Source organism: Streptomyces sp. NPDC054047, assembly GCF_055585065.1.
Map to the genome: position 1 here is coordinate 1,123,587 of NZ_JBVJKV010000001.1, position 56,668 is coordinate 1,180,254.

General features: G+C 70.0%; 50 protein-coding genes (1 of these 50 running past the window's edge). 16 read left to right on the forward strand and 34 right to left on the reverse strand.

The genetic code is table 11. The annotated features are described in order from the left end of the window. The first annotated feature begins 493 nt into the window (after positions 1-493). Complete coding sequence (locus tag ACZ6ZP_RS05075) at positions 494-1,264, forward strand: helix-turn-helix domain-containing protein (protein WP_469405568.1); 771 nt, start codon at positions 494-496, stop codon at positions 1,262-1,264. After that, positions 1,261-1,734, forward strand: a complete 474-nt coding sequence (locus tag ACZ6ZP_RS05080; protein WP_469405570.1) for an NUDIX hydrolase — start codon at positions 1,261-1,263, stop codon at positions 1,732-1,734. Before ACZ6ZP_RS05075 ends, ACZ6ZP_RS05080 begins: the two co-directional genes overlap by 4 nt. Here ACZ6ZP_RS05080 and ACZ6ZP_RS05085 read toward each other — a convergent pair. Together ACZ6ZP_RS05085 and ACZ6ZP_RS05090 are read right to left on the reverse strand one after the other, a co-directional pair. After that, positions 1,722-2,291 (reverse strand): HD domain-containing protein, encoded by a 570-nt coding sequence (locus tag ACZ6ZP_RS05085; protein WP_469405571.1) that lies wholly within the window; start codon positions 2,289-2,291, stop codon positions 1,722-1,724. The two genes, ACZ6ZP_RS05080 and ACZ6ZP_RS05085, sit on opposite strands and share 13 nt — an antisense overlap. An 11-nt stretch (positions 2,292-2,302) precedes the next feature. Then, on the reverse strand, positions 2,303-2,749 hold the full coding sequence (locus tag ACZ6ZP_RS05090; RefSeq protein ID WP_469405805.1) for a GntR family transcriptional regulator: 447 nt from the start codon (positions 2,747-2,749) through the stop codon (positions 2,303-2,305). 250 nt (positions 2,750-2,999) lie between these two features. On the opposite strand from ACZ6ZP_RS05090, the gene ACZ6ZP_RS05095 reads away from it, so the two are divergent. After that, complete coding sequence (locus ACZ6ZP_RS05095) at positions 3,000-3,560, forward strand: hypothetical protein (protein ID WP_469405572.1); 561 nt, start codon at positions 3,000-3,002, stop codon at positions 3,558-3,560. Between the two features lie 1,437 nt (positions 3,561-4,997). Here ACZ6ZP_RS05095 and ACZ6ZP_RS05100 read toward each other — a convergent pair. From ACZ6ZP_RS05100 to ACZ6ZP_RS05120, 5 genes are all read right to left on the reverse strand, one after another. Beyond that, entirely contained in the window at positions 4,998-6,428 is a 1,431-nt protein-coding gene (locus tag ACZ6ZP_RS05100) for an ApeA N-terminal domain 1-containing protein (RefSeq protein ID WP_469405573.1), read from the reverse strand. A gap of 601 nt (positions 6,429-7,029) precedes the next feature. After that, positions 7,030-7,800, reverse strand: coding sequence for an SDR family NAD(P)-dependent oxidoreductase (locus ACZ6ZP_RS05105; protein WP_351164566.1), 771 nt, complete (start codon positions 7,798-7,800; stop codon positions 7,030-7,032). Between the two features lie 45 nt (positions 7,801-7,845). Further along, positions 7,846-9,387 (reverse strand): MFS transporter, encoded by a 1,542-nt coding sequence (locus ACZ6ZP_RS05110; protein ID WP_351164567.1) that lies wholly within the window; start codon positions 9,385-9,387, stop codon positions 7,846-7,848. Positions 9,388-9,527: 140 nt separating this feature from the next. Further along, the gene (locus ACZ6ZP_RS05115) at positions 9,528-9,968 is read right to left on the reverse strand and encodes an SRPBCC domain-containing protein (RefSeq protein ID WP_366462011.1); all 441 of its coding nucleotides are present in this window, start codon (positions 9,966-9,968) and stop codon (positions 9,528-9,530) included. Between the two features lie 44 nt (positions 9,969-10,012). Further along, positions 10,013-10,783, reverse strand: a complete 771-nt coding sequence (locus tag ACZ6ZP_RS05120) for an SDR family NAD(P)-dependent oxidoreductase (RefSeq protein ID WP_351164569.1) — start codon at positions 10,781-10,783, stop codon at positions 10,013-10,015. Between the two features lie 256 nt (positions 10,784-11,039). On the opposite strand from ACZ6ZP_RS05120, the gene ACZ6ZP_RS05125 reads away from it, so the two are divergent. Then, complete coding sequence (locus ACZ6ZP_RS05125) at positions 11,040-11,924, forward strand: helix-turn-helix transcriptional regulator (RefSeq protein ID WP_351164570.1); 885 nt, start codon at positions 11,040-11,042, stop codon at positions 11,922-11,924. Here ACZ6ZP_RS05125 and ACZ6ZP_RS05130 read toward each other — a convergent pair. Next, the gene (locus ACZ6ZP_RS05130; protein ID WP_366462025.1) at positions 11,858-12,835 is read right to left on the reverse strand and encodes an Lrp/AsnC family transcriptional regulator; all 978 of its coding nucleotides are present in this window, start codon (positions 12,833-12,835) and stop codon (positions 11,858-11,860) included. The genes ACZ6ZP_RS05125 and ACZ6ZP_RS05130 overlap by 67 nt on opposite strands. Between ACZ6ZP_RS05130 and ACZ6ZP_RS05135 the strand changes: the two genes are divergently transcribed. Continuing rightward, positions 12,767-12,985, forward strand: a complete 219-nt coding sequence (locus ACZ6ZP_RS05135) for a hypothetical protein (RefSeq protein WP_351164822.1) — start codon at positions 12,767-12,769, stop codon at positions 12,983-12,985. The two genes, ACZ6ZP_RS05130 and ACZ6ZP_RS05135, sit on opposite strands and share 69 nt — an antisense overlap. Before the next feature lie 143 nt (positions 12,986-13,128). Continuing rightward, positions 13,129-13,929: an AfsR/SARP family transcriptional regulator gene (locus tag ACZ6ZP_RS05140; protein ID WP_351164571.1), complete on the forward strand. Its 801-nt coding sequence runs from the start codon at positions 13,129-13,131 to the stop codon at positions 13,927-13,929. Between the two features lie 79 nt (positions 13,930-14,008). Here ACZ6ZP_RS05140 and ACZ6ZP_RS05145 read toward each other — a convergent pair whose 3' ends face one another. From ACZ6ZP_RS05145 to ACZ6ZP_RS05195, 11 genes are all read right to left on the reverse strand, one after another. Then, positions 14,009-14,731: an HAD family hydrolase gene (locus tag ACZ6ZP_RS05145; protein ID WP_469405575.1), complete on the reverse strand. Its 723-nt coding sequence runs from the start codon at positions 14,729-14,731 to the stop codon at positions 14,009-14,011. After that, positions 14,724-14,873: a hypothetical protein gene (locus ACZ6ZP_RS05150; protein WP_351164573.1), complete on the reverse strand. Its 150-nt coding sequence runs from the start codon at positions 14,871-14,873 to the stop codon at positions 14,724-14,726. The genes ACZ6ZP_RS05145 and ACZ6ZP_RS05150 overlap by 8 nt, the downstream gene beginning before the upstream one ends. Positions 14,874-14,935: 62 nt before the next feature. Beyond that, on the reverse strand, positions 14,936-15,430 hold the full coding sequence (locus ACZ6ZP_RS05155) for a cupin domain-containing protein (protein ID WP_399977282.1): 495 nt from the start codon (positions 15,428-15,430) through the stop codon (positions 14,936-14,938). A gap of 108 nt (positions 15,431-15,538) precedes the next feature. Beyond that, complete coding sequence (locus ACZ6ZP_RS05160) at positions 15,539-17,224, reverse strand: 3-hydroxyacyl-CoA dehydrogenase family protein (RefSeq protein WP_469405577.1); 1,686 nt, start codon at positions 17,222-17,224, stop codon at positions 15,539-15,541. A 12-nt stretch (positions 17,225-17,236) separates the two neighbouring features. Then, the gene (locus tag ACZ6ZP_RS05165) at positions 17,237-18,199 is read right to left on the reverse strand and encodes an aldo/keto reductase (protein ID WP_469405578.1); all 963 of its coding nucleotides are present in this window, start codon (positions 18,197-18,199) and stop codon (positions 17,237-17,239) included. Positions 18,200-18,230: 31 nt separating this feature from the next. Then, positions 18,231-19,463 carry a beta-ketoacyl-[acyl-carrier-protein] synthase family protein gene (locus ACZ6ZP_RS05170; RefSeq protein WP_361470093.1) on the reverse strand — a complete coding sequence of 411 codons (1,233 nt, stop codon included), beginning with the start codon at positions 19,461-19,463 and terminating at the stop codon, positions 18,231-18,233. Next, positions 19,460-19,717 (reverse strand): acyl carrier protein, encoded by a 258-nt coding sequence (locus ACZ6ZP_RS05175; RefSeq protein WP_351164578.1) that lies wholly within the window; start codon positions 19,715-19,717, stop codon positions 19,460-19,462. Before ACZ6ZP_RS05175 ends, ACZ6ZP_RS05170 begins: the two co-directional genes overlap by 4 nt. 14 nt (positions 19,718-19,731) lie before the next feature. Next, positions 19,732-20,769, reverse strand: a complete 1,038-nt coding sequence (locus tag ACZ6ZP_RS05180; RefSeq protein WP_351164579.1) for a beta-ketoacyl-ACP synthase III — start codon at positions 20,767-20,769, stop codon at positions 19,732-19,734. Further along, positions 20,766-22,505 carry an FAD-dependent monooxygenase gene (locus ACZ6ZP_RS05185; RefSeq protein WP_351164580.1) on the reverse strand — a complete coding sequence of 580 codons (1,740 nt, stop codon included), beginning with the start codon at positions 22,503-22,505 and terminating at the stop codon, positions 20,766-20,768. Before ACZ6ZP_RS05185 ends, ACZ6ZP_RS05180 begins: the two co-directional genes overlap by 4 nt. A gap of 39 nt (positions 22,506-22,544) precedes the next feature. Then, a complete protein-coding gene (locus tag ACZ6ZP_RS05190; protein WP_383822614.1) occupies positions 22,545-23,591 on the reverse strand; it encodes a beta-ketoacyl-[acyl-carrier-protein] synthase family protein in 1,047 nt (348 codons plus the stop codon). After that, positions 23,588-24,550, reverse strand: coding sequence for an AfsA-related hotdog domain-containing protein (locus ACZ6ZP_RS05195; RefSeq protein ID WP_351164582.1), 963 nt, complete (start codon positions 24,548-24,550; stop codon positions 23,588-23,590). Before ACZ6ZP_RS05195 ends, ACZ6ZP_RS05190 begins: the two co-directional genes overlap by 4 nt. A gap of 292 nt (positions 24,551-24,842) precedes the next feature. On the opposite strand from ACZ6ZP_RS05195, the gene ACZ6ZP_RS05200 reads away from it, so the two are divergent. Then, positions 24,843-25,844, forward strand: coding sequence for an ACP S-malonyltransferase (locus tag ACZ6ZP_RS05200; RefSeq protein WP_383822611.1), 1,002 nt, complete (start codon positions 24,843-24,845; stop codon positions 25,842-25,844). Positions 25,845-25,883: 39 nt separating this feature from the next. Here ACZ6ZP_RS05200 and ACZ6ZP_RS05205 read toward each other — a convergent pair whose 3' ends face one another. Continuing rightward, on the reverse strand, positions 25,884-26,546 hold the full coding sequence (locus ACZ6ZP_RS05205) for a ScbR family autoregulator-binding transcription factor (protein WP_351164585.1): 663 nt from the start codon (positions 26,544-26,546) through the stop codon (positions 25,884-25,886). Positions 26,547-26,652: 106 nt separating this feature from the next. Between ACZ6ZP_RS05205 and ACZ6ZP_RS05210 the strand changes: the two genes are divergently transcribed. Next, entirely contained in the window at positions 26,653-27,540 is an 888-nt protein-coding gene (locus tag ACZ6ZP_RS05210) for a ScbA/BarX family gamma-butyrolactone biosynthesis protein (protein WP_351164586.1), read from the forward strand. A gap of 61 nt (positions 27,541-27,601) precedes the next feature. Here the strand turns inward: ACZ6ZP_RS05210 and ACZ6ZP_RS05215 are convergent, their stop codons facing one another. From ACZ6ZP_RS05215 to ACZ6ZP_RS05230, 4 genes are all read right to left on the reverse strand, one after another. Beyond that, positions 27,602-28,510, reverse strand: a complete 909-nt coding sequence (locus ACZ6ZP_RS05215; RefSeq protein ID WP_351164587.1) for a quinone oxidoreductase family protein — start codon at positions 28,508-28,510, stop codon at positions 27,602-27,604. A 102-nt stretch (positions 28,511-28,612) separates the two neighbouring features. Next, complete coding sequence (locus tag ACZ6ZP_RS05220; protein WP_351164588.1) at positions 28,613-30,466, reverse strand: GMC family oxidoreductase; 1,854 nt, start codon at positions 30,464-30,466, stop codon at positions 28,613-28,615. Further along, complete coding sequence (locus ACZ6ZP_RS05225) at positions 30,414-32,336, reverse strand: AMP-dependent synthetase/ligase (RefSeq protein ID WP_469405581.1); 1,923 nt, start codon at positions 32,334-32,336, stop codon at positions 30,414-30,416. The genes ACZ6ZP_RS05220 and ACZ6ZP_RS05225 overlap by 53 nt, the downstream gene beginning before the upstream one ends. Before the next feature lie 139 nt (positions 32,337-32,475). Further along, positions 32,476-33,186, reverse strand: a complete 711-nt coding sequence (locus ACZ6ZP_RS05230) for a TetR/AcrR family transcriptional regulator (RefSeq protein ID WP_351164590.1) — start codon at positions 33,184-33,186, stop codon at positions 32,476-32,478. Between the two features lie 69 nt (positions 33,187-33,255). Between ACZ6ZP_RS05230 and ACZ6ZP_RS05235 the strand changes: the two genes are divergently transcribed. From ACZ6ZP_RS05235 to ACZ6ZP_RS05245, 3 genes are all read left to right on the forward strand, one after another. Continuing rightward, a complete protein-coding gene (locus tag ACZ6ZP_RS05235) occupies positions 33,256-33,726 on the forward strand; it encodes an SCP2 sterol-binding domain-containing protein (RefSeq protein ID WP_351164592.1) in 471 nt (156 codons plus the stop codon). Between the two features lie 33 nt (positions 33,727-33,759). Continuing rightward, positions 33,760-34,983, forward strand: a complete 1,224-nt coding sequence (locus ACZ6ZP_RS05240) for an acyl-CoA dehydrogenase family protein (RefSeq protein ID WP_361470074.1) — start codon at positions 33,760-33,762, stop codon at positions 34,981-34,983. Between the two features lie 107 nt (positions 34,984-35,090). Then, complete coding sequence (locus ACZ6ZP_RS05245) at positions 35,091-36,782, forward strand: arabinofuranosyltransferase AftB family protein (protein ID WP_351164594.1); 1,692 nt, start codon at positions 35,091-35,093, stop codon at positions 36,780-36,782. A 61-nt stretch (positions 36,783-36,843) separates the two neighbouring features. On the opposite strand, the gene ACZ6ZP_RS05250 is transcribed toward ACZ6ZP_RS05245, so the two are convergent. From ACZ6ZP_RS05250 to iolC, 8 genes are all read right to left on the reverse strand, one after another. Next, complete coding sequence (locus ACZ6ZP_RS05250; protein WP_469405584.1) at positions 36,844-38,556, reverse strand: vWA domain-containing protein; 1,713 nt, start codon at positions 38,554-38,556, stop codon at positions 36,844-36,846. A gap of 252 nt (positions 38,557-38,808) precedes the next feature. Further along, the gene (locus tag ACZ6ZP_RS05255; RefSeq protein ID WP_366461998.1) at positions 38,809-39,708 is read right to left on the reverse strand and encodes an ABC transporter permease; all 900 of its coding nucleotides are present in this window, start codon (positions 39,706-39,708) and stop codon (positions 38,809-38,811) included. After that, positions 39,705-42,356: an alpha/beta fold hydrolase gene (locus tag ACZ6ZP_RS05260; RefSeq protein ID WP_469405586.1), complete on the reverse strand. Its 2,652-nt coding sequence runs from the start codon at positions 42,354-42,356 to the stop codon at positions 39,705-39,707. The genes ACZ6ZP_RS05255 and ACZ6ZP_RS05260 overlap by 4 nt, the downstream gene beginning before the upstream one ends. A gap of 125 nt (positions 42,357-42,481) precedes the next feature. Further along, positions 42,482-43,984 (reverse strand): CoA-acylating methylmalonate-semialdehyde dehydrogenase, encoded by a 1,503-nt coding sequence (gene mmsA, locus ACZ6ZP_RS05265; protein ID WP_351164598.1) that lies wholly within the window; start codon positions 43,982-43,984, stop codon positions 42,482-42,484. 17 nt (positions 43,985-44,001) lie between these two features. After that, complete coding sequence (gene iolD, locus ACZ6ZP_RS05270; RefSeq protein ID WP_361474267.1) at positions 44,002-45,876, reverse strand: 3D-(3,5/4)-trihydroxycyclohexane-1,2-dione acylhydrolase (decyclizing); 1,875 nt, start codon at positions 45,874-45,876, stop codon at positions 44,002-44,004. 16 nt (positions 45,877-45,892) lie between these two features. Beyond that, positions 45,893-46,708: a 5-deoxy-glucuronate isomerase gene (iolB, locus tag ACZ6ZP_RS05275; RefSeq protein WP_351164600.1), complete on the reverse strand. Its 816-nt coding sequence runs from the start codon at positions 46,706-46,708 to the stop codon at positions 45,893-45,895. A gap of 9 nt (positions 46,709-46,717) precedes the next feature. Then, positions 46,718-47,599, reverse strand: coding sequence for a Cgl0159 family (beta/alpha)8-fold protein (locus tag ACZ6ZP_RS05280; RefSeq protein ID WP_469405589.1), 882 nt, complete (start codon positions 47,597-47,599; stop codon positions 46,718-46,720). Further along, positions 47,592-48,590, reverse strand: coding sequence for a 5-dehydro-2-deoxygluconokinase (gene iolC, locus ACZ6ZP_RS05285; protein ID WP_351164602.1), 999 nt, complete (start codon positions 48,588-48,590; stop codon positions 47,592-47,594). Before iolC ends, ACZ6ZP_RS05280 begins: the two co-directional genes overlap by 8 nt. Before the next feature lie 134 nt (positions 48,591-48,724). Between iolC and ACZ6ZP_RS05290 the strand changes: the two genes are divergently transcribed. The 5 genes from ACZ6ZP_RS05290 (at position 48,725) to ACZ6ZP_RS05310 (ending at position 53,474) form a co-directional block, all read left to right on the forward strand. Beyond that, complete coding sequence (locus ACZ6ZP_RS05290) at positions 48,725-49,624, forward strand: sugar phosphate isomerase/epimerase family protein (RefSeq protein WP_351164603.1); 900 nt, start codon at positions 48,725-48,727, stop codon at positions 49,622-49,624. Positions 49,625-49,677: 53 nt separating this feature from the next. Then, on the forward strand, positions 49,678-49,962 hold the full coding sequence (locus tag ACZ6ZP_RS05295; RefSeq protein WP_469405590.1) for a hypothetical protein: 285 nt from the start codon (positions 49,678-49,680) through the stop codon (positions 49,960-49,962). A 495-nt stretch (positions 49,963-50,457) separates the two neighbouring features. Further along, positions 50,458-50,655, forward strand: coding sequence for a helix-turn-helix transcriptional regulator (locus ACZ6ZP_RS05300; RefSeq protein WP_351164604.1), 198 nt, complete (start codon positions 50,458-50,460; stop codon positions 50,653-50,655). Between the two features lie 178 nt (positions 50,656-50,833). Next, a complete protein-coding gene (locus ACZ6ZP_RS05305; RefSeq protein ID WP_351164605.1) occupies positions 50,834-51,154 on the forward strand; it encodes a heavy-metal-associated domain-containing protein in 321 nt (106 codons plus the stop codon). A gap of 82 nt (positions 51,155-51,236) precedes the next feature. After that, complete coding sequence (locus tag ACZ6ZP_RS05310; protein ID WP_469405593.1) at positions 51,237-53,474, forward strand: heavy metal translocating P-type ATPase; 2,238 nt, start codon at positions 51,237-51,239, stop codon at positions 53,472-53,474. Between the two features lie 425 nt (positions 53,475-53,899). Here the strand turns inward: ACZ6ZP_RS05310 and ACZ6ZP_RS05315 are convergent, their stop codons facing one another. Beyond that, positions 53,900-55,246 (reverse strand): citrate synthase, encoded by a 1,347-nt coding sequence (locus tag ACZ6ZP_RS05315; protein WP_351164607.1) that lies wholly within the window; start codon positions 55,244-55,246, stop codon positions 53,900-53,902. Positions 55,247-55,431: 185 nt separating this feature from the next. Beyond that, positions 55,432-56,668, reverse strand: partial view of an SF1B family DNA helicase RecD2 gene (gene recD2, locus ACZ6ZP_RS05320; RefSeq protein ID WP_351164608.1) — the 3' portion only. Its footprint extends 1,001 nt past the window's final position; only the last 1,237 of its 2,238 coding nucleotides appear in the window; the start codon falls outside the window, past its right edge; it ends in the stop codon at positions 55,432-55,434.

Below are 56,668 nucleotides of genomic sequence, written 5' to 3' on the forward strand. Positions count from 1 at the left end.
GCATCAGGTGGCACACCAGGGGCTGACCTCCAGTGATGGAGGGATGATCCCGAGGGGCGTTCTCCAGGGCTGACACGCGGGACAGGACACGATCACCTGCCGCAAAGGGGCCGCCGGACGACCATCACCCGGTCGTCACGGGGACGGGGACTCTCACCCCGTCGACTTGGCACGCTGTTCAGTTCACAAGCCGCATTCGCTTCCTTCGAGGCAACCCGCCTGATACGGACCCCTCCGGGCGTTGGCGCAGGTCAAGCAGTCGTGCATCCACGCCTCACTCAATGCGAGTCATGTACTACATGTCTCTTACCGTGACAGAACAGTTCCGCGTCGTCAACCTTCGGATTGCTCGATGTCGGAACTGCCGCCCTCGATCAGCGACATGACCAGCTTCGCAACGAAGCGCCGGACGTTGGACTCCGCGCATGTACGACTTGCATCCGACTCGCTAGGGTCGAAGTCGTCCCAGAACGTCCCAGACGGGGGAGGTCGTATGGCGAACGAGAGGCTCCGCGGGGCGATCGTGGAGAGTGGCCTCAAGTTGGAGCAGGTGGCGGCACGTATCGGGGTATCCCCCAAGACCGTGGACCGCTGGATCTCCGAGCCAAACCGCAAGCCCTACAGACGATTTCAGTACGCGGTCGCCTCGATGCTTCAGCGCGAAGTCTCGTACCTCTGGCCCGACGAGCGGACCTCTGAGGAGGTCACCGCCTCCAGCGACTCAGAGGTGATGAAGCTCTACCCTCACCGCTCCGTCGTTCCGCCAGACACCTGGACGAAGCTGTACGCCGACGCGACAACGCACTTCGACGTGCTGGTCTACTCGGGATTTTGGCTAACCGAGGACGCACGGTTTCACCGGCTCGTACGAGAGAAATCGGCCGCCGGCGTGCCCGTGCGGTTCATGCTCGGCGACCCCGATAGCGCGGCCGTCGCCGTCCGCGGCGGGGATGAGGGCATCGGAGCAGCCATGGCAGGCAAAATCCGCAACGCCCTCATGAACTACGCGCCGCTCTTCCGACTTCCGAATGTGGAGTTCAGGCTCCACGACACGACTCTCTACAACTCCATCTACCGGGCAGACAACCAGCTGTTAGCAAACGGGCACGTCTACGGCGTAGGCGCCTACATGGCGCCCGTACTCCACCTTCAGCGCATCCCCGGCGGCGAACTCTTCGACACGTATACAGAGAGCGTGGAACGCGTGTGGGAAGCCGCACGACGGATCACTTCGCCAACCAACCACGAAGGCGACACAACATGAGTCGTACCGACCACTTCCGTGACCCGAATGCCCCCGCAGCCAACTCGGTCGTACCGTCCGTCACTGCGGTCGTTCGCAACGCGCAGGGAAACGTTCTGCTCATCCACAAGACCGACAACGGACTGTGGGCACTTCCCGGTGGTGGCCACGACGTCGGGGAGAGCGTGGAGCATACAGTCGTACGCGAGGTGGACGAAGAGACCGGAATTGCTGTCGTCGTGGAGGACATCGTGGGTCTCTACACCGACCCACAACACGTCATCGCCTACGACGATGGTGAAGTTCGACAGCAGTTCTCAATTTGCTTCCACGCTCGCCCTGTCGGCGGCAGTCTCCGTACCAGCTCCGAATCCAAAGAGGTCCGCTGGGTCTCCCCTGCGGACCTTGACACGTTGGACATTCACCCGTCCATGCGACTCCGAATCACCCACGGTCTCGACGACTCACGGACCACGCCCTACATCGGCTGATTCGCCTGCTCCGCGGACGAAAGACGTCCCTCCACGCGATGCACTGCGGCGTGAATCTCCGGGGCAGCGCGTTGGATGAAGCGACCCACGATGGTGTCTGGCCCGTAGCGCCCTACGATCTCAGCAACCCGAGCGTCGGACGTCGTGTGTTCACCGTCCGGCGTGGTCGTCATGTCACAGAAGATCAGCGCGTCCACCAGAGCGGGGCGCTCCAGCTCGAACTCGCCCTCCAGCTCCTCACGGAGCCCTCGCTCCTCCGCCTCCAGCAGAGCGCACGAGTGGTGCGCCACAAGGCAGACGACTCGCTCATCCACGCCTTCCTGGTCACGGAGGAATCGGGCACCATCGAGCGGATGGAAGCCGGTGGAGGCGATCCGCGGCGAGTAGCCGATGTCGTGGAGGACTGCCGCGGACTCCATCAGGGCTGCGTCGTCACCCAGGATCGGCTGAAGGGAACGCGCCCGCTCAGCGACTCCAAGGGAGTGCGACCAGCGTCTCGGCAACGGTTCGGACAGCAGCGATTCGGCGAGGCCGTAGGCGCGCTCAGTGAGATCCATAGGGACCAAGGCTACGAGGCTTCCTGCCCCGTCGGGAGAGCTCGAACCTGCCGCCGGCGGTTCGGGCCCATCTCGATTAGGCCCCGCCCTTCCAGCAACGCGAGAGCGGAACGCACTGCTGTACGGGACACCCCGAACTCGTCGCACAACTCTTTTTCGGAGGGGAAGAGATCGCCCACTTCGGCCCCCTCGCGACGCAGGAGGTCTGTCACCTTCTCAACGAGCGGTCGACGGTCACCAGTCCCCGTCACGAACCAGCCCGCGCCCTGAACGGACTCGATGACACCGTCGGCCTTCAGCATCTTGAGCGCACGGCCGATCGTGGAGCGGCCCACGCCGAAGGTGCGCATCAGCTCCGCTTCGGAAGGAAGCGCATCGCTGATCTTGCCCTTCTCGATCTGCTGTCGCAGAGACTCCGAGATCTGCAAGTACGTACCTCGCGGACTGGCCTGCGGCACGTAGCCCTCCCCTTCATCAGCTTCGGTGGCGGCTCTTTCATGAAAGATGACCACCTCCAGCTTCGCATGCGGCGACTCGCGCGCCGAGCCCCTTGACCGTTGAACGGGCCCCTCGCAAGCGAGGGGCAAAACGGCACATCACGCTGACGCCTCCGACACCTCCGCCCGAACTGTGGGGGCATTTCAAGTCTTCGAGTCGGATTCCGCTGATCGCGGCGTATAGCGACAACTGACAGCCCAGAATGGTGAGATGGATATGTCCGAACCCTACGCAACAACGGTCGCGGCAGTAGCACCTGTGATCTGGGCGATCGGTACCGTCGAAGTTCATCAAGCGTTGAAGCGCGTGTGGGCTTTGCGCGATGCACGAGATGCCCGAATTACGGAGGCTCAAATTGCTATAGCGGCCGTCGACGATGCAGCGGGCCTAGCTCGGGTGCGCCGAGACTGGGCAGATATAGACAAGCAGAGCTGGCGTGCGCTGCCCATGACTCTTCTCTACCTGGTATGGGTTTGCCTAGGATTAGCCATGGCCCTCTGCACGATCGAGTCCCTGAGCTGGCTGTCCGAGACAGGGGGACCGGGAAAAATAAGCGGTCCGGACCCTTCCACGGCTAGGTTTTGCCAATTAGCCCTTACAGCGGGTCTTGGTTTCATCACTCTCCTCCCCGTTGGCACCGCAATGACAGAGGCCATTCGTTCCCTTCAGCGAAAAAATGCCAAGGAAAGAGAGTTCAACACACTCGAAGCTGAGGCCGTTTCTCGAATTGAATCTCATGTTTCAATTCCGAGAAGGTCCGTAGAACCCTGACCACACCGTGAAGCGATTCAGCCTCCCGCGCACTCTCCGCTAGGTCAGCGAATAGGGAGGCTCAAAATACCGCCGAACCTCTTCTCTGAATTCCTCATTGACCATCATGGCGTGATGAATATCCACGGGCTCACCAAACCCAGCCGGTATTTTTAGCAGCCATCCAAGGTTACTATCTCGCAAGTTCCTTTGCGTAACCCATACCGGGACGCGACGCCGCCCTGACGTTAAATATTTTCCATCATTCGCCCACATCACCGACAAGATGGCGGCAGCGCAAGCCTCTTTATAAAACACCCCGAAATCAGCATGCAGAATTCTGTGAGCTACCTCTCGGACACTTTGCCTACTGCCTCGGAAGTATGACACCACTCGATCCACATCATCACTGCTTGACCAGCCTAGGTCGACGAACGCTTCTCCCAGTATTTCTACCCCAATCTGATCAATCCCCGAGTCGCAAGCAGCGAGAAAGTGCTGGTACGCAGAGTTCAGAAGTCGAGGATCACCGCTAGGCGTAAAGCTTCTCCGAACTCCCAGGTTCGCCCATGAAATGTGATCGACAGCGAGTCGATGAGTTCCAGAGACGTTCGCCTCCCGAGCGGCATTCCAATAGGCGTCGTCAGGGTCGATAACTTCTTTTAATCGACTATTCATCGCCCTGAGCGCGCACGTGAGAATTACTCGCCCAGAAATCAAATGAGAACTGTCCCAAGTCCACTGAAGCCCTGAGTAGAAGTTCTGCTCAATGCACCTATAAGTATGCGACCCCTGCCATGAATAGCGGGCGATCGTGCTCGCACACAGCTCCGCCGTAGGTGGCAGGAGTGAAGTGGATCCCCGACCGCGTCCTGCAGATTGGCGCACATTTCTAGGCATAAGCCCTGATTGTCGCCATCGTTCCAATTGGTACGGACTTACTTCATAACCACGTCTAGCCAGGGCCGCGATGAGGTGTCCGTCCGCCTGACTGGTGACTCCACGAGGCATGGCCAGAGGATAGAACCCCGCGAACATTATCCGGTAAACACCGCTGCCCCTCCTTCAATGGTTCTGAGGCCCGGATCCCTCTGGGCCGTACATGGAGGTGACACCGATGCTCAGCTGCCGTTGCGGCAGAAGGACAGATCGCTCCCCTGTCGGCGTACGAACCGCCCAGCAGGGGACGCCAGCCGGCCACAGGTCCACGGCGAGGCGGCCTCCGCTCCTGACGCCCAGGGGCCCCGCGTCTCGGCATCGGTTACGCGGGCTTCTTGAAGCTGCGACCGATGAGGCGATCCGCACGACAGTGAGGGCGGGAGGAAGCGGCGTTCTACTTGTCGCGGCCTACTGGTGGACCAACCGCTAGGCGCCACACCGAGTGCTAGCCCGTCCCCTAGCGAATGCCTGGAACAGGTGACGTTCGCATAAGTCGGCATGTCCTCTACCAGCCATGGGCTAGAGGACATGCCAGTCGCCACGATCGATTGACTCGAGTAGCGGATCTCCTGGCAGATTGAGGGATTGGAGCGCTAAACCTACTGCCATGGTGTGTGCAAGACGAGTCAGCCTAATCAACTGATCTGGCGTGGGACGCTCTCCTCCGTGGGCGAGATTATTGCGGACCCTTCCCATAATTTGCCATACATCTCGCGGATTTTGAGGGATGATCCCATTCAGAAATTCCGGCAAGGGAGAAATATGCGGCGTAATACGTTGCCTTAGTTCCTCTGGAAGGTCTGCAAACAGCTGGCGTAGCCGATCGTGCAAATCATAGGTCCCAAGGCCGTTGAGCCAGTCATCGAGCCATTTCACGTCATCACGGTCCACTCCCTCCGTCGCTTTAAGCCGCCTAAGTACCCCCTTTCGCTGCTCCTTGAAGTCTGTACGACTCATCGGACCTTCACCATGCTTGACGGAATGATAGCTTTCGAGTGAGGGAATTACCGACAGATACCGCGATTTCCAACTCCGATCGGTGCGGAGCGAAACTGTAAGGTACTCGAAGAATACGTCGTATTCCCCTTGCATGCCTTGCCAGTCTTTTAGTAGCTGCGCAAGACTGACGCCACTTGACCCTAGCTGGAGCAGAGTCGTAATTCCACCTGCGTACGGGCGACTGGCCGAATACGGCTCTTGGGAGATTTCCTGGGAAAAAATCTGAACTGTTTTCTGTGGCTCGCCATGCACCCTGAGCAGAACCCATGAAATCGGTTGTGCTTGCGTGGTAGCGAACTGCGTGAGCTCAACAAGAGGGCGAACGTATTCCGCCATCCACTGCTCTGCCGACCGCGCCCTACCCTTCACAGTGATCACGGGATAGGGCGAAACGGAATAACTATAGCCGCGCTCAAACTTGACATATGGCGCGTATTTGAGCGAGATTTCCTCATCAATCCCGGCACACCATTTTTGGTCTACCTCGCTATCCCATTTTGCACCAAACTCCATCTCTGGAGCATGGGCACTTGGGATGGTGATTTCCTTGAGGGGCCTACGGCCGGAGAATTCCGTCAGGCCTCCGACCTGAAATTCCACCGAGTCGAACACCTGGGACTCTGCTGAAATTTCAAGGCCACAAAGAGCCGCTCTTGCCCGGATACGGGCTTGTTCAGGGAAAATGTAATCGATCCTAGCGTCAATGAGCACCACCTCCTGATTGGTGCGCAAGCGCCCTCGAAGTACCGGATGATTTACCGTCGTGGGAGTGTGGATACGCGGCTCGGGGCTTTCGGGAGTGACATTGGAAGTCCACCATTCTCCGGGAATATTGAAAATATCCCCCTGAGGTCCTCTATCGCCAGCTAGTTCCAGCGTCCCGGTGAGGTTCACGCCGTCTACGACCCACGTGCACTGGTACTCATCCGAAGAGATCGGCAGCTTCTTCATGGATGAGATTATCCCCGTCTGCGTCGATTTTGCACAGATATCGCGGATGCTTCGGCGGCTGAAGACGGGCTGAACTGGTTCTAGGGCTCTCGCGATAGGGCAGGTCGCACCTTGCATGACGCCACGAAGAGGCTTCTCACGGAGCTCCCCATTATCCGGCCAGGAGTCCGGGAGGCGATCCGCGCCCCGGAGTCGTAGCTTCCGGTGCATTCGCGGTGGCGCCGAGTGCCCCATCCACGCGACGCTGCACTGCGCCGCAGGTCAGCGCACTGATCACCTTGAACCGGGCCAGTCTCTTCTAAGCGCTTGGCCGCAGGTTCGAGTCCTGCCGGGGGCGCACAGCGCTTTTCTTGTTCGGCCCTCCCTCGGGGAGGGCCTTTTTGCGTGGGTGCGGCGTGTGGCCGGTGGGTGCCCGTGCGCTCGGCGGGCCCGGCAGGTGCGAGGCACGCTAGCGAGGGCGTCGTAGCGGTGGCGTAAGCGCGTGGTCGGGTGGAGAGCGGGGACGTAAGCGCGTGGTCGGGTGGAGAGCGGGGGCGTAAGCGCGTGGGTGGGTGAGTGCAGGCGTAGGCGCGTGTGCGGGGGCAGCGGGGGCCCGCAGGCTTCAGCGGTTCACGTAGCCGCCGTCCACCGGCAGCACCGTGCCCGTCACGTAGGACGCCCGGTCGCTCAGGAGCCAGGCCGCCGCTTCGGCGACTTCCTCGGGGGCCGCCGTGCGTCCCTGGGGCGTCGCCGCGTGGATCACGTCCTCCAGGCCGGGGTTGCTGGCGTACCAGTCCACCGTGATCTCGCTGCGCGTCGAACCGGGGGCCACCGCGTTCACCCGGATTCCCTGCTGGGCGTACTCCTCGGCCGCGGCGCGCGTGAAGCCGATGACGGCGTGCTTGGAGGCGACGTAGGGGGCCGCCGTCGCGATGGCGACCAGGCCGCCGACGCTGCTGTTGTTCACGATCGAGCCACCGCCGCCGTTCAGCATCGCGGCGATCTCCGGGCGCAGGCAGTTCCACAGGCCCCGGACGTTGGTGTCGACGATGCGGTCGTAGACGTCGTCGCCCATGGTGTGCAGCGGCTCCGGATTTCCGCCGGTGCCCGCGTTGTTGAAGGCCCCGTCCAGCGTTCCGTGGCGCTCCACGGCGGTGTCGACCGCCCGCTGTGCGTCCTCGCTGCGCGTCATGTCCGCCACGACGTACGACGCCTTGAGGCCCTTGGCGGTCAACTCCGCCACGTTCTGGGCGAGTTTCTCCTCGCGGCGAGCGGTCAGGACCACCGCGGCGCCCTCGCGGGCGAACACCGCGGCGGCCGCCGCGCCGATGCCGCTGCTGGCCCCGGTGACCAATATGACCTTGCCCGATAGCAATCCAGCCGAATCAAACATGCGGGCCAGTCTGCCATCGGGCACGGTCGTGCGGATCTTGAACCCTCAGGAGACGCTGTCCGCGGTGGCCTCGCTGCGCTGCGGCGCGGGCTCCTGCCCGCCACGGGCGACCGTCACCTCCGGCTTGCGCTCGGCCAGCATCATGTAGATGGCCACCGACAGGAGCGCGCAGATCACGGCGCTCGCCCAGAGGACGGCCTGCCAGGCGTCCGTGAAGCCCTCGGCCACGAAGTCGAAGAAGCTGGGACGTACGTCCGCGGGCAGCTTCTCCAAGGGGCCGGTCAGGTCGCCCGAGTTGACGTTGTTGGCCAGCTCACCGGACTCGCCCTTGTAGGCGGGGAACTTGTCGAGGCCGTCGTTCAGCCAGTTCTGTACGAGGTTGACGAGCGCCGAGCCGGCCGCGGCGATGGCAACGGCCTCGCTGCCCAGGCGCAGGGTGTTGAGGAACCCCGCGGCGGTGCCGGTCGCCTCGGGGGCCACCACCGTCAGGACCGCGCCGTCGACCAGGCCGAAGTTGAGGCCCAGACCGATGCCGAGGAGGATCAGCGGGCCCGCGAGCGCCCCGAGGCCGATGCCGGGTTCGAGCACGACGGCGAGCCAGGCGACGCCCAGGGTCAGACAGGCCAGGCTGAGCGCGAAGACCGAACGCGCCGACCAGCCCCACTTGACCAGGCGCCCGGCGAGCAGCGGCGTGGGCAGGATGGGCAGCGTCATCAGGAGCATCGTGCTGCCCGCGGCCTGGCTCGTCGACTTGTTGGCGACCAGCAGGTAGTTCGGCAGCAGCGGCAGCAGGATCACGAACGCGAAGGTGACGACGACGGGGATCAGGCAGAGCGCCATGAACTTGGCGTTGCGCAGCAGCTGGAGGTCGAACATCGGATGCGTCTGCCGCTTCTCCACCACGACGAAGACGGCCATCAGGAGCACGGCGCCGGCCAGGCAGCCGAGGACGCCCGCGCTCGCCCAGCCCCACTGCGGCCCCTCGACCATGCCCAGCATGAGCAGGAAGAGGCTGCCGACGAACGTGGCCGTGCCCGGCCAGTCGACCTTGGCCGCGGTCTCGCTGCGGGACTCCTGCATGAACGGTACGGCGAACAGGACGAGCAGCATCAGGGCGGCGTGCGCCCCGTAGAAGGAACGCCAGCCGAGGGTGTCCGCGAGAACACCGGCGATCATGGCGCCCAGCGCGAGTCCTGCGCCCGTGGCGATACCGACGGCGGCGAACACCCGGGTACGGGCCGCGCCTTCGAAGCTCGTGGCGAGGATGGAGCTGCCGCTGGTGAGGAGCCCGGCGGCGCCGATTCCGGCCACCGCGCGCGCCAGGTCGAGCACGTAGATGTCGGTCGCCAGCGCGCTGACGAGCGATGCCACGGTGAACAGCACGGCACCGATGGCGAACACGCGGCGCCTGCCGAGCAGGTCGGCCAGGGCTCCGCAGGCCAGCATGAAGCTGGCGAAGGTCAAGTTGTAGGCGTGCACGACCCATTGCAGGGCATCAAGGGATGCGTCCGTGTCCAGGCCGATGTGCGGCAGCGCCACACCCGAGCCGGTCACGGAGGTCGGCAGGATCAGCAGGGTCAACAACACTGCGATCATTGTCACTTGGGGGCTGGGCCCCCGGCTTCGCCCACCTGAACGGGAAGACAACGTGTGCGCTCCTTAGTCGCATGCCGCGGCTCGTCGGCCGACGGCCGTCCGCGTGCCGCTGTGAACTGCCTGCGTGTGCTTTACGCGATCGATTCGGCGCGCACCTTGAGTGCCGCGTTCATGAGCATGAAGCCCTCTTCGATCCGCCACACCATGCCGCCGGCGAAGGGCATGGTCAGGCCGCCGAAGTCCTCCCGCTGACGCAGGAGAACCCCGCCGTTCTCGCCCTTCTCGAGCAGGAACTCGTGCCGCGCCCGGAAGACGTTGGGGTGCCGGATGATGCCGGACCACTGGAGCTGGCGGTTCTTCTCGACCACGGTGACCGTGGGCTTGTGGACCTCTTCCTCGGACTTCTTGGGGCGCTGCATCCGCAGGCTCAGTTCCTGGCCCACCTCGGCCTTGCCGCGCGCCTCGATGATGAAGGGGTTCCAGTCGCGGTACCGGTCGAAATCGACGACGACGTCCCACACCACGTCGAACGGCGCGTCGATGCTCACGGAGGTCTCTATGCTGCGACGCATTCCACAACCCTTGTGTAGTAGATGAGTTCGGGGATGACGGGCGGTCAGGCGGGGATGGAGTTGGCGACGCCGCCGTCTACCAGCAGGTCGACTCCGTTGACGTAGGAAGCGGCGTCAGAAGCGAGAAACGCGACGGCGGACGCGACCTCCTCGGGGGTGCCGATCCGCTTGAGCACCACGTCCTGGCGGCTCGCCTCGCGGGCCTCCTCGGTGGGGACGGACTCGCGGAACATGTCGGTGTCGATGTAGCCGGGGCTGATGGCGTTGACCCTGATGCCGCGGTCGGAGAGGTCGCTGGCGAGGGTCTTGGCCAGGTTGGCCGCGGCGGCCTTGGCGGCAGCGTACAGCGAGCCGATGGCCAGGCCCTTGTGGTGGGTCCACGACGCGTTGATGACGATCGAGCCGCCGTCGGTGAGCAGCGGGAGCGCGTGCTTGACGGTGAAGAAGACGCCCTTGAAGTTGGCGTCCACCACGCTGTCGAAGTCCTCCTCGGTGAACTCCTCGATCCGCTTGAAGACGCCGATCCCGGCGTTGGCGAACACCACGTCGATCCGCTCGAAGCGCTCGCGCACCTCGTCCATGAGCCGGTCGAGGTCGGCCGGCCTGGAGACGTCGGCGGGCAGCGCGAGCAGCCGGTCACCCGCGTCGAGACGCTCGGCGGCGCCCTTGAGGCGGTCCTCGCTGCGCCCGGTGATGACCACCTTCGCGCCCTCGTCGAGAAGGAGCCTGGCGGTCGCGAATCCCATGCCGGTGGCGCCGCCGGTGATGAGGGCGACCTTGCCGTCGAAACGGGCCGATTCAGAAGTGCTCTGCATATTGAAATCCCCAGCCATTGAATTGATATGAGCTCCACGAAGGCGTGATCGACGCGACGTGGGAAGTCCGGGACAGTGGGCTGATCACGCTTCTGCGGAAGGGCAGCCTGCGTGCAGTCGGCCTGCGGAGGGGCAGCTTCTTCGCTGCGGGTGCCTCGACGGGAGAAGAGTCCCCGTACGAGGCAGGTTCGTGCTCACGTGGAGCATCATGCTCGCTATTGCCGAGACATGAGTAGAGCCAACTTATGGTGGTGTTATGACCACCACCCACACCACAGCCGTCCGTGCGGTTCAGGCCAGGCCGCGACGGGAGGACCTGCGTGACTTCCTGCGCACGCGCCGCGCCAGGGTGATGCCCGAGGACGTCGGCCTCCCCGGCCGCGGCCTGCGGCGGACCCCTGGCCTGCGCCGCGAGGAGGTGGCCACGCTCGCCGGTATCGGCGTCTCCTGGTACACCTGGCTCGAACAGGGACGGGTCATCAAGGTCTCGGACTCCGTCGTCGAGTCGATCAGCCGCGTCCTGAGCCTCGACTCCGCCGAACGCGGGTACTTCTACCGCCTGGTGGGGCTCAACCCGCCGCCCGCGGTGGCGGCGGCGGACACGGCTCCCATGCCCGAGCTCGAACGGCTCATGGACTCATGGTCGCCGTATCCCGCCTACGTCCTCGACCGCTGGTGGAACTACGTCCTGACCAACTCCTCGGCGCAGGCGGTGTTCGGCGTGCCGCGCCGTGGTCAGAACTGCCTGGTCCTGTTCTTCACCGAGCCGAGATACCGGCACTTCTTCACCAACTGGTCCACCCTCGCGCCTCAGGTCGTGGCCGACTTCCGGAGCGCCGCGGCGTCGTTTCCCGATGACGCGCGATTCACCGCGATTCAGCGCGGGCTTTACGAAAGGAGCCCGGAATTCGCGCAATTGTGGGATCAGCACGAAGTGCGTGCGGAATCGAACGGCACGAAGGCGGTGGTCCATCCGGTCATGGGCGAGATGACATTTGATCACCTCGTCATGCATCCTTCGACACGGCAGGACCTGCGGGTCTCCGTGCATTTGCCGCGCGACAGTGAGGCGCGTCACAAACTGGAGCGGCTCCTTTCCCCTTCGGATTCCGCATCCTTGATCACGGAGCCGCGCTTGTAGGCATGCGTGATGAGTTCACAGGAGAAATCCGCGATGTGCGGAATACTCCCCAACTCCTCGCCGAAGAAGCGGTAGAGGTCGGCCTCGTGCGCCACCGCGACCTCCAGGATCAGGTTGTGCGTCCCGGTGATCGCCGCGCAGTAGCGCACCTGCGGGCAGGCGGCCAGGGCGGACCCGACGGAGTCCAGGCCGGCCGGGCTGACCTTGAGGCAGATCTGGGCCTGCACGGGCAGCCCGAGCAGCGCGGGTTCGATCTCGGTGCGCAGGCTCAGGATGCCGCGCGCCAGCAGGGAGTTGACCCGGCGGCCCGCGGTCGCCACGGAGAATCCGAGCTCGCCGGCCATGTCGGTGAGGCTGATCCGCGCGTTCCTGATCAGCGCCGCCGCGACGCGGTGATCGGTGGTGGTCAGCTCGTACCGGTCCTCGAGCGGTGAGATGAGCCGCACCGCACCCGCCCGCAGGGCGCGTTCCTCGGCCGTCGTGAGGACGGGCGCGTGCCACTCGGCGACCGTGGTGAACGTCCGCAGCGTGGTGCCGACATGGAACTTCTCGACCGTGGTGACGTCGGGTATCCCGTCCGTCATCAGGGTGTGAAGTCCGCCACCTCCGGCGACCACGACCTCGCACCACAGGACGTCGCTTCGACCGCTGACGGCGACGACGCGCCTTATGTCCGGGCACTGCGCGAGGGTACGGGCGGCCCGCTCCACGCAGCCCCTCTCCACTTCGAGGCGGAGCTGGACCGCGCTCCCCAGGCCGCTGCGCGCCGGATCGAAGAGTGCCGTCGGATGAATCACCCGCCAGGCCACGAGGCGTTGGATTCGCCTGGCCACGGTGCGTTCGTGCTCGCCGAGGGCTCTTCCGATTTCACCGCTTCCGGCGCGCGGGTTCAGTTGCAGAGCGGCGACCACACGGCTGTCGGCGGCATCGAGAGTGTCGGAATTTTTCATCACTGCGGGATCATCGCAAGTTCCCGACAGTTTTGCCTGGTCATGTTGTCTGAACTCACCGCTGTGGTGCAGGATTCATTCACGTACTGGCACCGCTGTGCTCGTACGTGACAGAGACTCAGGGGGAATCGCGCATCGGCCAACGCTGCGGGTGGGGGCATGTCGATGGAGCCATGCACTCAGGAAGCGGTCGGTGCGCGCTCTCTTTTTTTACCAAAAACAAACCGCCATCGCGGTTTATTCGGGAGGACTCGATGGAGTTCCGCACACTCGGAAACCTGGCCCTTCTCGTCGACCGACGCGACATCACCCCGACCGCTCCCAAGCAGCGCCAGGCTCTGGCGCTGATCACGCTGCGGGCCGGTCAACGCGTCAGCATGCCCACGCTCATCGACGAGATCTGGGGAGGCGTCGCGCCGCGCACCGCGATGACGGCGCTGCAGACGTACGTGGGCCTGATCCGCCGCGCCATGGCCGAGGCCACCGGCAGCACGGTCAAGGACGTGGCGGCGGAGCGCCTCATCACGGACGGGAACAGCTATCTGCTCAACGTCGGCGACGGCGAGTGGGACAAGCCCGTGTTCGAACGGCTCGTCCAGGACAGCAGGGAGGCCTTCGCCCGCGATGACGCGGCCGAGGCCGAACGCCTGCTGCGCCAGGGCCTCACGCAGTGGCACGGGCGGCCGCTGGCCAACGTACGGACCGGCCGGCTCCTGACGCCGCACGTCCAGCGGCTGGTCGAACTGCACCTGGGCGCACGGACCCTGCTGGTCGACGCGATGCTGCGGATGGGGCGCACCCAGGAAGCCGTCGAGGAGGCGCGGGAGCTGGTGACCGAGCACCCCTACCACGAGCACGTGCACGCGCAGCTCATGCGGGCGCTGTACTCCTCGGGGCGCAGGGTCGGGGCGCTGGAGGTCTACCAGCAGCTGAGGAACCGGATGAAGGACAGCCTGGGCATCTCCCCGTCCCCCACCATCAACACCCTGCACCACGTGCTGCTGCAGGACGAGCCGGACGAGCAGTTCCTGGCCCTGTCGGGAGTCGCGTCCTGAGCCGGGTGGAACCGATGCCGTGTACGCGTGTGGGGGGTGCCGCGACAGCGGCACCCCCCACACACATCGGCACGTCGGCTCAGACCGGCACGCCCGGCAGTCTGCTGCCGCCCGCCTCGGCGACGTACGCGGCGAGCACGGTGTCGTCGCCCACGGCCACCGGGTGGCCCACGGCCTTCAGCAGGGACAGGTCCGACGCGTGATCGCCGTAGGCGGACGCCTCGGAGGGGGCCAGGCCCCGTTCCGCCAGGAGCTTCAGGGCCGCGTTGGCCTTCTCGTCGCCGATCATCGGGGTCTCCAGGTGCCCCGAGTAGCGGCCGTCCGCACGCTCCGGTTCGCTGCACAGCAGCAGGTCCGCGCCCAGGAGTTCACGGACCGGCTCCAGACAGGGTGCGAAGGAGCCGGAGACGAGGACGGTGAGCGCGCCCGCCGCGCGGTGCCGTTCCAGGGCGGCCACCGCGGGAGCGTGCAGCGCGCCGCCGCCCGCCAGTTCGCCGGCGAACCACTCGCGGCCGTGCCGCATCACTTCCTCCACCGGCTGTCCGGCGTAGTGGCGGTAGTAGTCGCGGTTGGTCTCGGAGCGTGTGACTCCGGCGGCGGCCCTGGCCCGCAGGTCCGCCTCGGCCTGCCGGTACCGCTCGGGCGGCAGGCCCCTGGCCGCGAAGTGGTGGGCGAGGAAACGGAACATGCTCTTGAAGGTGAGCAGGGTCTCGTCCACGTCGAAGAAGGCCACCGCGATGGGGGCGCTGCCCTTGGCCACCCCTTCCCCGCCCCTCCCGGTCTTGACCGGCCTCTCAGGCATGACCGGCCTCGCCCTCGAACGCGAGGAACGTCACGGTCCGCGGCAGCAGCGTGCCGACCAGGGCGAGCGGGCCGCGGGCCGTGCCGGCCACCGGCGGGGGCTGATGCCCGGCGGGCGGTGTCGGGTGCACGGCGGCGAGCATGAGAGAGGTCCATTCCTCGAGGAACGCGGGGGGCCGCGGGGGCTTTTCGGGCTGCTGCGGGCTCACTTCGACGTGTCGCAGCCCGGGTCGGGCGCCGGGGTCGAGAAGCCCGCGCCTTCCGGGAGCACGTCGGTGATGTAGAGGACCACCGGTTCGGTGCCCTTGTTGACGCCGTAGTGAACCTCTTCGGGCCCGGTGGGCTCGACCAGCGCGTCGCCGGGCCTGATGACGCGGGCCTTGCAGTCGGAGCCGTTGTAGCGGGTCAGCGTCCCGGACTTGATGACCGCGATCTCCTCGCCCTGGTGGTAGTGCCAGCCCGTGTTGGCACCCGGCGGGATGACGGCCTTGCGGAAGACGAGGTGGCGCGGCCCGTCCGCGTTCACCTTGAAGGGCAGCTCGGACCGGCCCTCGGAGAGGGTCTCGCTGGTGATCGGGCCGGGGTCGGCCGTACCGGACGTGGTGGCGTTTGCGACCCCGCCGGCGGTGAAGCACAGGGCCGCGGCGAGGACGCCGTAACCGAGCTTGCGCCGACGGGGGGTCAGGAAGGAGCGGGACATGTCGTGTCGCCTTTCGGTGGTCGGATGTCGCTGGCGCCGCCGGGAGTCACTGGGTCTCCCGGGTGCGGTGGAGCTGGTGAGCGCCGTACGGGTGGAATGCGGGGCGGCTCAGGCCGCGGCGGGCCGTTCCTGGGCGGTCAGATACGCGCGTACGCCGCGCCCCGAGCTCTTGCGTCCCAGGAAGCCGTCGGCCACGAGCTGTTCGAGGAGGCGTACGGGAGCCAGTTCGGGCCTGCCCGTGTCCTCGTGGAGGCGGCGCTGGACCTCCAGGGCCACATCGGCGCCGACCGTGTCCAGGAGCCGGGTGGGCCCGAGCGGCTGCTGTCCGACGGACTTCATGACGGAGTCGAGGAGAGCAGGCCGCACCCCGTCCGCGCCCAGCAGCCCCAGGGCGTCGTTCAGATAGGGGAAGAGCAGCGCGTTGACGAGGAAGCCGGTGCGGTCCGCGCACTCCACCGGGACCTTGCCCAGACGGTCGAGGACGGCGCGCGCCCTGTGCAGCGCGGCGTCCCCGGTGTGCTTGCCGTGGACCAGTTCCACCAGCCGCATGGCGGGCGGCGGGTTGAAGAAGTGCAGTCCGAGGACGTCCTGCGGGCGGCCTGTGGCCTCCGCGACGGCGTGCACGGGGAGGCTGGAGGTGGTCGTGGCGAGCAGGGTCCCCGGCCGGCACACCCGGTCGAGGTCGGCGAACAGGGTCCGTTTGACCGCCAGGTCCTCGACGACGGCCTCCACCACGAGATCCGCGTCCGCGGCCCGCGCCAGGTCGGTGGTCCCGGTCCAGCGGGCGAGCGCATCCGCGAGGTCCTCGGGGCCGGTGCCGGAGCGCTGGAGGCCGAACTCGACGGCTTCGCGGGCGTCTTCCGCCTTCCGCTCGGTGCGGGCCACCAGCAGGACGCGGTGGCCGGCGCGCAGGAACACCTCCGCGATGCCGGTGGCCATCGTGCCCGAGCCGATCACGGCGACGGTGTCGACGCCCGGGTCGGCGGCCCGGGGCGGCCGATCTGCCGGTGCCGCCGGTTCGGCGACGAGGGGGGCCGGGTCGTAGCGGTCGCCCAGGCGCTGGTGCAGCCCCTCCAGGATGTCGCGGGCCGTGCGGTGGCCGATGGCGTCCAGGATTCGCAGGGGGCCCTCGTCCCAGCCGCAGCCCAGGCGCAGCGCCGTGTCGAGGGACTCCCGGTCGGCGTAGCCGTCGTGGTAGGTCCAGGCCGCCTGGTTCAGGATGCCGAACAGGAGGGCGGGGGCGAGGGACCCCGGGCGGTCGGGCACCGCGTACGGGGTGATGCCCATGCCCTTCAGGAGCTCCGTGACGCGGGCCGCGGTGGCGTCCGACGTGTGCGGGGCCCTGGCCAGCTCGGCGGTGTCGAGACGGTCGGCGCGGACGAACCGCAGGGCGAGCAGCTCGGCCCCTTCCGGGTCCGCCAGTTCGGCCACCGGTGTGGTGAGCGCCGTGGTCACCACGGGGGCGCCGGTGTAGAGGGCCAGGGCCCGCAGGACGGCACGCTTGCGGGCCTCGGGCTCCGGCAGCGCTTCGAAGACCACCTCTGCCGCGGCGGTCGCCGAGAGGTCGTCGGTGACGGTGAGCAGGTCGGAGGGGGTCGCGGCTCGGGCGCGCGCGGCGGCTCGGGCGTCCGGCTCGACCCCGGTCGTGCGGATACCCGCCGCGACGAGGCGGCGGACCAGCTCGGTGCCGGTGGCGCCGAGCCCGACGACGGCGGCGGAGGCGGGCGCCGGACCGGGGGCGGGCGCAGGGCCGGGGTCGGGTGCCCGGCCGGGGTCGGAAGGTGTCGCTGCCATGACGTACGCCCCTCAGTACCGGCTGCCGACGGGCGCGGGCACCCGGTCGAGCTCGGCCACGTCGTCCACGGTCAGCTCCAGCGACGCGGCCCCGATGTTCTCGGCCAGGTAGCGCGGGTTCTTGGTGCCCGGGATCGGGAGGACGTGCTCCCCCTGGGCCAGCGTCCAGGCGATGGCCACCTGCGCGGGAGTCGCCCCGTGCCGGGCGGCGATGTCGCGTACGGTCTCCACGATGCGCAGGTTGGCGGTGAACGCCTCGTCGGCGAACCGGGGGTTGCTCGCCCTGAAGTCGCCGTCCTCGAAGGCGGGCGAGGCGAACGCCCCGGTCAGGAATCCCCGGCCGAGCGGGGCGAACGGCACGAACGCCGCTCCGTGGTCGGCGCACCATCCGACCATGTCCGCGCCGGGGGCCAGCGCGTCACGCGTCCACAGCGACAGCTCGGACTGGACGGCCGACACGGGGTGGAGGCGGTGGGCGGTCTCCGCCTGCCGCACGGTCGCCTCGGAGAGGCCGATGCGGCGCACCTTGCCCTCGCGCACGAGCTCGGCGAGCTGGCCCCAGGACTCCTCGAGCGGGACCTGCGGGTCCACGCGGTGCAGGTAGTACAGGTCCAGGGTCTCCCTGCGCAGGCGGCGCAGGGATGCCTCGACGGACTCCTTGATGTGGCGGGGCGAGCCGTCCCGGCTCAGGGCCCGGGTGGCCAGGTCGTCCACGACGATGCCGACCTTGGTGGCCACGACCACGTCGTCCGCGCGTCCCTCCAGGGCGCGTCCGACGAGGGATTCGTTGTGGCCGTCGCCGTACGCGTCGGCGGTGTCCAGGTGGGTGACGCCCGCGTCGACGGCCTGGCGGATCACGGCGACGGACTGCTCGTCGTCGCGCCGGGACTCGGCGTACCCCCAGCTCATCCCCATGCAGCCGAGGCCGATCGCCCCGACGACCGGTCCCCCGTCGGCGAGTTGACGTGTCTTCACTGATGCTCCTGTCCGGTGGTTGCGTGGGTGTTCAGGGCGTGGTCAGGACGAGGGCAGCGTTGTGCCCGCCGAATCCCAGGGAGGTGCTGACCGCCACCTCCAGCGGCGCGTGCCGGGCCGTGCCGGTGACCACGTCGATGTCGATCTCCGGGTCGAGTTCCGTCACGTTGGCCGTCGGCGGGACGACGCCGTGCCGCAGGGCGAGCGCCGTGTAGGCGGTCTCGACGGCTCCGGCGGCCGCCAGGGTGTGGCCGGTGACGCCCTTGGTCGAGGTGACCGCCGGGCCGTGGCCGAGCACCCGGCGCAGGGCGCGCGCCTCGGTCAGGTCGTTCAGCGGCGTCGACGTGCCGTGGGCGTTGACGTGGTCGACGTCGGCCGGGGTGACACCGGCGTCGGCGAGCGCGGTGCGCAACGCCCTTTCGAGACCGGCGCCTTGGGGGTCAGGGGCAGTTGCGTGATGGGCGTCCGACGACGCGCCGAATCCGACGATCCGCGCGTATCCGCGCCGGCCCCTGGCCCTGGCGTCCCGCTCGCGTTCCAGGACGAGCACCGCGGCCCCCTCGCCGGCGACGAAGCCGTCCCGGTCCGCGGCGAAGGGCCGGGACGCGGCGCCCGGATCGCCCCTGCGGCCGGACAGCGCGCCCATCCGGGACAGGCCGGTCATGGTGGCCGGGCTGATCGCGGATTCCGTGCCGCCGGCCAGCACGACGTCGCACAGGCCCGCGTCGAGCCACTGCCGCGCGGTGCCGACGGCGGAGGCGCCCGAGGCGCAGGCCGTGGCCGTGACCAGGCTCGGGCCGTGGACGCGCTGGTCCATGGCGACGTATCCGGCCACCATGTTGACCATGCCCATGGGGATCATCAGGGGCGACACGTCCTCGGGTGCGCCGTCGTAGTAGACGCGGTGCTGCTGCTCGAACGTCGCGGTCCCGCCCAGGGAGTTGCCAAGGACCACACCGACCCTGGCCGCGTCCCAGCTCGCGGAGTCGAGCCCCGCGTCGGCGACCGCCTGCCGGGCGGCGACCAGGGCGAGCTGCACGAAGCGGTCCAGCTTCCAGGCCGTACGCCTGCCGAGCAGGTCGTTGGCGTCGAAGTCGGGCACCCGGCAGGAGAAGTCGACTTCCATGCCGTGCAGCAGGGGGTCGGGCGCGGCGGCGGAGACGCCGGAGCTGACGCGTTTCCAGTTCTCCTCGACGCCGGAGCCTGCCGGGGTGACCAGGCCGATTCCGGTGATCGCTACGGTGCTCGCGGAGGTGCCGCTCACACCCGGGGGCCCTTGGCCTCGATGACCGCCACCGCGTCGTCGAGGGTGAACGAGGACTTCAGTTCGCCCTCCTCCAGCACGATGCCTATTTCCTTGCGCAGGATCAGGCCGAGTTCGACGAGGATGAGCGAGTCGATGTCGAGCTCCTCGAAGGAGGCCCCGGAGAGCACCTCGTCCGCGGGCAGTCCGAACTTCTCGGTCAGGATGGTCACCAGCAGGCTCTTGATCTTCTGCGTCTCGGTCGCCGTGGTCATGGCTGTTCCTCTCGTCATGCGTCGATGTGGGTGGGTACGGTGGCCAGCTCCGGCCAGATGAGGGCCGTGGACCCCCAGGTGAGTCCCCCGCCGAAGCCGGTCAGGAGCGTTCGGTGCCCCGGCCTGAGCTCGCCGGAGGCCATCGCGTCGGCGAGCGCGAGCGGGATGGAACCCGCCACGGTGTTGCCGACCCGGTCGAGGTTGACGACGATCTGGCTCTCGTCCAGGCCCAGTTGTTCGCCCACCGCGCGCAGGATGCGCACGTTCGCCTGGTGCGCGACCACCCGGTCGGGCCCTTCGCCCGCCCAGCCGATCCGGCCGATGAGTTCCTGCGCGGACTTGCTCATGTTCAGGACCGCTTCGGTGAACACGGCGCGGCCCTCCATCGAGAACCACTGGTCGCCCTCGGGCGCCGCGAGCCCGGTGGAGCGCTGGCGGGAGCCGCCGGCCCGCACGGTGATCATCTCGGCGCCCGCGCCGTCGCTGCCCAGGTCGAACCCGAGCAGCGCGCCCGGTTCACCGGCCTCCCCCCTGCGCAGCACCACCGCGCCCGCGCCGTCGCCGAAGATGGCGCGCGTGGTGCGGTCGTGCGGGTCGAGGATCGTGGAGAACGTGTCCGCTCCGATGACCAGGGCACGGCGGGCCGTCCCCGCGCTCAGCATCGAGGCCGCGGCCGCGAGGGCGTAGACGAAGCCGGTGCAGACCGCGGAGACGTCGAAGGCGGCCACGCCGCCCAGGCCGAGCCGCTGGGCCACCAGGGGCGCGGTGGCCGGGCAGGGGTGGTCGGGGGTGCTGGTGGCGAGCACGACCAGGTCGATCGCGTCCGCCGCCGTGCCGTCCTGCGCGCGGGCCGACTCCAGTGCCCTGCGCCCCGCCTCCACCGCCAGGTCGGATGTGGCGTCGCCGGGTTTGATGACGTGCCGCCTGCTGATGCCCGTCCGCGTGCGGATCCACTCGTCCGAGGTGTCGAGCTGGGCGGCGAGCTCGTCGTTGGACACGACGGTCTCCGGCAGCGAGCCACCGAGTCCGCAGACCACGGCCGCGGTGGTCATGAGGCGGCCATGGCGGGAGCGGAGCCCTTGGCGGCCTTGTCCGCCGGTGGCGTCACGGTCGCCGCCGCACCGGCCCCCAGCTCCGTGACCGTCTCGCTCCCGACCCGCGCGGTGCGGGGCAGCGTGCCGAGCATGACGCGCGTGCGGCGCAGGGCCATCCGCAGCTCGGCGGGGTCGAGTTCGGTGATCGCGGCGATGTGGCCGTCGGGGCGGACGAGCACCGCGCGCGGCTCCTTGCCGAGCAGCGGGGCGAAGCCCGGCCACGCGGAGATGTCGCGTACCGGGAAGGTGTCCGGCAGGGAGGCGCGCAGGGCGGCACACCGCTTGACCCAGGCGTCGTCCTGCCGCTCGCCCGCCCACAGCAGGACCGTGGGCCGCTCGGCGTCGACGGAGGGCCAACGCCCCTCACCCGCGGGAGAGTCGTCCTCCAGCCCGGCGTGCTTGCTGAAGACCGGGAGCCGGTCGCCCGCGCGGACGGCCCGGGTGAGTCCGGGCATCGTCTGCCAGAGCGAGTCGGCGTTCCGGTAGGTGACGTCGTGCTGGGCCATGAGGGGAGCGCCGAACCGCTGCAGTACGCCGGTGCGCCTGGCCGCCCGTATCAGCGTGTCCCGGACGGCGACCTCCTTGCGCCCCTTGAACAGTCCCCAGCTCGTCTGCTTGGCGGTGGTGAGGACGACCCGCTCGGCGGCCATGCGCCGCTCGGAGTCGTAGGTGTCGAGGATGCCCGGCTCCAGCGTGCCGCGGACGACGCCCGCCAGCTTCCAGCCGAGGTTCACGGCGTCCTGGATACCGGTGTTCATGCCCTGTGCGCCCGCCGCGCTGAAGATGTGCCCCGCGTCGCCCGCGAGGAAGATGCGGCCGTCGCGCAGGGTCTCCGCGACCCGGCGCCGCGCGCGGAAGATCGTGGTCCACTTCAGCGGCCCGATCAGGCCGGGGCGCGGCGCGCGCTCGTCCATGACGCGCTGGAAGAGGTCGCGCGGCGGCGCGTGCTCCTCGGTCCAGCCGGGGACGCTGACGGCGAGCCGGAACTGGCCGTCGCCGAACGGCGCGAGGCCGAGTGCGCCACCACGGGTGTAGCAGTAGAGCAGTTCGTTGCCGTGCAGGTCTCCTTCGATCGGGCCGTCGCCGATCGCGAAGAGGACGTCCTCGCCGCTGCCGAGGAACTCGATCCCGGCCAGGCGGCGCACGGCGCTGTGCGCGCCGTCCGCGCCGATGATCCAGTCCGCCTCGATCTGCTCGGTGCGTCCGTCGGTCCACTCCACTTCGGCGACGGGCCGCCGGCCGGTGTTGTCGAGCCCCGTCACCGTGCCCTGCTCGACCTGCCCGCCGAGCTTGATGAGCCGGTCGCGGACCACGTCCTCCGTGCGGTCCTGGGGGATGACGAGCCCGAACGGGTAGGGGGTGTCCCGCAGTCGGCTCATCTCGATGGCTCCGAGTGGCCGCTTCTGCGAGTAGTACGTCACGGCGTCCAGCCGGTTGCCCGCCTCGGCGAGCGGTTCGGCGGCGCCGATGCGGCTGAGCAGTTCGAGGCTGCGCGGCCACACCACGATGGCGCGGGAGTGCAGCGAGGAGCCGGCCGGGGTGCCGTCGATGATCCTCACCGGCACGCCCTGGCTGAGGAGTTCGCAGGCCAGGACCAGGCCGACCGGGCCGGCTCCCACGACCAGTACGGGCCGCTCGCCCCCGGAGGTCTCACGCGGGGAAATCGTCATCCTGACGCCTTTCGTCTTGCTCATGGACGGAGCTCGTCTCTGTCATGGGGGGGGAGGGAGCGGTCACGGCCGTCGTACGACGACGCCGCTCCAGGTGAATCCCGCGCCCGCGCTCAGCACCACGGCGTACTCGCCGGTGCGCAGCGCCGGGGTTCTGCTGCCGGACAGCGCCGCGAGGTTGGAGAACAGGTCTCCGGCGCCGAGGTGACCGGTCGCCGTACCGAGGTCGAGCGCCGGGGCGGGCGTGACGGCGGCCACCGCGGGTCCGTAGATGTCCCGCGTGGTGGCCTGTCCCAGGCGCGGCAGCAGTACGGCGCGCAGGGCGGGGTCGTCGGGGGCGAGGCCCGCGTCGGCGAGCGCGGCGGCGACGACCCGGGTGGTGGTCTCCCGCAGCCTGGCCACGAACGGCCCGCGCCCGGCGCCCGTGAGGAAGGCCTTCTTCGTCCGTCGTACGTCGACGGTGGCGCCGACCGTGTGCGGGGCGTCCTGGAACCGGCCCAGGTCCCGGTGGACGACCTCCAGATCGGGGGCGGCCTCGGTGACGAGGGCCCGGAGCAGCAGCCCGCGCTCCCCCGCGCCCTCGCCCGGGGCGACGCGGTCGACGACGGCCGCGGTACCGCTGTCGCCGTACCAGACGCCGTAGTCACCGCGCCAGCGGTCGAAGCCGGGTGCGCAGAACCGGTCTCCCGTGGTGACGAGCACGGGGCCGTGTCCGGCCACCGCCATGTGCCGCAGGAGCGCCGCCTCCAGGGCCGCGCCGCCGCCGTTGCACATCTGCTGGATGCCGGTCGGTACCGCGCCGCCCGCGCCGGTCCGCTCGGCCACGTAGTGCGCCGGGGACCAGAAGTCGTGGCCTTGGTAGTACGTCCACGCGTGCAGGACGGCGCTGACGGACTCCGGTGCGGTGCCCGCCCGTTCGAGGGCGCGCAGGCCCGCCCGTACGGCCATCTCGGGCGCCGATTCGCCCTCCGACACCGGGAGTTGCTCGTACCCCATCGACGCGGCCTCGTCCGGTGCGGCCTTCCCGTCGGCGACCGCGGCGGACGCCTTGACGGTGGTGGCGGGCAGCCATTCGGCGGCCGTGACGCGGATGCCGTCCGGTGCCCTCATGCCGCCCGGTCCTCGTCCTCAGGAATCCGTGCGGCGGCAAGGGTGGCGGTGTGCGTCACGCCGGACGCGACGACCACCCCGTCCTGCTCGAACTCCACGTGGAACGTGTGCAGTCCGGCGGCGGCGCCGGGCTCGGCCCTGGTGACGCGCACCTTCGTGGCGGCGTCCAGTTCGGCGTACCGCGTGAAGGAGAAGTCGAAGCCCGTCACGGTGGTGTGGGACACCGAGGCGCCGAGGAGTTCGGCGGCCGCGTAGAGGCAGGTCTGCCGGGCCGCCTCCATCAGGACCATGCCGGGGAGGTGGTCCTGGGCGTGGTCGAACATGCTGGGGTTGTCCAGCGGGACGCGGATGGTGGCCGTGACGCCGTCCGATCCGGTGGCGATGTCCGCAAGGACCACGTTCGCCGGGTCGGAGCGGCCCACGTCCGAGGGCCGCACGGACGAACCGGTCCCGCGCAGCCCCGAGAAGGGCGCCAGCGGCCTGCCGCGGCCCCGCTCGCGGACGGTGTCGTAGACCTGGCCGGGGATGTAGCCCACGTCGATGCTCACCCGGCCCAGGTAGTGCCGGGAAAGGGTCAGGTCGATGTCGTAGGTGAGCCGGCGCACATCGCCCTCGGCGCCCCTGCGGTTACCGGTGCGCACGCCCATGACGAGCTCACCGGGGCGCTCTTGGCGCGGCGCCGTGAGCAGGCCGGGCAGCGACATCGACCAGGAGCGCAGCAGGAACTTGCTGTCCCTGGCCACCCCGAAGAACTCGTGCCCGCCGTAGGTCTCCGCCTGCCGGGCGCATTCGAGCACCAGGAGCGGGTCCGGTGTGCCCAGGCGCGAGCAGCGGTCGGCGTAGTAGGAGTGGGCCGGCGGGAGCTGTGCGGCGGCTACGTATTCCGTGTCGCTCGTCTTCCTGGCGTCCGTGAGGAAGACCTCGGAAATGGCCCAGCGGTGCAGGGATGCGCGATCCACGGTCCTCTTGAATTCCAGCTTCTCCGCCCCTGGTGGGAAACCCCGTGGAACCTCGGCTTTCATGAATCCATCCCCCTCGATAACGTCCGTGAATGCGCCCGAGACCCCCTGTGTCCAGGGGAGTTGGCGGGCACGGAGACCAGCATCGGGGGTGCGGGCCAATGTTCAACTCAAGCCGGACACGCGCCGGGGACAGTTGTCCGGCGCTTGTTCCCGGCTTGAGTTCACGCTCCCGACAATCGTCTGGCGACATGTTCGGCCGGATGCACGCTGTTGTCGGGAGGATTTCTCAGTGGTCACTCAGCAGGACTTCGAGCGGGGCCCGGAACGGGGTTCCGGTCAGGCCTCCGAAAACACCGGTTCTTCGACGGCCGCGCTCTTTCCGGGGCAGGGCGTGCAGCGGCAGGGCCTGGGCACCCGCTGGCGCGGTACTCCGTCGTGGGAGGTGCTCGCCACCGTCTCCGAGGCCTCGGGGTACGACGTCGAGGAGCTGCTCCTGGAGACCGGCACGGAGCTGCTCGGGCGGACCGATCTGGCGCAGATCACGGTCTTCAGCGCCTCACTGCTGTCCTGGCTCGAGTTCCGCCGCTCGCGGCCGGACACCCCGGTGGCCGCGTTCGCCGGTCACAGCCTCGGGGAGTACACGGCGCTGGTGGCCGCGGGCGCCCTGACCGTCACCGACGGCGCCCGTCTCGTCGGCGAGCGGGGCCGGGCGATGGCGGCCGTGGCCCGTCGCGCCCCAGGCGCCATGGCGGCGGTGATGGGGGCGACGTCGGAGGAGGTGGAGGCACTCGCCGAGCGCGTGCGCGAGAGCGGCGAGAGCGTGTGGGTGGCCAACCTCAACAGCCACCACCAGACGGTGATCGCGGGCACCGCGGGCGCCATCCGGCGCGGGGCGGAACTCGCGCGCGACGACGGCTGGCGCTACACCGTGCTCCCGGTCTCCGCCGCCTGCCACACGCCGCTCATGGCGCCGTCGGCCGAGGCGCTCCGGCCGGCTCTCGCCGCCGCCCGGTTCGCCCCTGTGCACCGGCCCGTGGTCTCGAACGTGGACGCGCGTGCGCATGCCGAAGGCGGCGACTGGGCCGACCGGTGCATGCGTCAACTGGTCAGTCCCGTGCGCTGGTTGGAGACCCTCGGCACCCTGGCGGACTCCATGAGCTGCGACCAGATGATCGACTTCGGCCCCGGCCGCACGCTGGCCGCGCTCGCGCGCCGTGCCCTTCCGCACGTTTCCGTGGCCTCCGCGCCGATGCCCGCACCGGAACCGGCACCCGAGCTCGCCGCGAAGTAGGCGGGCTCGGGGCCCGGGAGCGCCGTCCGGTGCGAGGACTCAGTGGGTGATGCCGGACGCTTCCAGCCTGGCCATCGGCATGTCGGCGTACAGCGCGACGGCGCGTTCCACCGACACCTCCAGCTTGGCGAGGACCAGGGGTGCGGCGATCGCGGGAAGGACGAGCTGGAACAGCTTGGCCACCTCTACGGTCAGGTCGTAGTCGTCGGGCAGGCCTTCGCACACCACGCTCGTCCCGGTCCAGGCGCACACCAGGATGCGCGCGGTCTCCGTCGCGTCGACGTGCGCGTGCACCTCGCCGCGCTCGCGGGCCTCGCCCAGCAGCCCCGCGAGCAGCTCCGTCCAGTCCTGCCAGCGCGTCCCGAACAGGCGCCGCGCCTCCAGGTCGACCGACATGCGCAGGGCCGCGCTGAGCATCGGCTCGCGCGGCAGCCGGTAGGCCAACAGCAGGAGCACATCGACCAGTTCCTGCAGCTTGAGGCGGTTCGGCCGTACGCCCTCGGTGGTCACCGCGTCGTCGAGGACGCCCCGTGCCAGGTCCGACTTCGACGAGAAGTGGAAGTACAGGGCTCCTTTGGTGACTTCGGCCCGCTCGAGTATCTCCGAGACCGTCGCCGCCTCGTAGCCCCGCTCGTCGAAGACGGCCGCGGCTGCTTCCAAGATGGCTCTGCGGGTCCGGACTGCCCGCTCCTGTCGCGCCACGGTTAACGCCTCCTTAAGATCATCGTTACTTGAAAAAGACCAGGCTGCCGGTATGTTACTGGCATTGGTTGAACTGCCACGCCTTAACCACACCATGGGGGGATCCATGTCCAACGTACTGTCCGTCGATTCCATACCGAGCGCGACCCCGCGGGGCGGTGAAATCGCGGCCGTCCCCAAGGAGTTCCTCCATCTGCACCGGGAGGAGTCGGCCCTCGTCACCGGCTGGACGCGACTCGGATCGGACCAGTACATGGTCAATGCCGCCTGGCCCCCGGCCACCGGCGAGGCCCCTTACGACCCGCTGGTCCTGACGCAGACGATCCGCCAGGCCTGCCTGCTGATCGCGCACGCGGAACGCGGTGTCCCGCTCTCCCACCAGACGCTCATGGACCGCCTGGACTTCTCCCTCTCCCCCGGCTTCCGTGCCGCCCTTGACGAAGCCGTGCACCTCGTCCTGGACGTCACCTGCCACAGCACCGGCCCCCGCGCGATGAGCGTGGAATTCGTCGTCCGCCACGACGGCCGCGCCGTCGGCGACGCGACCCTCGACTTCAGCTGGATCGGCCCCGCCGTCTACCGCCGGCTGCGCGGCGAGCACCTCCAGGTCGACTGGGAGCAGGTGCCGTGCGCCCCGGCCGCCCCCGCCGACCTCGCCGGATGCGCCGAGCGGAGCCGCGTCGCCATCTCGCCCGCCGAGCGGCCCGGCCGGTGGCTGCTGCGCACCGACACCTCCGACGCCGTCCTCTACGACCACCCGGTCGACCACGTGCCCGGCCTCGCCCTGATCGAGGCCGCCCACCAGGCCGCCCACGCCCTGACGGGACCTGGCGCGCCGCAGGCCCACCAGGTGAGCAGCACCTTCGACCGCTACGTCGAGTTCGACGCGCCGTGCTGGATCGAAGCGGCCGTCGAGGGCTCCGACGTCCGGGTCACCGGCACGCAGGACGACTCGACGGTCTTCACCGTGACCCTGCGGGGCGCAGCGGCCTGATCCGCGGACCTCGGAACCAACCGCCACGGCGGTTGGTTCCGAGGCGCTGCGAGTGCCGGGCTCAGGGACGCAGCGTCAGCTTCCCGGACGTCTTGCGGTCCAGCAGGTCGCGGTGGGCCAGACCCGCGTCCGCCAGCGCGTAGGAGGGTCCTTCGACCGGCCGCAGACGCCCCCGCGCGGTCAGGTCGAGCAGCTCGCGCAGCGGCTCGGCGAACGCGCCGGGCCGGGCCAGCGTGGGGCGCAGCCAGAAGCCGACGACGGCCGCGTTGAGGGACCGCATACGGGCGTCGTCCAGCGGCGTGAACCCGGTGCGGGAGGCGCTTCCATAGGTGACGATGCGCCCGAAGTCGGCCAGCGAGTCCAGGGCCCGGTCGAAGAGCGCGCCGCCCGTGCCGTCCAGGATCACGTCCACCGGCTCGTCCAGCGGGTAGTCGACCGCCGCGTCGGCCCCCAGCTTCAGGGCGAGCTCACGCTTCCGCGGCGTGGAGGCCATGGCCAGGACGCGGCCCGCGCCGAACTCCCTGGCCAGTTGCACGGCGATGCTGCCCACGCCGCCCGCCGCCGAGTGCACCATGACGCTCTCGCCCGCCGTGAGACGGGCCGCGCCGCGCAGCAGGTGCCAGGCGGTCACTCCCTGCATCAGCAGGGCGAGCGCGTGGGCGGCGGGCAGTTCCTCGGGGATCTCGAAGACCGCCGCCTCGTCGGCCACGGCCGTCTCCGCGTAGCCGCCCCTGACCTTGGCGAGGACCCGGCGCCCGTCCGGGGTCCTGCCGACGACCTCACTGCCCGGAATGTACGGGAGCTGGTCCGCGGCCAGATACGAGCCGTCCGTCTGATGGGTGTCGGCGAAGTTGACCCCGGCGGCCTCGACGGTGATCGGCAACTGCCCCGGCCGGGGCACGGGTTCCGGCACATCGACGAGGTCGAGGACTTCCGGTCCGCCGAATCGGTCGAACTGTATGGCACGCACAGTGAGCTACCCGTCTGATGAGTGTGAGGCGGCCGAAGAGGCACGGATGACCTTGGCACGGTACTCGGTCGTCCCCGCCGGGCGGACGGGCGGATTCCCTCGCTATTCCGGCAGCCGCAGCTCCCCGAACGCGCCCTTCGGCACCGCGGGCGTGCGCGGTGCGACCGCCGCCACCCGGGCGTATCGCGCACCCTGCTCCGGACGCCCGTCCGCCTCCCCCTTGTTGGGCCAGTGCGCCATCGCCCGCTCGGCCTGGGCCGTGATCGTGAGCGAGGGGTTCACGCCCAGGTTCGCGGAGATCGACGAGCCGTCCACCACGGAGATGCCCGGGTGGCCGTAGAGGCGGTGGTAGGGGTCGATCACCCCCGTCGTCGGCGAGTCGCCGATCGGGCAGCCGCCCAGGAAGTGGGCGGTGAGGGGCTTGTTGAGGAGCTCGCCCAGGTTCGTGCCGGCGAAGCCGTTGATGCGCTCCGCCACCAGGCCCGCCGCCTCCCAGCCCTCCGCGATGTGGACCGGGTTGGGCGCCCCGTGGCCCTGCTCGGCCGTCAGGAGGCGGCGGCGTCCCAGGCGGGTGGTGAGGGAGTTGTCGTGGGTCTGCATGACGAGGCCGATGATCGTGCGCTCCGACCAGCGGTGGGTCGACGCGACGCGCGCCACGAGCAGGGGGTGGGTGAGGAAGGCGAGCACGGCGGCCAGCGGCTTGGGGAGGTTGCGGCGGTACTGCGGGACGCAGATCAGCGCCATCAGGTTGGAGCCCTTGCCGTAGCGGACGTTCTCGATGTGCGTGGTGGGGTTCGGGTGGATGGAGGAAGTGATGGCGACGCCCCGGGTGAAGTCCAGGGGGCGGCCCTTCCCGTGCTTCTTGCGGTAGCGGCGCGGGAAGGTCACCGCGCCCACCAGCGCCTCGGAGTTGGTGCGGGTGAGCCTGCCCAGCCGCTCCGAGAGGCCGGGCAGGACTCCCTCGTCCTTCATGCGGTGCAGCAGGGTCTGGGTGCCGTACGTGCCCGCCGCGAGGACGACGTGGCGGGCACGCAGGACGGTGCGGCGGCCCCTGCGGCGCCTGGCGGTGGGGACCGTCACGACCTCGTGGCCCCCGGCGGTCTCGCGCACCGACACCACCGTCGTCATCGGGCGGATCTCCGCGCCCGCCCGCTCGGCCAGGTAGAGATAGTTCTCGGTGAGCGTGTTCTTGGCGCCGACCTTGCAGCCCGTCATGCACGAGCCGCACTCGGTGCAGGCCGACCGCGCGGGACCGGCTCCGCCGAAGTACGGATCGGGAACTTCCGGACGTGGTCCGGCCGTTGACGGACTGGAGCCGGTGGCGCCACCGGTACCGCCAGCCCGCACGCCATCACCCCCGCCATCACCCCCGCCGGCAGCCGCGCCCTCGCCGCCCGCGTCCGCCCCGTCGCCGAAGAACACGCCCACGGGCGTCAGCCGGAAGGTGTCCGCCACCCCCATCCGGTCCGCCGCCGCCCGCAGGTGCTCGTCCGCCTCGGTCGTGGTCGGGTTCTGGCGTACGCCGAGCATGCGCCGGGCCTGGTCGTAGTACGGGGCGAGTTCCGCCCGCCAGTCCGTGATGCCCGCCCACTGCTTGTCCTGGAAGAAGGCGGGCGGCGGCACGTAGAGGGTGTTCGCGTAGTTCAGCGAGCCGCCGCCCACCCCCGCGCCCGCCAGCACCATGACGTTGCGCAGGAGATGGATGCGCTGGATGCCGTAGAGCCCGAGGGCCGGGGCCCACAGGTAGTTCCTCAGGTCCCAGGAGTCGCTGGGCAGTGTCTCGCGGGTGAAGCGGCGCCCCGCCTCCAGGACGCCGACGCGGTAGCCCTTCTCCGTCAGGCGCAGGGCGGCCACCGAACCTCCGAACCCGGAGCCGACCACCAGCACGTCGAAGTCGTACGCCTCACTCACCGTAGAGCGCCTCGATCTCGTCCGCGTACGCCGCCGCCACCGCATGCCGCTTGATCTTCAGCGACGGCGTCAGGAGGCCGTTGTCCTCGGTGAACTCGCCCTCGACCAGGGAGAATTTACGGATGGACTCGGCGCGCGAGACCGCCGTGTTGGCATAGTCCACGGCCTTCTGGATCTCCGCGATCATCTTCGGGTCCCGGCACAGTCCGGCGAGCGGGGTGTCCTTGGGGCGCTTGCGTACGGCGAGCCAGTGCTCGACGGCCTCCGGATCCAGGGTGATGAGCGCCGCGACGTACGAACGGTTGTCGCCGACGACGATGCACTGCCCGACCGGCGCCCGGCTGCGCAGCCGGTCCTCCAGGATCGCCGGGGAGACGTTCTTGCCGCCGGACGTGACGATGATGTCCTTCTTGCGCCCGGTGATCGTGAGATAGCCGTCGCCGTCGAGCGCCCCCAGGTCACCCGTCGCGAACCACTCGTCCCGCAGCACGGCGTCCGTGGCGGCCGGGTTGTTCCAGTACGAGCCGAAGACGATGCCGCCCTTGATGAGCACCTCCCCGTCGTCCGCGATGCGTATGGAGGTGCCCGGCACCGGAAGTCCCACCGTGCCCGGGCGGGGCTTCAGCGGCGGCGTGATGGTCGCGGCGGCCGTGGTCTCCGTCAGGCCGTACCCCTCGTAGATGATGATCCCGGCGGCGTAGAAGAAGAGGTTGAGGCGCCGGTCGAGGGGCGAGCCGCCGCTGATCGCGTAGCGCAGCCTGCCGCCGACCTCCTTGCGGATGCGGCGGTAGACCAGCAGTTCGTACAGCGCCCAGCCGAGGTGGAGGCCGACGGAGGGGCCGGGGCCGCGCTTGTCGAGGAACTTGTTCAGATATGCCTCACCGAACCGGACCGCGATCCCCTCGGCGCGGTCGAAGGACGCCCCGCGCCCGATCTTCTCCGCGGTCGCCCGCCCCGTGTCGTGGATCTTCTCGAAGAGGTACGGGACGCCGACGACGAACGTCGGCCTGAACGACCGCAGTTCGGGCCGCAGTTCGTCCGGCTTGATGCTCGGGCAGTGGCCCAGCTCGATGCGGGCGAGCATGCAGGCGATCTGGATGGTGCGGCCCAGGATGTGGGCCAGCGGCAGGAAGAGGAGCGTGGAGGCGACCTGGCCCGTGATCTCCTTGAAGATCGGGTGCAGCAGGTCGACGGTGTTCGCGGCCTCGGCGTGCAGATTGCCGTGGGTCAGGACGCAGCCCTTGGGCCTGCCGGTCGTGCCCGACGTGTAGCAGATGGTGGCGATGGAGTCCGGGGCCAGCGCGGACCTGCGCTTGGTCACTTCCTCGTCGGACAACTCCCGCCCCAGCGAAGCCAGTTCGAGAAGCGCGCCGTCGTCGATGTTCAGGAGGCTCGGCGGCTCGGCGAGGCCCCCGACCGCCGACTCGGCCGTCGCGACGTTCTCCGCCGTCTCCGCGATCAGGAGCGTCGCTCCCGAGTCCCGCACGATCCACTCGATCTGCTCCGCCGCCGACGTCGCGTACACCGGCACGGTCTGCCCGCCCGCCGCCCAGATCGCGAAGTCCAGTACGGCCCACTCGTACCGCGTACGGGACATCAGCGCGACCCGGCCGCCCGGCTGGAGCCCGGCGGCGATCAACCCCTTCGCGGTGGCGGTGACCTCACGCGCGAAGGCCGCCGCGGTGACCGGACGCCACTGGCCGCCCTGCTTGCGGCGCAGGACGACCGCGTCGGGCGCCTCGGCGGCGTTGGTGAAGGGGATGTCGGCGGTGCTGCCCGCGGTGGCCTTCGCCGCGAGCCGGGGCGTACGCGCCTCGCGCACGGTGCCGTGCTCGTCCCGGACGAGCTCCACCGCGGCGCGCTCCGCCAGCTCACTGTGGCGCTGCGCCCGTTTCAGATCCTTGCGTACGCCCATGACGGCTCCCGGCTACCGGCTGAAGTAGATGATGCGGTGCGTACTTACTGGGAGGTCAACTTACTCAGGCGTAGGGAAAGTTCAATGGGGCGGACAGCGAAGAATCAGCGGGCGGTCGTCACGCCGGTGACAAGACCGCTCACTCCGGCGAGGGAGCCGGTGAAGGAGCCGAAGCGGAGGCCCCCGCGGCCCTCCCGCCCGGCACCCAGACCTCCCCCTCCAGCACCCGCCCCATCCCCACCCACACCATGTTCATCAGCCGCAGGGTGACCCCCTCCGGGGACTGGCCCGGATGCCCGCCCATCCAGTCCGTGAGCGAGTCCGCCGCGCCCACCAGCGCGTGCGCGACGAAATCGGCGTCCTCGTCGTCCAGTTGGGAGCCGCCCGCGCTCTCCGCGATGCCGTCCGAGACAAGCCCCGCGACCTGGGCCATCACCGCGCGCCGCGCGTCGGCCACGGCGGAGGCGATCGCCTCGCTCAGCTCCGAGGCCTGGCGGTGCAGGACGACCCAGCTGTCGCGGTGCTCGGCGACGAACGCGAAGAACGCCGACAGGCCCGCGTGCAGGCGCAGTTCGGGCGCGCCGCCCCCGGCCTGCGCCGCGCCCTGGAAGGCGGCGACCAGGCGGTCGGCCTCGCGCCGCAGGCAGGCGAGGAAGAGCCCCTCCTTGGAGTCCAGATAGAGATAGACCATCGGCTTGGAGATCCCGGCGAGCTCGGCGATCTCGTCCACGGACGCGGCGTGGTAGCCGCGCTTGGCGAAGACCGTCACCGCCACATCGATGATCTGCTGCTCGCGCTCCTGGCGCGGAACGCGCCGACGCCGTCCCTCAGTTCTCCCGTTGACCGTCACCCTTGCAGCCTCCCAGACTCGGGGCTACCTTACCCCTTAGTAAGTTTACTGTTGAGTAAGGAGATTGCCATGGCGGACGGTGTCGGCGGTGCGGAAGGTGTGGCCGGTCTGGACTTCGCGAGCGTCACTCCGGAGGAGTTCGCGAAGATCGTGAAGGGGCTCTCCGGCAAGGAGATCACCGAGATCGCCCAGGACGGCGAGCTGCGCGCCCGCGTCCTCCAGGAGGTCTTCGGGCGGATGGGCCGGCAGTTCAAGCCGGAGGCGGCGGGCTCGGTCGAGGCCCTGATCCGCTGGAAGATCACGGGAGTCGACGAGATCGTCCACGAGACGGAGATCTCGGCGGGCACCTGCACCGTCCGCGAGGGCCGCTCGGACGCCGAGCCGCGCGTCACGCTCGTCATGGCCGACGCCGAGTTCCTCAAGCTGGTCTCCGGCAACGCGAGCCCCGTGACGATGTTCATGATGCGCAAGATCAAGATCGTGGGCGACGTGGCGTTCGCCGCCGGTCTGACCCGCTACTTCGACATCCCGAAGGCCTGACGGACACACCGACTTCCGGAAAGGAGAGACACCATGGCCTTCTCGTTCGAACTGACCGAGGAACAGCGGGACCTGCGCGGCTGGGTGCACGGCTTCGCGGCCGACGTGGTGCGGCCCGCGGCCGCCGAGTGGGACGAGCGCGAGGAGACGCCCTGGCCCGTCATCCAGGAGGCCGCCAAGATCGGCCTGTACGGATTCGAGTCCCTGGCCGAGCTGTTCGGCGACCCCAGCGGAATCTCGCTGCAGATCGCCAACGAGGAACTGTTCTGGGGCGACGCGGGCATCGGCATGGCCCTGTTCGGCACGTCGCTCGCGGTGGCCGGGATCTTCTCCGCGGGCACGCCCGACCAGCTCGCCGAGTGGGTGCCGCAGTGCTTCGGCGACGAGGACGAGCCCAAGGTCGCTGCGTTCTGCGTATCCGAGCCCGACGCGGGCTCGGACGTGTCGGCGATGCGCACGCGCGCCACGTACGACGAGGCACGCGACGAGTGGACCCTGTCCGGCCAGAAGGCGTGGATCACCAACGGCGGCATCGCCGACGTCCATGTGGTGGTCGCGTCCGTCGACCCGGCCCTCGGCTCGCGCGGGCAGGCGGCGTTCATCGTGCCGCCCGGCACGCGGGGCCTCGAAGGCGCCCGGAAGATCAAGAAGCTGGGACTTCGGGCCTCGCACACCGCGGATGTGTTCCTGGACGACGTACGCGTGCCGGGGCACTGTCTGCTCGGCGGCAAGGAGCGTCTCGACGCCCGGCTCGCGCGGGCCCGCGAGGGGACGGCGTCGGGTTCCGGAGGCCGTGGGCAGGCCGCCATGGCGACCTTCGAGGTGAGCCGGCCGACGGTGGGCGCGCAGGCGCTGGGGATCGCGCGGGCCGCGTACGAGTACGCGCTCGACTACGCGGGCTCCCGGGTCGCCTTCGGCCGCCCCATCATCGAGAACCAGTCCATCGCCTTCGCCCTCGCCGATCTGCGGACCGAGATCGAGGCGGTGCGGCTGCTGATCTGGCAGGCGTCGTGGATGGCGCGCAACGACAAGGCGTTCGACGCGGGGCAGGGCTCGATGTCCAAGCTGCGCGCCGGCGAGCTGGCCGTTTCGGCGACCGAGAAGGCGGTGCAGGTGCTCGGGGGTGCCGGGTACAGCAGGGAACATCCGGTGGAGCGGATGTACCGGGACGCGAAGATCTACACCATTTTCGAGGGGACGAGCGAGATCCAGCGGCTGGTGATCGCGCGGGCGATTTCGGGGCGTCAGATTCGCTGAGCGGGGCGGGCCGCCGGCCGCGGGCCGGAAAGCCGTGCGCACCGCGGATCACCTGCCGGGCCGGCTCAATCCCTTAAGCCCCCGCTGACCGGCGCCGATAAAAGATCATGACGTCGACGCACCTCTCCCTCCGCGAGCCCGACGCCGTCCTCGGGCTGCTCAACGGCCGACGCGGCGTCGGACGCACCGTCCGGCGCGGCGTCCTGTGTCTGCTGCCGGCCTGTGTCATCGCGTTCGCCGGGTTCCAGCGGCGCTGGATGTCCGACGACGGGCACATCTACGTCCGCACGGTCCGGCAGATCCTGGCCGGCAACGGCCCCGTCTTCAACGCGGGCGAGCGCGCCGAGTCCTCCACCGGCACCCTCTGGCAGTGGCTGCTCGTGCTCGCGGGGCTGCCGGGCATCGACATCGCGCGGGCCGCGATGTACGGCGGACTGCTGCTCACCGCCGCCGGGTTCGCGTTCGCCTCGCTCGGGGCGCTGCGGCTGTACGCGGACAAGGCGGCCCTTCCGCTCGGCTGCCTCGTCCTGCTCGCGCTGCCGCCCGTCTGGGACTTCGCCACCTCCGGCCTGGAGACCGGCCTGGCCACCTGCTGGATCGCCGGGGCCTGGCTGCTGCTCGTGACGCGGGCGCACGCGATCGCCACCTGCGTCGTCATCGGGCTCGGCCCCCTCGTGCGGCCCGACCTGGCGCTCGTGTCCGCCGTCTTCCTCGTCGCCCAGTGGCTGATGGCGCAGCCCTCGCGGCGTGCCACGTTCGGCGGTCTGGGAGCCGCCCTCGCGCTGCCGGTCGCGTACGAGATCTTCCGGGTCGGGTACTACGGCCAGCTGATGCCGCTGCCCGGCGTGACCAAGGAGGCCTCGCAGAGCCTGTGGGGGCGCGGGGCCGACTACTTCGCCGACTTCGCGGGGCCCTACTACCTGTGGGTGCCCGCGCTGTTCCTGCTCGCGGCCCTGCTGCCACCCGCGCCGACGCGGCGGAACCCCGGTTTCCTGGTCCCCGCGCTCGCGCCCGTCGTCGCCGGGCTCCTGTGCTGGGCCTACGTCATCAAGGTGGGCGGCGACTTCATGCACGGCCGGATGTTCCTGCCGGGGCTGCTGCTCATGCTCCTGCCGGTCTTCCTGGTGCCCGTCACGCGCGCGTGGACCATCGCGGCGGTGGGCGTCGGCGTCTGGGCCCTGGCCTGCGCGAGCTGGCTGCGGATTCCGTACGAGGGACGGATCGGGCCCGGCGGCGTCGCGGACGAGCGCGGTGTGTACGTCCAGCAGAACGCCGCCCCGCACCCCTTGCACCACTCTTTCGCGGGCTACCCGAGCAACGTGGAGTACGCGCGTCTCGTACGCGAGGCCGACCGCACGGGCACCCCGAGCCTGTTCCTCGCCAGGACCCCCGCCACCGCCAACTCCCCCACCGTCACCGGCGTCTACAGCACCCTGGGGTTCAGCGGCACGGTGGTCCCCCTGAACGGGGCCGCCCTCGACCCGATCGGCCTCGCCTACCCGCTGGCCGCCCACTCCGAGCGCATCAACGGCCGCGTGGGCCACGACAAGCGGCTGCCCGACACGTGGATCTTCGCCGACCGGGGCCGCGGCCCCCTCCCCGACGGCCTCGACCCGGCGGGGGTCGCCGCCGCCCGGCGGGCGCTCGGCTGCGGACCGCTGGCCGAGCTGCGGGCGGCGACGCGCGATCCGATGACGCCGGGGCGGTTCCTGCGCAATGTCACCGGGGTGTGGGAGCGGACGTCGTTCCGCTTCCCGAACGACCCGGTGCGGGCCGAGCGGGAGCTGTGCGGCGGCTAGCGGGAGAGCTCCCGGACACCGTACGAGGGCCGACCTCCAGGCAGACCTCTAGGCAAACCCCCTACCTGATCTCGCCCTCCTCCTCGCCCCCGCCGCCCTCGCCCCCGCTTCCGCCGGTCAGGCGGTCCGCCTGCCGGACGGCGGTCGCGAGGTCGCGCAGGGCCTTGTCGTCGTCCGACGACAACTCCTCCGCGTTCCGCGCCAGTTCGGCGAGCGAGGGCGCGCCGGGCAGGGGCCGCCGGGCGGCGAAACCGGTGGAGGTGGACATCGGCTCGGGGGCAGGGGCGGGAGCGGTGGTCGTGGCGCCGGTGTCCGGCCGCACCGCGGGGTCGCCGGGACCGGACTGGGCGGAGGTGCCCTGCCGCAGCGCGTCCGCGAAGTACGCGGCGACCGCCGTGGTGCGCAGCCCGCGGTCGGCGGTCCACAGCCCGCCCTCCAGGTCACCGGACTCGATCTGGTTCGACTCCTCGTGCGGGGCACGGCTGTCGGGGTCGAGCCAGCGGACGCTGGCGGTCGCCACGTGGCCGCTCGTGGCGGGCCGCATCTTCACGGCGTACAGCGCGGTCACGGTGTGTCCTGGCCCGATCTCTCCCCCGTCCACGCTGTCGTCGCGGAAGTCGTCGTCGGCGACCGCGCGGTTGTCGTAGCCGATGAGCCGGAACTGCTTGACGGTCTTCGGGTCGAAGGCGACCTGCGCCTTCGCGTCGCGGGCGCGCAGCTCGATGTTGGCCGGGAGCTGCTCGCAGAAGACCTTGCGGGCCTCCTCGCTGTCCGACACGTACGTGGTGTGGCCGTCCCCCTTGTCGGCGAGGCGTTCCATCAGGGCGTCCCCGTAGTCGCTGCCGACGCCCACCCCGAAGAGGGTGATGCCGTGTTCGCCGCGGGCGTCGGAGATGCGCTCCAGGATGCCGTCGGCGCTGGTCTCACCGGTGTTGGCGAGGGCGTCGGAGAGGAGGACGACGCGGTTGGTGGCGCCGTCGCGCCGGCCGCCCACCGCGGTGTCGTACCCCGTGCGGATGCCCGCCTCGAGGTTGGTGGACTGGGTCGGCTCCATCGCGGCGACGGCCGAGTGCACCTTGCCGCGGTTCTCCCCGAGACGGGTCATGGGCAGCACCGTCTTCGCGCTGTCGCTGAAGGTGACGAGCGCGATGGAGTCGTCGTCGCGCAGCTCGTCGGTCATGATCCCGAGCGACTCCTTGACCAGGTCGAGGCGGCCGGGCTCCGCCATCGAGCCGGAGACGTCGATCACGAAGGTCAGGGCGGCGGGCGGGCGTTCGCCGTCATCGGCGTCCGCGCGGGTCGCGAGCCCCACCCGCATCAGGGACCAGCCGTCCGCGTCGGTGCGGGCCCCGTCCACGTTCACCGAGAAGCCGTCGCCCTCGGGGCGCGGATAGTCCTGGCGGAAGCTGTTGACGAACTCCTCGGGCCGCACGGTCGACGGGTCCGGGAGCCTGCCCTCGGCGAGGGTGCGGCGGGCGTAGCCGTAGGAGGCGGTGTCCACGTCCAGGGCGAAGGTGGAGAGGTAGTCGGGGGCCGGGGCGAAGTCGCGCTCTTTGCCGTCGCGTTGGCTGCCGTCCCGCTGATCCTCGCCGGGAGCGGGCGGCGCGGGCATCGGCGCGGTGCCACGGCGTTCCTTCCCGCTGCCGTCGACGGCCCGGTCGGTGTGCTCACCGCCGCCGGAACTGCACCCGGTGAGCAACAGCCCGCCCGCCACGGCCGCGGCGAGCAGCCCCCGCCGTACTTTCGACCCCCGCCGTACCTTCCAGGTCCGCATCCTGGCCCCCTCGCGTCGTCGGTTCACATGACTGTGACGCGCGGGACCCCGCGAACGCTCGCTCGAAAGCGTTGCGGAAGAGTCTCGATGCGGGAACGGGCCCCTGGCCTTGAGCAGGGTCTGTCACCGGCTTCGCCGAGTTCGTCCTCAAACTCCCCCAAGCTCTTAAGGAGCAGGGGCCCCACGACGGGCTGAAACACCGTCGGCCGGGCTGGAGTTCTCCAGCCCGGCCGACGATTGAACTCACAACCCCTACGACACGACGTCCTTCCGAGCGAAGCCCCTGAACGCCAGCGCGAACAGCACCAGTGCGTACGTGACCGACACCGCGGAGCCCTGGATCATGCCGCCCCACTCCATCGTCGGCTGGATCGCGTCCGCCCACGCGAACTGCCAGTGCGCCGGCAGGAAGTCCCGCCAGCTGCCCAGGGCCGTCACCGCGTCCAGGACGTTGCCGACGATGGTCAGGCCGACCGCGCCGCCCACCGCGCCCAGGGGCGCGTCGGTCTTCGTCGAGAGCCAGAACGCGAGCGCGGCCGTGACCAGTTGGGAGACGAAGATGTACGCCACGACGATCACCAGGCGCTGCGCGGCCGTCCCGGCGGGCAGTGCCCCGCCGGTGGGGATCTGCAGCGGCCCCCAGCCGTACGCGACCGTCCCGACCGCCAGGGCGATCAGCGGGAGCAGGATCATCGCCGCCGCGCTGAGGCCCAGGGCGACCGCCAGCTTCGACCACAGGAGGCGGGCGCGCGGGACGGGAGCCGCCAGGAGATAGCGCAGGGACGACCAGCTCGCCTCCGAGGCGACCGTGTCCCCGCAGAACAACGCGACGGGGATGACCAGGAGGAAGCCCGCCGACACGAAGAGGCACGTCGCGGCGAAGTTCGCGCCGGATGCCGTGGCCGTGTCCATCAGCGTCACCCGGCCGCTGCGGCCGCCCGGCGAACCGGCGATGGTGAACGCCAGGACGAGGACGAAGGGCAGCAGGCCCATCACCCCGGCCATGACCAGGGTCCGGCGCCGCTTCAGCTGGCGGACCGCCTCGACCCGCAGCGGCAGCGTGCGGCCGGGGCGGTATCCGGGAGCCGTGACACGCTCCGTGCCCGGCTGCGTGCCGGGCTCCGTGCCCGGCTCCGTGGCTGTGGCGCTCATGCGGTGCCTCCGTCGATCAGGGTCAGGAACGCGTCCTCGAGGCGGCGGTGCGGGCCCATGGACTCCACGGGCAGCTCCAGGCGCACCAGTTCGGGCAGCAGGCGTGCGGCGCTGCCTGCCTCCGTGCCGTCGAGCCGCACGAGGAGGCCGCCGTCCGCGCGGACCGCCGACGCGACGCCGGGCAGCGCGGCCACCTTGTCGACCATCGGGTCGGACACGTCGTCGGCGAGGCCCACCAGGAGCGTGTCGCCGGAGCCGACGATCTCGGAGACCGGGCCCGCCTGGATCAGCCGGCCGCGGTCCATGACCACCAGGTGCGTGCAGGACTGCTCGACCTCGGCGAGGAGGTGGCTGGAGACGATGACCGTGCGGCCGCCCCGCGCGTAACGGATCATCACCTCGCGCATCTCGCGGATCTGCGGCGGGTCGAGGCCGTTCGTCGGTTCGTCGAGGATCAGCAGGTCCGGCATGCCGAGCATCGCCTGGGCGATCGCGAGCCGTTGCCGCATGCCCTGCGAGTACGTCCGCACCGCGCGGGCGAGCGCGTCGCCGAGCCCGGCGATCTCCAACGCATCGTCCATGCGGGCGTCCTCGGCGGGGCGCCCGGTGGCCTTCCAGTACAGCTCCAGGTTCTCGCGCCCGGAGAGGTGTGGCAGGAAGCCCGCGCCCTCGACGAACGCGCCGACCCGGGAGAGGACCGGTGCGCCCGGCCTGATCGCCTGCCCGAAGACGCGGATCTCGCCCGCGTCGGGCCGGATGAGGCCCATGAGCATGCGCAGGGTGGTCGTCTTGCCCGCGCCGTTCGGGCCCAGGAGGCCGAGCACCTGGCCCTTCTCGACGCTGAAGGAGACGTCACGCACCGCGTAGCGGTCCACCGACTTCGTGTACTTCTTGCTCAAGTCCGTGATCCGCAGCGGTACTTCCGCGAGCTCCGCGTCCGGTGCGGGGGCCGCCGTCCGGCGCCGCGCGGTGAGCAGGAGGAGCGCCGCGATCACCGCTCCGGACGCCGGGAGCCACCACACCCAGGCGGGCAGCGGCGTCGCGGCCGTCTTCACGCCGGGCGCGGTGGGGACCGACAGGCCGCCCTGCACGGACACCGTGTACGTGGCGGGCTGTGCCGGAGACGCGTAGCCCAGGTCCGTGGAGGCGAGGACGAGGCGCAGGCGGTGGCCCTTCTGCACCTCGTGGTCGACGGCGGGCAGGGTGATGGTGACGTCCTTGCCCGCCTTCGCGCCCTCCACCCGGATCGGCGAGACCAGCTGCGAGGGCAGCACCTTCTGGCCGCCGCCGGGGCCGACGTCGTACACCTTGCCGAAGAGCACGGCGTCCTCGCTGTCGGACTTGACGTGCACCCGCACCTTCGGTGATCCGGTGACGCGCAGGTCGTCCTTGAGCGGCGCCGACTGGAACGCGGCGTGCTGGCCGGGGAAGTCGAGGGAGACACCGACGCCGAGCGAGGAGAGCCGGCCCAGTCCGCCGCCGCCCGCGCCGGGAAGCGCGGAGATGGCGGGCGGCGCGGCGCCCGCGGGGTTCTCGAAGCGCTGCTCGCGCCCGCTGAGCGCGATCTTGCGCTGGTCGCTCTCCAGGCCGGGGTACTCGTCGCCGCTCGCGCCCCGCAGCTGTGCGGCGCCGTCGGTGGTGTCGACGCCGCCGGTGCGCGTGACGCGGAACGCGGGGCCGGTGTCCGCGCCCTTGTCGTCCTTCAGGTAGCGGTCGAACCACGATCCGACGCGGGCCTCGACGCGCCCCGTCTCGCGGTCGCCGCCGTCGTGGCCGCCCGAGATCCAGTCGACGGACACGGGCGCGTGGTTGCCGCGGATCGCCTTGGCCGCGGCGTCGGCCTGGCCGAGGGGGAAGAGGGAGTCGGTCTGGCCCTGCATGAGCAGGGCGGGCACCTTGATGCGGTCGCCGACGGCCTCGGGGCTGCGCTCGGCGAGGAGCTCGCGCGCCTCGGCGTCCGGCTTGCCGTTCACCGCGACGCGGTCGTACATCTCGCAGAGCCGCTTCTCGAACCGCTCGCAGCCGCCGCCGGTGTTGATGAAGAGGCCTGCCCAGAGCTTCTTGAACACCCCGTCGGGGAAGAGCGCGTCGCTGAGGTTCCAGTACGTGATCTGGGTGGCGATGGCGTCCACCCGGTCGTCGTACCCGGCGGTCAGGAGGGAGATCGCGCCGCCGTACGAGGCGCCGGTCATGCCGACGCGGGGGTCGCCCTTCTTGTCCAGCTGCACCTCGGGCCGCTTCGCCAGCCAGTCGATCAGGTGACTGGCGTCGGCGACCTCGCCCTTGGGGTCGTTGAGCCCGATCTTGCCGGTGGACCTGCCGAAGCTGCGGGCCGACCAGGTCAGGACCGCGTACCCCTGGGCGGCCAGGTCCTCCGCCTGGGCGCGCAGGTCGTCCTTGCTGCCGCCGAAGCCGTGGCCGATGAGGACGGCGGGGCGTTTCTTCGACGGGTCGCCGGCGGTGAAGTAGGAGGTGTCGATCTTCGCGCCGCCCGCGCCCGTCATCCGCATCATGCGGTCCTCGCGGTGCACGGCGGGCCCGTCGTCCGAGGCCACCGCCGTCCAGGTGCCTGCGCCCGCGAGCAGCGCGACGGCGGCCACCGCGGCGAGCAGTCTGCGCTTGGGCAGCTTGGGCAGTCGTAGATCCATGCGTCAACCGTACGGGCGGCGGCCGACAACCGAGGCAGCCGGTGGTCTGAACCCGGTTGCATCCCTGGGGAGTAGGCAAAAGGGCCCGCGTACCGCCGTCGCGGTACGCGGGCCCTCTTGTGCCGTCAGTGATTGCGCGGGAAGCCGAGGTCCACGCCCGCCGGTGCGTCCGAGGGGTCCGGCCAGCGGGTGGTGACGACCTTGCCCCGGGTGTAGAAGTGCGTCCCGTCATTTCCGTAGATGTGGTGATCTCCGAAGAGGGAGTCCTTCCAGCCACCGAAGGAGTGGTAGCCGACCGGCACCGGAATCGGGACGTTCACGCCCACCATTCCGGCCTCGATCTCCAGCTGGAAGCGGCGCGCGGCGCCGCCGTCGCGCGTGAAGATCGCGGTGCCGTTGCCGAAGGGGGAGGCGTTCATCAGCGCCACGCCCTCCTCGTACGTGTCGACCCGCAGCACGCACAGGACGGGGCCGAAGATCTCGTCCTTGTACGCGTTCGCCGTCACCGGCACCCGGTCCAGGAGCGAGAGCCCGATCCAGTGGCCGTCCTCGAAGCCGTCGACGGTGTGCCCGGTGCCGTCGAGGACGACCTCGCAGCCCTCGGCCGCAGCGCCGGTGACGTACGAGGCGACCTTGTCGCGGTGCGCCGCGGTGATCAGCGGGCCCATCTCCGAGGTCGGGTCGTTGCCGGGGCCGATCTTGATCTTCTCGGCCCGCTCCTTGATCTTCGCGACGAGCTCGTCGCCGATCGCCCCGACGGCGACCACGGCCGAGATGGCCATGCAGCGCTCGCCGGCCGAGCCGTACGCCGCCGACACGGCCGCGTCCGCCGCCGCGTCGAGGTCGGCGTCCGGCAGCACCAGCATGTGGTTCTTGGCGCCGCCGAGCGCCTGGACGCGCTTGCCGTTGGCGGTCGCGGTGGTGTGGATGTGGCGGGCGATCGGCGTGGAGCCGACGAAGGAGACGGCCGCGACGTCCGGGTGCGCGAGCAGCCGGTCGACGGCCACCTTGTCGCCGTGCACGACGTTGAAGACACCGTCCGGAAGGCCCGCTTCCGAGAGCAGCTCCGCGATCTTCATCGCGGCCGACGGGTCCTTCTCCGACGGCTTCAGGACGAACGTGTTGCCGCACGCGATGGCGAGCGGGAACATCCACATCGGCACCATGGCCGGGAAGTTGAAGGGCGTGATGCCCGCGACGACGCCGAGGGGCTGGCGGATGGACGAGACGTCCACGCGCGAGGCGACCTCCGTCGACAGCTCGCCCTTGAGCTGGACCGTGATCCCGCAGGCGAGGTCGACGATCTCCAGGCCGCGGGCGACCTCGCCGAGCGCGTCCGAGTGCACCTTGCCGTGCTCGGCGGTGATCAGCTCGGCGATCGCGTCACGGTTGGCGTCGAGCAGCGCGCGGAAGGCGAAGAGCACCGAGGTGCGCTTGGCCAGGGACGACTTGCCCCACGTGGCGTACGCCTCGCGCGCGGAGGCGACGGCGGCGTCCACCTCGTCAACGGACGCGAAGGCGACCTGCGTGGTGACGGCGCCGGTCGCCGGGTCGGTCACCGGGCCGTACGTCCCCGACACACCCTCGACGGTCTTCCCACCGATCCAGTGATTGACGGTCTTCGTCATGACAAGCATCCCTACTCTCACAGGTGGCGGCGTCGGGCTGAGACGTGCCGGTCGTACTCTTTCCTGGCCTTGATCGCGGACGGTCGGTCCGCGGTCTCGGCCACGGGCACATCCCACCACGCCTGCGCCGGGGGCGGGGGCGACACTGTGTCTGCCGTTTCCGTCTCCACGTAGACACATGTGGGACCGTCGGCCGCCCGCGCGTCGGCGAGGGCATCGCGCAGGTCAGCGACTGTTTTGGCGCGGATCACGCGCATCCCGAGCGAGGCCGCGTTGGCCGCGAGATCGACGGGCAGCGGGGCCCCCGTGTACGTCCCGTCGGGGGCCCGGAAGCGGTAGGCGGTGCCGAACCGCTCGCCGCCCACGGACTCGGAGAGCCCGCCGATGGACGCGTACCCGTGGTTCTGGAGGATCACGACCTTGATCGGGATGTTCTCCTGGACCGCCGTGACGATCTCGGTGGGCATCATCAGATACGTCCCGTCGCCCACCAGCGCCCAGACCGGGCGGTCCGGTGCCGCCATGGCGACGCCGATCGACGCGGGGATCTCGTATCCCATGCAGGAGTAGCCGTACTCGACGTGGTACTGCCGGGGCGAGCGCGCCCTCCACAGCTTGTGGAGATCTCCGGGCAGGGACCCGGCCGCGTTGATGACCACGTCCTCGTCCGTGACCACCTCATCGAGCAGGCCGAGGACCTGGAGCTGCGTGGGCCGTACGTCGGGCTCGTCCGCCGCGAACGCCGCGTCGACGCGCTGCTCCCAGCGCACCTTGTCCTCGGTGTACTCGGCGACGTACGCGGGCTCGACGCGCCGGCCCTCCAGGGCGCCCGTCAGAGCCTCCAAGCCCGCGCGCGCGTCCGCGATCAGGGGCGTGCCCGCCATCTTGTGGCCGTCGAACGCGGCGATGTTGAGGTTCAGGAAGCGGACGTCCGGCGCCGTGAAGAGCGTGCCGGACGCGGTGGTGAAGTCGCTGTAGCGGGTGCCGACGCCGATCACCAGGTCGGCGGTGCGGGCGAGTTCGTCGGCGACGGCCGTGCCCGTGTGCCCGATGCCGCCGACGTCCGCCGGGTGGTCGAACCGCAGGGAGCCCTTGCCCGCCTGGGTGGAGGCGACGGGGATGCCGGTGGCGTCCGCGAGCCTTCGCAGCGCGTCCTCGGCCGCGCTGTGGTGGACCCCGCCGCCCGCGACGATCAGCGGGCGCCGCGCGTCGCGCACGGCCCGCACGGCCGCGGCCAGTTCCCGCGGGTCGGGCGCCGGACGGCGTACGCCCCACACCCTCTCCGCGAAGAACTCCTCCGGCCAGTCGAAGGCTTCCGCCTGTACGTCCTGCGGCAGCGCGAGCGTGACGGCGCCGGTGTCCACCGGGTCGGTGAGCACCCGCATCGCGGCGAGCGCGGCCGGGATCAGGGCCTCGGGCCGGGTGATCCGGTCGAAGTACTTCGACACCGGGCGCAGGCAGTCGTTCACCGACACGTCGCCCGCGCAGGGGACTTCGAGCTGCTGGAGCACCGGGTCGGCGGGGCGGGCCGCGAAGACGTCGCCGGGCAGCAGCAGGACGGGCAGGTGGTTGACGGTCGCGAGGGCGGCGCCGGTGACGAGGTTGGTCGCGCCGGGCCCGATGGAGGTCGTGACGGCGTGCGTGGACAGGCGGCCGGACTGGCGGGCGTACCCGACGGCGGCGTGCACCATGGCCTGTTCGTTGCGGCCCTGGTGGAAGGGCATGGCGTCGCCGTGCTCCAGGAGGGCCTGCCCGATGCCCGCCACGTTGCCGTGCCCGAAGATGCCCCAGGTGGCGCCGATGAGCCGCTGCCGCCGGCCGTCGCGCTCGGTGAACTGCCGGGACAGGAAGCGGACGAGGGCCTGCGCGGTGGTGAGCCTGGTCGTGGTCATCGATTTCCCTCCGCCGTCATCGGTATCCCTCCGTGTGATCGGGGTGGAAGCAGATCCGCCACTCCCGCTCGTCGCCGGGACCCGCCATCACGTTCAGGTAGTACATGCTGTGCCCCGGCTGGGCGATCGAGGGGCCGTGCCAGCCGTCGGGCACCAGCACGGCGTCGCCCGTCCGGACCTCGGCGAGGACATCGGTGCCGCCGGGGCGTGACGGGAAGACCCGCTGGTAGCCGAAGCCTTCCTTGCCGCGCTCGTCGGCCTCGATCTCGAAGTAGTAGATCTCCTCGAGCTCGGCCTCCACGCCCGGACGGTGCTCGTCGTGCTTGTGCGGCGGGTACGAGGACCAGTTGCCGCCGGGCGTGATCACCTCGACGGCGATGAGCCGGTCGCACTCGAAGGCGTCAGCGGACGCGAAGTTGCGGACCTCGCGGGAGCAGGTGCCGCTGCCGCGGTGCTCGACGGAAACCTCCGGCGCGGAGCCGTAGCGGGCGGGGAGTCGACGCTCGCACTTCGCTCCTGCCAGGGCGAAGCGGCCTCCCGCGCCGGAGGCGATCTGGATGTGGGCGTCACGGGGCACGTAGGCGAAGTCGCTCACTCCGCTGAACACGCTGTCCCGGCCCAGCAGTTCGATGATCTCGTCTTTCGCGTGCACCGTACAGCCGCCGGTCAGCGGGAGCACGATCCATTCACTCTCCCCGGTCGCGAAGGAGTGTGTGGTGCCGGGTTCGATGTCGATCACGCGCAGCGCGGAATAGACCAGACCGGACCGCTTGGGGTCGAGTTCGAGAGCGTACGGCCCCTCGGCCGCGCTGCCCTTCGGTACGTACGTCATGTGGCCCTCCTACAGCAGTCCGACGGCGGTGTCGACGGCGCCCGCCACGTCGCCGTCGGACGGGTACAGCAGCGTGCGCCCGGCGACGAGCCCGTGCACGGTGGGCAGTTGGAGCGCGCCGCGCCACTTCTCGTACGCGGCGTCGGTGTCGTCGCCGATGTCGCCCCCGAGGAGGACGGCGGGCAGGGTCGACGCCTCCATGACGCGCGCCATGTCGTCCGGGTTCTCGGTCACCGGGACCTTCAGCCAGGTGTACGCCGATGTCCCGGCGAGCCCCGACGCGATGGCGATGGACATCGTGACGGCCTCCGCGCCCAGGTCGTTGCGGAGCGGGCCGCCGCCGGGGCCGCGGCGGCAGAGGAACGGCTCGACGAAGACGGGCAGCTTCCGGGCGGCCATGGCGTCGATCGCGCGGGCGCTGGAGTGCAACGTTTCGAGGGAGCCGGGGTCTTCGTAGTCGACGCGCAGCAGGAGCTTGCCCGCGTCGAACCCGAGGCGCTCGATGTCCTTCGCCCGGTAGCCCGTGAACCGGTCGTCCAGCTCGAAGGAGGCCCCCGCGAGCCCACCCCGGTTCATCGACCCCATGACGACCTTGCCGTCCAGGGCGCCCAGCAGGAGGAGGTCCTCGAGGATGTCGGCGGTGGCGAGCACGCCGTCCACGCGGGGCCGCGAGAGGGCCACGCAGAGCCGTTCGAGGAGGTCTCCGCGGTTGGCCATGGCCAGCTTGTCCCCGCCGACGGCGAGGGAGCCCCGGGCGGGGTGGTCGGCGGCGATGATCATCAGCCGCCCGGTGTCGCCGAGGAGCGGGCGCCGGGTGCGCCGGGCGGCGGCCTCGGCGACGGCCTCGGGGTGCCGGGCCCGGGTCCTGACGAGTCCGGTGAGGTCAACCATGCGTCACGGCTCCCGCGGCGAGCGCCGCGTCGACCTCGTCCGGGAACGGCATCGCGGACGAACATTCGAGGCGGGACGCGACGATCGCCCCCGCCGCGTTGGCGTACCGCATGATCCGCTCCAACTCCCAGCCGCCGAGCAGCCCGTGGCACAGCGCCCCGCCGAAGGCGTCCCCGGCCCCGAGGCCGTTGAGCACCGTCACGGGCAGCGGCGGCACCTCGGCGCGCTCGCCCCGGCTGTTCATGGCGAGCACCCCCTTGGGGCCCTGCTTGACGACGGCGAGTTCGACACCGGAGTCCAGCAACGCGCGTGCGGCGGCCTCGGGTTCGCGCACGCCCGTGGCGATCTCGACCTCGTCGAGGTTGCCCACCGCGACGGTGGCCTGCGCGAGCGCCTGCGCGTAGAAGCCCCGCGCCTCGTCGGCCCGCTCCCAGAACATCGGCCGCCAGTCGAGGTCGAAGACGGTGAGCCCGGCCTTCGCCCGCCGCCGCAGCGCGGCCAGCGTCGTCGATCTGCTGGGCTCCGCGCAGAGCCCCGTACCCGTCATCCAGAACACCCGCGCGGCGGCGATCGCGTCGAGGTCGAGCTCCTTCTCGTACATCTCCAGGTCGGGCGCCTTCGGCCGCCGGTAGAAGTAGAGCGGGAAGTCGTCCGGCGGGAAGACCTCGCAGAAGGTCACCGGGGTCGGCAGGTCGGGGACGCCGCTCACCCACCGGTCGTCGACCCCGAACTCCCGCAGCTCCCGGTGCAGATAGTCCCCGAAGGGGTCCTCGCCGGTGCGGGTGACGACGGCGACGCGGCGGCCGAGGCGGGACGCGGCGACGGCGACGTTCGACGCCGAGCCGCCCAGGAACTTGCCGAAGGTGCTGACGTCGGCGAGCGGCACGCCGGCCTGCAGGGGATAGAGATCCACCCCGATCCGGCCCATCGTGATGACGTCGTACGGATCGCTGACGTCATGCGCGTCGATGACGTCGTACGGATCGGTCACCCTGCACTCCCTCTCGGCATCGCCCCTGAGATCTCCCCCAGGTCTATTCCGCCGCACGAACCCTGTCAACACATTGTCCTTACATTCGGACCACTCCTTGACACCGTTCCGCGGCGCCCTGAAAGCTGGCGGGCATGACGACGCTGTCACGCATCCGGATCGGCTCGGCACCCGACTCGTGGGGCGTGTGGTTCCCCGAGGACCCGGGCCAGGTCCCCTGGAGCCGCTTCCTGGACGAGGTGGCGGACTCCGGATACGAGTGGATCGAGCTCGGTCCGTACGGCTATCTGCCCAGTGATCCGGCGGTGCTCACCGCCGAGACCCTCAAGCGCGGTCTGAAGGTGTCGGCCGGAACGGTCTTCACGGGCCTGCACCACGGACCCTCCGTATGGGACAAGACGTGGGCCCATGTGGCCGACAACGCCTCACTCGCCCAGGCGATGGGCGCCGAGCACCTCGTCGTCATCCCGTCCTTCTGGCGCGACGACAAGACCGGTGAGGTCCTGGAGGACCGCACGCTCACCCCGGAGCAGTGGCGTCAGCTCACGGTCCAGACCGAGCGGTTGGCGTACGAGGTGCGCGAGCGGTACGGCCTGCGCGTGGTCGTCCATCCGCATGCCGACACGCACATCGACGACGAGAAGAACGTCACCCGCTTCCTGGACGCGACCGACTCCGACCTCGTCTCGCTCTGCCTGGACACGGGCCACTACGCCTACTGCGGCGGCGACAGCGTCCAGCTCATCGAGACGTACGGCGAACGGATCGGCTATCTGCACCTCAAGCAGGTCGACCCGGCCGTCCTCGCCGAAGTGCACGCGAACGAAATGCCGTTCGGGCCCGCCGTGGCCCGCGGTGTGATGTGCGAGCCGCCGACCGGGGTGCCCGCCATCGAGCCGGTCCTCGCGGCGGCCCAGAAGCTGGGCGTCGACCTGTTCGCCATCGTCGAGCAGGACATGTACCCGTGCCCGCCGGACAAGCCGCTGCCCATCGCCCGCCGCACCCGCTCGTATCTGCGCTCCTGCGGCGCCTAGTCCGGCTGGGGCAGCGTCGCCGAACTCGCCGCCGCGCTGGGCGCGCTGCCCGCGTGGCGCGAGCGTTTCGCCCTCCTGGACGACGTCTTCGCGCGCTGGACCGGGGCCGGGCCGCCGTCCTGCGACCGGACGGTGCGGGCGCGGGGCGCACCCAGGCGGAGACGGCCGCGGTCTGCGGTTTCTACGACCAGGCGTATCCGAGCGGCGAGTTCAGGGCCATGACGGGCCGCACGCCGCGCGAGTTCACGGCGGTCCGGCGCACGCTCCTGACCCCGAGCGGCGGCCCGCCGTCGGCCGACCGGCTCGCGGACGAGCCGACGAGCCTGGTCCTGGCCTGAGGCCGCGATCCCCCCCTCGCCGTCGGCCGCGCGTTGCGCGTTTCTCCCATACCGGCACGCCCCACCGACGGCACGCTGTCGCCTTCGAGCCATCCGGCGCGGGGGAACCTTCGTTGCCGTCACGGCACGGGGGGGGTGAGGGGGAGTCGGTGGACCGGGCCCGGCGGTTGGGGTATCCCCTGCTCCTCAAGAGCTTGGCGAAGGGCCCGGTCCACCTCGCTCATGCCTCCCCGCCCACGCTCCGCATCCATGCGCCCGCCGCGCGCCGCGCCCCCGCGCCCCTCGGATGCATCACAACCGTCACAAACAACCTCTTCCTGTCACACATGTCCCGCCTACGCGGGTCTTCCGTCACAGCCGGTCGACAGCCGCCCCCCTGCGCTCACTCCGCGTCGTTCAACGGGCACAGGCTGAGTGATCGCCAGCGTCGTACCGCAGCTCCCCCGACGGCTCCCCCCGAGTCGCCCCTGCGGCGCGCGCAGGGAGGTGCCACTGATGACCGACCGAAGGCTCTGGTCGTACAAGGACATCGCCGCACACATCCGGGTGCAGCCGGACACCGTGCGCTCCTACCGCAAGCACGGCCTGCTTCCCGAACCCGACCACGTGGAGTCCGGGAAGCCCTACTGGTACGCGGACACCATCCGCGCCTGGGTCGCCGCGAGGCCGCGCAACCGCGGGCGCACGGACTGACCGCCCCGGTGGGACACCATCCTCGCCCGCCGCGGTGGCCACCCCGTTGAGGTGTACCCCCTAGGGGTATACTGTGATGAGTGTCAGGGGGTCGGGCGGGAACGCCGGGACCACTCCTGCACATTACGACGCATAAGTACGCACGCACACACGCCGCACCCTCACCGAGGAGAACGACATGAGCGCCCAGACCGAGCTCCCGCAGGCCGAGACCTCCGGCTCCTGCTGCTCCCCCAGCGGTTCCTGCCACTCCGACGGCGCCGCCGAGACCGCGCAGGGCGCCGTGACGACCGTGTACGAGGTGACCGGCATGACCTGTGGCCACTGCGAGGGCGCCGTCTCCAGCGAGATCTCGGAGATCGCGGGCGTCAGCTCCGTCAAGGCCGTCGCCGCCACCGGCCAGGTGACCGTGGTCTCCGACGCCCCGCTCGACGAGGCCGCGGTCCGCGCCGCGGTCGACGAGGCGGGTTACGAACTCGCCGGTGTCAGCAAGGCCTGACCTGCCGCTTGCCGGGTACCCCGGGCCCTGTGACACCGTCACAGGGCCCGCTGCCGCTTCATACCGGACGTACGAAAGAGCCATGAACGAAGTCGAACTCGCCGTCGGCGGAATGACCTGCGCCTCCTGCTCCGCCCGCATCGAGAAGAAGCTGAACCGCGTGGAGGGCGTGACCGCGTCGGTCAACCTCGCCACGGAGAAGGCGAAGGTCTCGTACGCGGACGGGGTCGAGGTCGGGCAGCTGATCGCGACGGTCGAGAAGCTCGGCTACACCGCTCAGGAGATCGTCCCGGCTCCCCCCGAGCCGCAGGCACCGACGACCACCGCCGACATCACCGAGCCCGACACCCTGCGTCAGCGCCTGATCGGCTCGGCGGTGCTCTCGCTGCCCGTCGTCCTGCTCGCGATGATCCCCGCGCTCCAGTTCGACAACTGGCAGTGGCTCTCGCTGACCCTGGCCGCGCCCGTCGTCGTCTGGGGCGGGTTCCCCTTCCACAGGGCGGCCTTCACGAACCTGCGGCACGGCGCGGCCACCATGGACACGCTGGTGTCGGTGGGCACGCTCGCCGCGTTCGGCTGGTCCCTGTGGGCGCTGTTCCTGGGGGACGCGGGGATGCCGGGGATGCGGCACGGCTTCGCGTTCACGGTGTCGCGCGCCGACGCATCCTCCACGCTCTATCTCGAAGTCGCCGCGGGCGTCATCACGTTCATCCTGCTCGGCCGCTGGCTGGAGGCCCGATCGAAGCGGAAGGCGGGCGCGGCCCTGCGCGCCCTGCTCGAACTGGGCGCCAAGGACGCGGCCGTGCTGCGGGACGGCGCGGAGGTCCGGGTCCCGGTCGCGCGTCTCGCCGTCGGCGACCGTTTCGTCGTACGTCCCGGGGAGACCGTCGCGACCGACGGCACCGTCGTCGAGGGCTCCTCCGCGCTCGACGTCTCGACGCTGACCGGCGAGTCCGTCCCGGTGGACGTGGCCGCGGGCGACGCGGTGACCGGGGCGACCACGAACGTCTCGGGGCGGCTCGTCGTCGAGGCCACGCGCGTCGGCTCGGACACCCAACTGGCCAGGATCGCCAGGCTCGTCGAGGACGCGCAGACCGGCAAGGCCGAGGTACAGCGCCTGGCCGACCGGATCGCCGGGATCTTCGTGCCGGTCGTCCTGATGATCGCCACCGCCACGCTCGGCGGCTGGCTCGGCGCCACCGGCGACGTGACCGCGGCCTTCACGGCGGCCGTCGCCGTCCTGATCATCGCCTGCCCGTGCGCACTCGGCCTGGCGACGCCGACCGCCCTGATGGTCGGCACGGGGCGCGGCGCGCAGCTCGGCATCCTCATCAAGGGCCCCGAAGTCCTCGAATCCACCCGCCGGGTGGACACCGTCGTCCTGGACAAGACCGGGACGGTGACGACGGGACGCATGACGCTGCGGGACGTGTACGCCGCCGGGGAGACCGAGGAGAAGCAGCTGCTGCGGCTCGCGGGCGCCCTGGAGCACGCCTCCGAGCATCCGGTGGCGCGGGCCGTCGCGGCGGGCGCCGCCGCCGAGTTGGGGCTTCCCGTGGGCGCTCTGCCCGCCGTGGAGGGGTTCGAGAACGTCGCGGGGTCCGGCGTGCGCGGCACGGTGGAAGGACACCGTGTGCTCGTGGGCCGTGAGCGGCTGCTCGCGGACGCGGGGGTCGAGGGGCTCACCTCGGTGGCCGCGCTCAAGGCGGAGGCCGAGGCGGCGGGACGTACGGCCGTCCTGGTCGCCTGGGACGGCGAGGCACGCGGCGTCCTCACCGTCGCCGACGCCGTGAAGGACACCAGCGCCGAAGCCGTGCGCGAGCTGCGCGCCCTGGGCCTTGCGCCGGTGCTGCTCACCGGGGACAACCAGGCCGTCGCGCGGGCGGTGGCGCGGGCCGTCGGCATCGACGCGGACTCCGTGTACGCCGACGTCCTGCCCGAGGACAAGGTCGATGTCGTACGGCGGTTGCGGAGCGAGGGCAAGGTCGTCGCGATGGTCGGGGACGGGGTCAACGACGCCGCCGCGCTCGCCACCGCCGATCTGGGCCTGGCGATGGGCACGGGCACGGACGCGGCCATCGAGGCGAGCGATCTGACGCTGGTGCGCGGGGACTTGCGCGGGGCCGCCGACGCGATCAGGCTCTCCCGCAGGACTCTCGCCACGATCAAGGGCAACCTCTTCTGGGCCTTCGGCTACAACGTGGCCGCGCTGCCGCTGGCGGCGGCCGGGCTCCTGAATCCGATGATCGCCGGCGCCGCGATGGCATTTTCTTCGGTCTTTGTCGTGACCAACAGCCTCCGACTCAGAAACTTCACATAGTCTCTTCACATCGTGGTTGCAGCATTCTCACGCCTGAGTCCCGATCGGCATTTCGGGCCTCTTGCGCATGTACAGGACATATGCAGGAGACGCAGATCACAGCGATCCCAACGTAACCATTCGGGGGGCTCGCGAGTCTAAGAGGACGATGCCAGGGACGTCTTGGGGGACGTCTCTAGACATCGGGGACATCTTGGGGGATGTTCCTAGGAATGCGTTGGCCGGGACACGTGCACCGGGGAGCTTGAGCGGCCCTCCTGTACGTACGCGTCCCGGCAGATCGCAGTACGACTGGCGCGCTGCCACCACAGACGCCCGGCCGGATCCCGTGGGGGGAATCCGCACCGGGAAACAGGAAAGCGCCCCGACCGTCGACCCGTGGGGGGATCGGCGGCGGGGCGCTTTTCGCTTGGGTGGTGCGAAGGTCAGCGACCCTCGACCGGGATGAAGTCCCGGAGAACCTCGCCCGTGTAGATCTGGCGCGGGCGCCCGATGCGCGATCCCGGCTCCTTGATCATCTCGTGCCACTGCGCGATCCAGCCGGGCAGCCGGCCGAGCGCGAACAGCACGGTGAACATCTCGGTCGGGAAGCCCATCGCGCGGTAGATGAGGCCCGTGTAGAAGTCCACGTTCGGGTAGAGCTTGCGCTCGACGAAGTAGTCGTCGGCCAGCGCGTGCTCTTCGAGCTTGAGCGCGATGTCCAGCAGCTCGTCGTCCTTGCCGAGAGCCGAGAGGACGTCGTGCGCCGCCGCCTTGATGATCTTCGCCCGGGGGTCGAAGTTCTTGTAGACGCGGTGCCCGAAGCCCATGAGCTTCACGCCGTCTTCCTTGTTCTTCACCTTGCGGATGAAGTTGTCGACGTCGCCGCCGTCCTGCTTGATGCCCTCGAGCATCTCCAGGACGGACTGGTTGGCGCCACCGTGCAGCGGGCCCCAGAGGGCCGAGATGCCGGCGGAGATCGAGGCGAACATGTTCGCCTGCGACGAGCCCACCAGGCGCACGGTGGAGGTCGAACAGTTCTGCTCGTGGTCCGCGTGCAGGATCAGGAGCTTGTCCAGCGCGGAGACGACGACCGGGTCGAGGTCGTACTCGGCGGCCGGCACCGAGAAGGTCATGCGCAGGAAGTTCTCGACGTAGCCGAGGTCGTTGCGCGGGTAGACGACCGGGTGGCCCACGGACTTCTTGTAGGCGTACGCCGCGATCGTCGGAAGCTTGGCGAGCAGGCGGATCGTCGAGAGGTCGCGCTGCTCCTCGTCGAACGGGTTGTGGCTGTCCTGGTAGAACGTCGACAGCGCGCTGACCACGGACGACAGCATCGCCATCGGGTGGGCGTCACGCGGGAAGCCGTCGTAGAACCGCTTGACGTCCTCGTGCAGCAGCGTGTGCTGCGTGATCTCGTTCTTGAAGCTGGCGAGCTCGTCGACCTTCGGCAGTTCGCCGTTGATCAGCAGGTACGCCACCTCGGTGAAGGTGGAGCGCTCGGCCAGCTGCTCAATCGGATAACCGCGATAGCGCAGGATGCCCTGCTCGCCGTCGAGGTAGGTGATGGCGGATTTATACGCGGCGGTGTTGCCATAGCCGCTGTCCAGGGTCACCAGACCGGTTTGGGCGCGGAGCTTCCCGATGTCGAAGCCCTTGTCGCCGACGGTCGAATCGATCACCGGGTAGGTGTACTCGCCATCGCCGTACCGCAGTACTACAGAGTTGTCGCTCACGTCATCCCTCACCGACGTTGTGCCTCTTCTTCGAGGTGCCCTGACTGTCTCTACCATCCCCCATTTGGCCCTGGAGAGTGCACTCGGGGTCGACCATTGGGCCTAATGGCGGCACTCAGTGCCGCCAACCTACTCATCCTGCCCCCCTGTGCCCCGGTTGCGGAAGTGGTGTGTGACCTTTCCTACTCGTTTGATCGATCAAAATTTCCGGGGGTGGATCCGGGGGCGGATCCGGGGGCGGTTCATGGAGTGGAGCCACGGCCTCCGGCGAGCCGGAAATCCAGGGCCGTACAGCGTCTGCCCGCGGAGACCGTGCGCACCGCTTGCCCCAGAGCCTTGCGCGAACCGACCAGGACGACCAGCTTCTTGGCGCGGGTGACCGCCGTGTAGAGCAGATTCCGTTGCAGCATCATCCACGCGCCCGTGGTCACCGGGATCACCACCGCCGGATACTCGCTGCCCTGGGAGCGGTGGATGGTGACCGCGTACGCATGAGCCAGTTCGTCCAGTTCGTCGAAGTCGTACCCAATCTCCTCGTCCTCGTCCGTAAGGACCGTGAGCCGCTGCTCGTCGGAGTCGAGCGAGGTGACTACTCCGACGGTGCCATTGAAGACGCCGTTCTGCCCCTTCTCGTAGTTGTTGCGGATCTGGGTGACCTTGTCGCCGACGCGGAAGACGCGGCCGCCGAAGCGCTTCTCCGGTACGTCCGGCCTGCTGGGGGTGATGGCCTGCTGGAGCAGGCCGTTCAGGTTGCCCGCGCCCGCGGGGCCGCGGTGCATCGGGGCGAGCACCTGGACGTCGCGGCGGGGGTCGAGGCCGAACTTGGCCGGGATGCGGTGGGCGGCCACGTCCACCGTGACCCGGCCCGCGTCCTCGGTCTCGTCCTCCACGAAGAGGAAGAAGTCCGAGAGCCCCTGGGTGATGGGCGGCACTCCGGAGTTGATGCGGTGGGCGTTCGTGACGACGCCGGACTGCTTGGCCTGGCGGAAGATGTGCGTGAGCCGGACCGCCGGGACGGGGCTCCGCTCGCTGAGCATGTCGCGCAGGACCTCGCCGGCGCCGACGCTCGGCAGCTGGTCCACGTCCCCGACGAACAGGAGGTGGGCGCCGGGGGCGACGGCCTTCACCAGCTTGTTGGCCAGGAGCAGGTCCAGCATGGACGCCTCGTCGACCACGACGAGGTCGGCGTCGAGCGGCCTGTCCTTGTCGTACGCCGCGTCGCCTCCCGGCTTGAGCTCCAGGAGGCGGTGGACCGTGGAGGCTTCGGCGCCGGTCAGCTCGGCGAGGCGTTTGGCGGCGCGGCCCGTGGGGGCGGCGAGGACGACCTTGGCCTTCTTGGCGCGGGCCAGCTCCACGATGGAGCGGACCGTGAAGGACTTGCCGCAGCCGGGGCCGCCGGTGAGGACGGCGACCTTCTGCGTCAGGGCGAGCCTGACGGCCGCCTCCTGCTCGGGGGCGAGGTCGGCGCCCGTCCGGGTG

Coding starts and splice junctions, on each gene's coding strand:
- ACZ6ZP_RS05100 (WP_469405573.1), bottom strand. CDS start 6,428: ATGAAGAAGCTGCCGATCTCTTCGGATGAGTACCAGTGCACGTGGGTC.
- ACZ6ZP_RS05290 (WP_351164603.1), top strand. CDS start 48,725: ATGACGACGCTGTCACGCATCCGGATCGGCTCGGCACCCGACTCGTGG.
- ACZ6ZP_RS05310 (WP_469405593.1), top strand. CDS start 51,237: ATGAACGAAGTCGAACTCGCCGTCGGCGGAATGACCTGCGCCTCCTGC.
- ACZ6ZP_RS05210 (WP_351164586.1), top strand. CDS start 26,653: ATGTCCAACGTACTGTCCGTCGATTCCATACCGAGCGCGACCCCGCGG.
- iolB (WP_351164600.1), bottom strand. CDS start 46,708: ATGACGTACGTACCGAAGGGCAGCGCGGCCGAGGGGCCGTACGCTCTC.
- ACZ6ZP_RS05300 (WP_351164604.1), top strand. CDS start 50,458: ATGACCGACCGAAGGCTCTGGTCGTACAAGGACATCGCCGCACACATC.
- ACZ6ZP_RS05250 (WP_469405584.1), bottom strand. CDS start 38,556: ATGCGGACCTGGAAGGTACGGCGGGGGTCGAAAGTACGGCGGGGGCTG.
- ACZ6ZP_RS05145 (WP_469405575.1), bottom strand. CDS start 14,731: ATGCCTGAGAGGCCGGTCAAGACCGGGAGGGGCGGGGAAGGGGTGGCC.
- ACZ6ZP_RS05115 (WP_366462011.1), bottom strand. CDS start 9,968: ATGCGTCGCAGCATAGAGACCTCCGTGAGCATCGACGCGCCGTTCGAC.
- ACZ6ZP_RS05225 (WP_469405581.1), bottom strand. CDS start 32,336: ATGGGCGTACGCAAGGATCTGAAACGGGCGCAGCGCCACAGTGAGCTG.
- ACZ6ZP_RS05095 (WP_469405572.1), top strand. CDS start 3,000: ATGGATATGTCCGAACCCTACGCAACAACGGTCGCGGCAGTAGCACCT.
- ACZ6ZP_RS05190 (WP_383822614.1), bottom strand. CDS start 23,591: ATGAGGGCACCGGACGGCATCCGCGTCACGGCCGCCGAATGGCTGCCC.
- ACZ6ZP_RS05315 (WP_351164607.1), bottom strand. CDS start 55,246: ATGGTAGAGACAGTCAGGGCACCTCGAAGAAGAGGCACAACGTCGGTG.
- ACZ6ZP_RS05080 (WP_469405570.1), top strand. CDS start 1,261: ATGAGTCGTACCGACCACTTCCGTGACCCGAATGCCCCCGCAGCCAAC.
- ACZ6ZP_RS05255 (WP_366461998.1), bottom strand. CDS start 39,708: ATGAGCGCCACAGCCACGGAGCCGGGCACGGAGCCCGGCACGCAGCCG.
- ACZ6ZP_RS05075 (WP_469405568.1), top strand. CDS start 494: ATGGCGAACGAGAGGCTCCGCGGGGCGATCGTGGAGAGTGGCCTCAAG.
- ACZ6ZP_RS05120 (WP_351164569.1), bottom strand. CDS start 10,783: ATGCAGAGCACTTCTGAATCGGCCCGTTTCGACGGCAAGGTCGCCCTC.
- ACZ6ZP_RS05260 (WP_469405586.1), bottom strand. CDS start 42,356: ATGGATCTACGACTGCCCAAGCTGCCCAAGCGCAGACTGCTCGCCGCG.
- ACZ6ZP_RS05160 (WP_469405577.1), bottom strand. CDS start 17,224: ATGGCAGCGACACCTTCCGACCCCGGCCGGGCACCCGACCCCGGCCCT.
- ACZ6ZP_RS05140 (WP_351164571.1), top strand. CDS start 13,129: ATGGAGTTCCGCACACTCGGAAACCTGGCCCTTCTCGTCGACCGACGC.
- ACZ6ZP_RS05180 (WP_351164579.1), bottom strand. CDS start 20,769: ATGACCACCGCGGCCGTGGTCTGCGGACTCGGTGGCTCGCTGCCGGAG.
- ACZ6ZP_RS05235 (WP_351164592.1), top strand. CDS start 33,256: ATGGCGGACGGTGTCGGCGGTGCGGAAGGTGTGGCCGGTCTGGACTTC.
- mmsA (WP_351164598.1), bottom strand. CDS start 43,984: ATGACGAAGACCGTCAATCACTGGATCGGTGGGAAGACCGTCGAGGGT.
- ACZ6ZP_RS05280 (WP_469405589.1), bottom strand. CDS start 47,599: ATGGTTGACCTCACCGGACTCGTCAGGACCCGGGCCCGGCACCCCGAG.
- ACZ6ZP_RS05245 (WP_351164594.1), top strand. CDS start 35,091: ATGACGTCGACGCACCTCTCCCTCCGCGAGCCCGACGCCGTCCTCGGG.
- ACZ6ZP_RS05305 (WP_351164605.1), top strand. CDS start 50,834: ATGAGCGCCCAGACCGAGCTCCCGCAGGCCGAGACCTCCGGCTCCTGC.
- ACZ6ZP_RS05105 (WP_351164566.1), bottom strand. CDS start 7,800: ATGTTTGATTCGGCTGGATTGCTATCGGGCAAGGTCATATTGGTCACC.
- ACZ6ZP_RS05125 (WP_351164570.1), top strand. CDS start 11,040: ATGACCACCACCCACACCACAGCCGTCCGTGCGGTTCAGGCCAGGCCG.
- ACZ6ZP_RS05150 (WP_351164573.1), bottom strand. CDS start 14,873: ATGCTCGCCGCCGTGCACCCGACACCGCCCGCCGGGCATCAGCCCCCG.
- ACZ6ZP_RS05220 (WP_351164588.1), bottom strand. CDS start 30,466: ATGCGGTGGCGGCGGCGTACGCGGACGAGATCGAGGCGCTCTACGGTG.
- ACZ6ZP_RS05155 (WP_399977282.1), bottom strand. CDS start 15,430: ATGTCCCGCTCCTTCCTGACCCCCCGTCGGCGCAAGCTCGGTTACGGC.
- ACZ6ZP_RS05240 (WP_361470074.1), top strand. CDS start 33,760: ATGGCCTTCTCGTTCGAACTGACCGAGGAACAGCGGGACCTGCGCGGC.
- iolD (WP_361474267.1), bottom strand. CDS start 45,876: ATGACCACGACCAGGCTCACCACCGCGCAGGCCCTCGTCCGCTTCCTG.
- ACZ6ZP_RS05175 (WP_351164578.1), bottom strand. CDS start 19,717: ATGACCACGGCGACCGAGACGCAGAAGATCAAGAGCCTGCTGGTGACC.
- ACZ6ZP_RS05185 (WP_351164580.1), bottom strand. CDS start 22,505: ATGAGCAAGACGAAAGGCGTCAGGATGACGATTTCCCCGCGTGAGACC.
- ACZ6ZP_RS05085 (WP_469405571.1), bottom strand. CDS start 2,291: ATGGATCTCACTGAGCGCGCCTACGGCCTCGCCGAATCGCTGCTGTCC.